The following is a 51,965-nucleotide window of genomic DNA, read 5'->3' as shown; positions in this document are numbered from 1 at the left end:
TCGAGGGCCTGGTGCCAGGTGGCGCAGGCGGCGTCGAGGTGGCCGATGCGGAGCTGTCGCTCGGCGATGGTGCACCGGTGGACGACCCGGATGACCCTGTCGGTGCAGACCCGGCTCCTCTCGGAGAGCTGCAAGGCACGGATGGCGCCGGGGGTGTCACCGAGCTCGTGACGGACCTGGCTGACGTGGTAGTTGAGGGCGGCGGGGTTGTATGAGCCGATGACGCCGACGTGTGACTCCGCGCGGTCCATGGCGGTCTCCGCCTCGCCGATGTGCCGTAGGGCGCCGGTGCGGTCGCCGGTCCGGGCGGCGGCGTGGGCCTGCTGGCCCGCGAAGAACGCGCGCATGCGGGGGTTGGCGGTGGGGGAGGCCGCGGCGGCCGCGTTCGCCAGTTCCAAGGCCTTGTCGCCGTGGCCGAGTCCGGTGGCCTGGACACTCATGCCGCGCAGGACGGTGCAGTAGGTGAGGCGGTCGTCGGCGGCTCCGGCGAGTTCGGCGGCCTTGAGGTAGTACCGCTGGGCGAGCCCGTGAAGGCCGTCGTCGACGGCCATGTGGGCCGTGAGATACAGCAGGTTCGAGGTGGCTGTCAGCATCGCCTGCCGGACCTTCACCGGGGCATCGGCCCGCAGGCACGGGGCGACGGTGTTGACGAGGATCGACGTCGGGCGGGTGTCGCAGTCCTCCGGGGTGATCCCGAACTCGTGAGTGGAGTACATGCCGCATTGGTTGATGTGCTCGATCAGGCACGGCGAGATCTCGGCCAGGTCCAGCGGGTCGATCTCCCAGCCCTCGGCCTGGAGCTGGCGCACCAAGTTGGCGATGTCCCGGGTGTTGTGGAAGATCGCAGCAGGCGGATTTCCGCCGAGACGTTACGGAGAGTCAGAAAGTGACGGACACGGTGGTTGAGGACCCTGTGCACGCGAACACCATGTCCCTTGCCGTCAGACTTTCACGACGGTGATCTCTCGGGGACAGAGCATTTGGAGGTCCTCAGGATCGGAGGTGAGCACGGTCGTGGGACGGGGAGAGGCGAGAGCTGTCGCGGCGACGATGGCGTCCAGTGCGTACTTGTGGCCGTGCAGGCCGGTGTCGGCGAGGAGTTTGCTCGCCTGCCGGGCGATGGCTTCGGTGGGCGGGATGATGTTGACGCGCGAGACGGCGTAGTCGAACTGGGCCTGGTGGACGCGAGGGTCCCGGGCTTCGACCAGGGTCACCGAACTGGTCACGACTCGGACGTCCTCGGCGTCGGCTGCCGCGAGCCATTCGGTCAGTTCGGGGTGGCGGTGTACGAGCTTGGAGAGGCCCTCGCAGTCCAGGACGAGCGTGCCGCTCACGCCGCGTCCGCCGAGCTCGCCGCGTCACCACGCAGAAGCGCACGCTTGGTGTCGACCGCCCGGGGGTCCACCGGACCGTGCTCGGCTTCCGCAGCGGCGATCAGCTCACGCAGACGTTCCCGTTCCAGTTCGCGCTGGATGAGCGCCTCGACGTATGCCGACATGCCGCGACGGCCCGTGCGCTGCTTCAAGGCGGCGATGGTGCCCTCGTGCAGGGACACGGAAACGGGGCGGACGGGTCCTTCTCCGGGAGTGGGTGTGCTGTCAGCCATACCAGTAATTTAACAAAAGATTTGTTATCAAGCTTGGGGCCTGCCGGCTCCGTTGCTGGTTGACTGCTGGTTGACTCACGCCTCTGGTGTGTTTTCGCAGGTGACTGCCCCGTGTCCGAAGTTCCGCTCCAACGTCTGGCGTTTTCGTCCCCGTCGCCGTTCCCGGTGCGGTCGGACCGGACGGGCGGGTGGTCGTCGACGGCCTGGTTCATCGGAGCTGCGGGGCGGTACGGACCCCGGCGATTCGAGCCGCGGGCCGCCGCACGGAGCCGGATTGCGCCCGACCGGCTGAGCCGTGCCGGCGGTAGCCTGCTCGACGTGCCGCAGAAGTACGTCGAGTTCCGCCTTGCTTCGCAGGACATCTCCACCGTCCGGTTCGGCGTGTCGCCGGGACACGAGATCGTCCACGCGGTGCGGACGCTCGTGCGGCCGCAGGAGCAGCCGCTGCAGTGGGGATGGCTGCGCGCCGTTCGCGCCGATGTCCCGCGGGACTCCCTCGAGTTCCTGCGCCTCGTCGTGGGCGAGACCGGGTACGCGCCCGATCTGTTCACGTCGGCCCCGTCGTGGGATCTCACGCCCGCGGACGAGATCGAGCGGCTGCGGCACGCGCCGCTCGAGCCGATCTCGGTCGACCTGCGCAAGCGCGCGGTCCGCAGCGCCGGCGTCGCGCGGGCCGCGCTCGAGAGGATGGCGGCCGACCCCGCGAGGATCCGCGCCATGGTCGTGCGCCACGTCGAGGCGTTCTGGGAGGCCGCACTCGCGCCGTACTGGGCGCAGGTCGAACGCATCCTTCACGCGGACATCGGCTCCCGGGTGCGGCGGATGACCGCGGACGGTCTGGCCGGGATGGCGGCCGATCTCGGCGAAGCCGTCGAATGGAGCGCCGACACCGGCTTCGACACCGTGCGTGTGCGGATGGAACGGCACGAGGAGATCGTCGACTGCCAGGGGCGGGGCCTCGTGCTCGTGCCGTCGTTCTTCGGGCGGCACTGCGCGGTGCTCACGGAGCCGCCCGCGCAGCCGACGCTCTTCTACCCCGCGCTCGGTGTGTCCGAGGTGTGGCACCGTGCCGGTTCGACGGACGCGCTGGCGGGCCTGCTGGGGGAGAGCCGCGCCGCGGTGCTCGTCGCGCTCGGCGTGCCGCTGTCGACGACGGACACCGCGGAGGAGGTCGGGATAGCGGCCTCCACCGCGTCCCATCACCTCGACGCCCTGCGCGCCGCGGGGCTCGTCGCGTCCCGGCGCGCCGGGCGGCGCGTGCTGCACGCGCGCACGCCGCTCGGCGACGCGCTCGTCCACCGCGCCTGACGCGGCGGACGAGCACGTCCGGGCTGCCGTGCCGCGGCGGTCACCGCCCGGGCACGGGGTCCGGTCCCGCGCCGTGCTCGGCGACGTACGCCTCCGGACCCTGCTCGGCGGCCTGGGGCTCCATGTGGAGGAACTCGAGGAGGTTGCCGTCCGGGTCCTCGAGGGAACGGCCGTACATGAACCCGTGGTCCTGCGCGGGGCGCGGTTCGCGGCCGCCCGCGGCGACGCCGGCGTCGACGGTCTTGTCGACGTGCTCCCGCGAGTCGCGCGAGAACGACAGCAGCACCTGGGCGACCGCGTGCGGGTCGGCGATCTGCTTGTCGGTGAACTGCGAGAAGTGCCCGTGGGTGAGCACCATGAAGTTCGTGTTCTCGTCCCAGACGACGCACGCGGCGTTCTCGTCGGTGAACATCGGGTTGATGGCGCAGCCGAGCGCCGTGTAGAAGGCCTTGCTGCGCTCGAGGTCGGTCGTGGTGACGTTGACGAAGATCACGGGGTCTCCTGATGCCGGGCGGGTGTGTCCTGCGGTTGCCGAGATCAGGCTGGCACCGGGCTCGTGAGCGTCCAATCGATTCGACGGGCGTCGAAAGGTCATGGTGCCGGGTGCGTTGATCACGAGCGTCAGGAGCGAGAGGCGAAGGTGACCGAGGGGCGGCAGGGCAACCAGGCGTACATCGACGGCCACCGGCCTGTGGAACGCCGCAAGGAGCCCGGGCTGTCGCAGACCGAGGCCGGGAACCGGACGGGAGTGACCAAGAGCCGGGTCTCCCGGATCGAGCGGGGTGAGGTCGCCGTCGTGGAGGCCATCGCCCGGTATGTGGCGGCACTGGGCGGCCACATCCAGATCTCGGCCGTCTTCGGCGACGACCTCTACGTCCTGAGGGGCGCCGACACCTGAGCGACCTGGGCCCCGAGCGGCGACCGCCCCTGTCCCTGCGGCGGGGTGGACAGCGGTGTGGTGGGTGCCGTGTGCTGGTTGGACGCTGTCCACCACCCGTAGGGGGAGATCTCGCAGACGGCAGGCCTGCGCTCGACGTTCCGCCTCGACGTTCGGCGGGTGCCATGGCTCGGTCCCCGTCGAGTCGGCGAACCTGCGGGTCGGCGGGGCCGGCCCGGAACCGGGCCGGCCCCGCCGGTGCGGTGCGGCGGGCCAGGCGCGTCAGACCGGGATCAGGGAGAAGGACTCCCAGGGGCCGATCGAGGTGCGGTCGGCGATCAGCGCGGAGGCGCCGCCGTCCTCGGCCGTGACGTACCGGTCGTTCGCCCGTGCGCGCAGGCTGACGGTGCCGTCGGCGTTGTTCACCCGGCGGAACGTCTCCCAGTTGCCGGCGCTGGTGCGGTTGGCGATCAGCGGGGAGTTGCCGGCGTCGTCGGCGCAGACGAAGCGGTCGTTGGCGTGGGACCGCAGTGCGACGTCACCGTTGCCGAGGTCGACGAGGTCGAAGGTCTCCCAGTCGCCGGCGCTGGTGCGGTTGGCGATCAGCGGGGAGTTCCCGGCGTCGTCGGCGCAGACGAAGCGGTCGTTCGCCCGGGCCCGGAGGCGGACGACGGAAGCCGGGGCGGAGACGGGTGCGGCCGTCAGCTCGAAGCGCTCCACGCGGACCGCGCCGCCGAGGGCGACGGTGGCGTAGTTGAAGATCGCGAAGCGGTAGCCCATGAAGAACTGCCACTCGTTCTTGAGGGTGAGGCCCGGCCCGAGCGGGGAGAAGCTGACGCCGTCGGTGCTGTAGGAGAAGTGCCCCTGGCGGCCGCTGCCGGGGCGGATGTCGGCGGTGGCGCGGAGCCAGACACGGCTGCCCGGGAGGGATGCGCCGGCCGCCTCGGCGCCCGTGCTGCTGGTGTTCCAGTTGCTGTCCATGGTGATGCCGTTCACCATCACCACCCGTGTCGTGCCGTTGTCGCGCTTGAGGCCGATCCAGGCGGAGGAGTCGCGCAGGAGCGCGAGTCCGCTGCGGTCGCCGTCCCGCATCCCGGAGTGGTCGAGGACGACGGTCGCGGTCGAGGTGGGGCCCTGGATGCGGTGGGTGAGCGTGTTGCGCGCCGAGTACAGGTCGAAGGTGGTGGTGGCGGTCCGCAGCGTGAGCCCGCCGCCGACGGTGAACCGGCTGGTGTCCGGGTTGTGGTTCCACTCCCACTGCGGGCCGAGCGCCGGTCCCGGGAAGGTGTCGACGCCGGTGAGCGGCCGGGTCGCGCGAGGCGGGGCCGGCAGATCGGGGACGGGGTAGGAGGAGCCCCAGGCTCCGCCGACGAGCTGCAGGACGGGCCAGCCGTCGGAGGTCCAGGTGACGGGCGCGAGGGCCGGCACGCGGCCGCCCGGATAGGCGTCGACGAACGCCATGTAGTACCACTGGCCCCGCTGGGTGCTCACCAGCCCTCCCTGGTGCGGGACGCCGCCGCCGGGTATCGGACCCGGCAGGTCCAGCAGCAGCTGCCGCATGGTGTACGGGCCGAACGGGCCGGAGTCCGACTTCAGGACGTACTGGCCGTTGGCCGGCCGGGTGAGGAAGATGTAGTACTTGCCGTTGATCTTGTAGAAGCGGGAGCCCTCCAGCGTTCCGACGGCGGAGGGGGTGACGAACACCTCCTGGGCGCGGACCTGGCTCCGGGCGTCGCCGGAGAGCTGGGCGACGCTGATGCGGGTGTTGCCGTAGGCCACGTACATCGTGTCGTCGTCGTCGACGAGGAGTCCCGCGTCGTAGTAGACCTGCGGCAGCTCCGCGTGCCGCGTCCACGGCCCCTCGACGGACCTGGCGGTGTACACGAACGTCCGGGCGAAGTCGATCTGGCCGATCCAGTAGAACGTGTCGTTGCTGCGGCGGTGGTTGAGCGAGGACGCCCAGATGCCGCGCACGTATCCGCGCCCGCCCGACAGGTCGTACTTGGCGCCGAAGTCCAGCACCGGCACGGAATGGCCCGCGAACTCCCAGTCGACCAGGTTCCACGAGCGCAGGACGGGGGCCCCGGGGGAGTAGTGCATGGTGGACGCCGACATGTAGTAGGTGTCGCCGACCCGGATGATGTCGACGTCCGCGAAGTCCTGCCAGACGACGGGATTGGTGTAGCCCGCCGCGGCCGCCGCGCCGGCCGCGGAAGCGGCCGCGCCGGAGGCCGGGACCGACGCGTGGGCGCGCGGGGCCGCCGCGGCGAGGGCCGCGCCGGTCGCCGCCGTGAACACGGTTCTGCGGCTGAGGGGGTGCTGGAGCCAGGACATCGGGGTGCTCCCTTCGAGGGGCGTCTGGAGGCCGTGGAGGGGCCGGCCGTCGCTCCCGCACGGCCGGGAGGGCCGTGCGCGGGCGACGGTGATCACGGGTGCGGGACGTGGAGCGGTCGTGCGGCGGGGAGGGGGCGTTCGAGGACGACGGCGGGCGGTCGGCCGTCGGGTACGGGCCGGCGCCGCCGGTTCCCGGCCCGGCCGGCGGCGTCGCGCGGCCGGGCGGGGAGGGGCGCCGGGTGCGGGCGGCCGGGCGCGCGGGCGGTGACCGGGCAGGGGGCGTCAGCCGGTGAACTGCCACCAGTTCACGTTGAAGAGGTAACCGCTGCCGCCGGTGTACCGGAAGTACACGTCACGCGTGCCCCCGGTGCCGGTCACCGGGCAGGAGACGGTCGTCCAGTTCTGCCAGCCCCCGGTGCCCGGGACCTGGCACGTGCCGGCCAGGGGGCCGGTGGCGCTGTCCAGGCGCACCTCGATCCTGCCGCCGGCGGCCGCCGATGCCACCCTGGCCTGGAAGGACCGGGCGCCGGAACCGAACGCCGCGCCCTTGACCTTGATCCAGTCACCGTTCTCGATGTAGCCGACGTTCATGCCGCCCTCGCCCGAGGCCTCGGTCTCGACACCGGTGGCCCAGGCGATCGTCTCGGCCTCCTGCCGGACGTAGGGGTTCAGCGTGCCCACCTGCGGAGCCCCGGCCGAGGTCATGTTGATCGTGGGGATCGTGCCGTCGGCGTTGTAGGAGAACTTCTCCACGGCCACCGAGCGGGTGAATCCGCCGCCGCCCGGAAGCGCGCCGTTGTGGTAGAAGAAGTAGGAATTGCCCGCGAAGTCGATGACGCCCGCATGGTTGGTGAAGCTGGAACCCTGCGTGGGCATGATCGTGCCCCGGTAGGTCCAGGGGCCGGTGGGGCCCGGGGCCGTCGAGTAGGCGATGAACTCGGAGCAGCACGCCGCCGCGAACACCAGGTGGTAGAGGCCGTTGCGCTTGTAGACCCACGGCCCTTCCTCGTACAGGGTGGGACGCTCGGCGTTCCCGGTACGGGTGCCGAAGCCCTGGGTGGTGAGGGGGATGCGGGTCGGCCCTCCCGCGTAGGAGGTCATGTCGGCGTTCAGCCGCACGTACCAGAGGTTCGGGTTCCCCCAGTACAGGTACGCCTGTCCGTCGTCGTCGACGAACACGGTGGGGTCGATCTCGCCGTTCTCCACCAGGGGCCGTCCCAGGGCGTCGCGGAACGGCCCGGTGGGTGAGTCGGCGACCGCCACCCCGATGGCCATGCGCCCGGTCGCCCGGTTCTTCACCGGCACGTACCAGTAGAACTTCCCGTTGCGCGCGACGACCTGGCCCGCCCAGGCGTCGGCGCTCGCCCAGCTGAACGTGGCGAGGCTCAGGGGGGAGCCGTGATCGGTCCAGTTGGTCATGTCGGAGGACGAGTACAGCCGCCACTCCTTCATGGTGAACCAGGTCGAGCCGTCCTCGTCGTGTCCCGTGTACAGGTAGACCCGGCCGTTGTGGACCAGAGGAGCCGGATCGGCCGTGTAGACGGTCTGCACGAGGGGATTGTCCGCCCGGGCGGCGGACGGCTGGAGGACCGTCAGGGCGCAGAAGAGGCTGATCACCCACGCGAGGCCGCGCCGGGCCGTGAGGCCGCGTCGGGGCGTGGGTCCGGTGCGCAGCGGTGGCGGATGCGGCACGGTTCGTCCTCGCACCGCGGTCATGGCCGCGGGGAGGCGTAACGGTCGTCTGCGTAATCGGTCGGTCATCGTCGTCCCTTCGACGTCGATCGGCTCCGTCGGCGCGGGGCGCCGGCGAGGCCCTCCGGGGAGCGGTGGGCGGTGGGTGCGCGCTCCGGGGAATCGAACGGCCGCCTGGCGCACCGGCCCCCTGCGGAGGGCGACGGCTGCCGGCGAGCCGGGCGGGCGGGTCGGACTGTCCGGCTCCATTGTTACCGCTCACACCGGCTGTCAGCCAGGCCCGTGCGTCAAGGTCGTTGCCCGGCCGCCGGGGTTTTCCGTCCTCGTGCGGCTGAGCTGCGGTTGTCCGCGCGCCTTCGGGCCGGGGTGAAGTGCCAGGAGGGGCGCCGGGCGGATCGTTCTCTCGGAATTGTTATCGCTAACAACATCTTTGCGGGCCCGGGGTGCGGGCCCGGGGTGCGGGCCCGGGGGTGCGAGCGCGTGGGCGCGGTCGCCGGGGGCCTGTGCGGCGGCGCCCTTCAAACGGGGCCCGATGAGGCCGACCGTGGCCCTGAGCCGTTCACCAGCTCGGCGAAGGACCGCCGCCCACCGGCTCCGGCGGGAGCGTGAGGCCGTCCCGTGCGCTGCGAGACGGCGGGAGACGCCGGGGCGGCCGCGCCGGCGCGCACCGCGCGGCGCCGGCGCGGCGGCCGGAACCCCCGTGGACCGCGGCCCGGTTCGCCGAAGCCGGGAACGGCTGTTCCCGGCCGTCGCCGGGCGGGTGCTCCCCGCCCGCCGCCGGCCGGGGAATCCCCTCGTCGCGGAGGGGGCGATGTCTCCAAGGAGGCATGCCGCTACACCCTAGGTGGCCTGGGGAACCACCGGCCGTCGGCCTAGATTCGATGGTGTCCCTCGAAGGGGCGCGAACGCCGCTGAGTCGCCGCTCGAATTCCGCCGGCGCAACGACCGTGGAACCCGTCGGTCGGGCCCTGTGGATTCGGAATTCCCCGAATCACCCTCCTCATTCCCGACGACATTCCCCGACGCCATTTCCCGACGAAAGGAAAGCAGTGTCCCGCACCCTGTCGATACGAACCGCCGTCGCCTCAGCGGCCGTACTCGCGGCCGTCGCACCCCTCGCCCTGCCGTCCTCCGCCGCCCAGGCGCAGCCCTCCCACGTCGCCGCCGGCCCCCACCAGGGTCCGGACGTCATCGAGACCCACGCGGCCGACGTGTACCCGGAGGGCTTCGCCTGGGACCCCACCCGCCAGGCCTTCATCGCCACGTCCGCCCTCTCGGGCGACCTGTCGGTGATCGAACTGGACGGCACCGTCACCGAACTCGCGCCCAGCGTCGGCATGGTGTCGACGCTCGGGGTGAGGGTGGACACCGCGCGCAACCGCATCATCGTCGCCTACAGCGACTTCTGGATCCGGCAGCGCCTGGACGTCGGCGACCAGCCGCCCACCTCCGGGGTGGCCGTCTTCGCCCTGGACACGGGGAAGCTGCAGCGCCGCATCGACCTCTCCGGAGGGCGGGAGCGGACCTTCGCCAACGACCTGACCTTCGACGACAAGGGCAACATCTACGTCACCGACTCCGTGTCGGACACGCTGCAGCGGATCGACCGCCGCGGCCGGGTCACCACGGTGGTGAAGGACCCCCGGTTCGCCGCCGACATCGTCGGCCTGAACGGCATCGTCTGGCACCCCGACGGCTACCTGCTCGCCCTGCGCTACGACACCGGCACCATGTACCGCATCGCCCCCCACGCCCCGCCGCACCGCAGGGTGACCGAGGTCAGGCTGCCGCGGCCGATGGTGGGCACGGACGGCCTCCAGCTGCGTCCGGACGGCTCCGTGGTCGTCGTCACCAACTCCATCGGCGAGGCCGTCGGCGTGCCGGGCGGGGTGGACGGCGTCTCGGTCCTGTCGTCCCGGGACGGCTGGCGCAGCGCCACCCTCCGCAGCCAGGTCCAGCCGTGGCCGGTCGGCGGCCCCACGACCGTGGCGCTCACCCCGTACGGCGACTACGTGCTCAGCGGTCAGGTCGGTGAGGTCCTGGCCGGACGCACCTCCGACCTGATCACCCTCCGCCGCCTTCCCGGCCCCTCCACCAGCAAGGAGAACAACCGATGACCACCGCGACCACCGCGAAGGGCTCCACCTCCGTGTGGGCGTTAATCGCGACGTCCCTGCCCATGTTCATGGTCTCGCTGGACAACCTCGTCGTCACCAACGCGCTGCCGGCGATCAGCGAGCAGTTCGAGGTCAAGCAGTCCGCACTGCAGTGGGTGATGAACGGCTACGTGCTGGCCTTCGCCGGCCTGCTGCTGGCCGGCGCCGCACTGGGTGACCGCTTCGGCCGGCGCCGGGTGTTCCTCGGCGGCGTCGTCCTCTTCACGGCGTCCTCCGTGGCCTGTGCGCTGGCCGACTCCGTCGGCACGCTGGTCGCCGCGCGGGTGCTGCAGGGCGCGGGCGCCGCGGCGATCCTGCCGGTCTCGCTCACTCTGGCCGTCGCCGCCGTCTCCCGGGCCCAGCGCAACATGGCCGTCGGGGTGTGGGGCGGGGTCAACGGCCTCGGCATCGCCTTCGGCCCGCTCGCGGGCGGCCTGGTGACCGAGCAGATCGACTGGAGCTGGATCTTCTGGATCAACGTGCCGGTCGGCGTGATCGCCCTGCCGCTCGCCCTGTGGGCGGTCAAGGAGAGCCGGGGCAACGAGCGCGAGCTGAACGTCGTCAGCATGCTGCTGGTCACCGGCTCGGTCGTCGCCGCGGTCTGGGGCATCGTCTCGGCCGCCGACCACGGCTGGACCCGCACCGGCACCCTGGTGGGTCTCGCGGCGGCGCTGGTGCTGGCGGTGGCGTTCGTCATCTCCGAGCGCGCCAGCCAGGCCCCGCTGATCCCGACGCACATGTACCGCGTGCCGGCGTTCGTGCTGAGCAACGTGGTGTCGATCACGATGTACTTCGGCGTCTTCGGGTCGATCTTCTTCCTGACGCAGTTCCTGCAGGGCCCGATGGGCTACTCGCCCTTCGAGGCCGGGCTGCGCACCCTCCCGTGGACCATCGCCCCGATGATCGTGGTGCCCCTCGCCACCCAGTTCGTGGACCGCATCGGCGGCGGGGTGCTGCAGGCCGCGGGCTGCGCCCTGCAGGGCATCGGCCTGGGCTGGATCGCCTTCATCCTGACGCCCGACGTCGGCTACGGCGCCATGGTCCCGGCGCTCGCCCTGGCGGGCATCGGCATGGGCCTGGTCTTCGCCGGCAACCCCGCCACGGTGATCGCCTCGGTGCGGGAGAACGAGCACAACAAGGCCTCCGGCGCGAACAACACCAGCCGCGAGTTCGGCGGAGCGCTCGGCGTCGCCGCCCTCACCACGGTCTTCAGCCACCGCTTCGCCGGCAACGACGGCGGCCCGGAGGCGGCGTTCACCGACGGCCTCGAAGGCGCCCTGTGGATCGGCGTGGCCGTGGTGATGCTCGGCGCGGTGAGCGGACTGTTCATCCGGCACCGCCCGGCCCAGGGCGGCGAGGGCGACGAGAGCGTCGTCGAGCCGAAGCCGGTGGCCGTCCCGGTCGCCTGACCGGCTGACGACCCAGCACCTCGAAGAACTGGTCTGGAGGGGAACTGATGTCCACCCAGGTACTGGAGGACGCCGAGGCGTCCGTGGTCCCTGCCGTCGAGTACGGGCGCACCATCGAACGGTCCCTCGCGCACCGGTCCGCGATCTCCGAGGTCTTCGTGACCGACGTGCGGACCGTGCGGCCGATGGCGGTGACCGCCGGGATCCACCTGCCGCTGACCCACCTCTACTACAGCGACCACCAGGAGCAGCCCCGGCTGCACGACTCGCTGCTGCTGCTGGAGGCGGGCCGGCAGGCCGCGATCGCCGGATCCCACACCAACGCCGGCGTCCCGGTCGGGACCATGGCGATCGTGCACGGCTTCCGGTTCTCGCTGCGGAACCTGGACGCGCTGCGGATCGGCGGCGAGGCGGGCGAGCCCCGCATCGACACCGATTTCTACGGCAAGACCGCCCGGCACAACGGGCGGTACCGCAAGGGCCGTCTGGAGCAGCGGATCCACATGGGTGACGTGCACGTCGGCGACCACTCCATGGACGTGCTGTTCCTGAAGGGCGACGAGAACGAGATCCTCCGCCACTCCCAGCGGGGCACCCCCGCACCGCTGAGCTCGGACCTCACCGAGGTGCCCGGCGCCCTCACCCGGGTCGATCCGGCCCGGGTGGGGCGCGCCAACCCCCTCAACGTCGTCGTCGCCGGACCGGAGTTCACCGAGGGGGCCGTCACGGCCGTGGTCGCCCCGCGCCTCGACAACCCGGCGCTGTTCGACCACGCCTACGACCACCTGCCGGCCATGACCCTGGTCGAGGGGGCGCGCCAGCTGGCGCTGCTCTCCGTGGGGGCCGCGACCGGATCGTCCGCCCCGGGCTACGCCTGCGGGTACGAGGGCAGCTTCCACCGCTTCGCCGAGCTGGACGCGCCGCTGACCGCGACGGCGCGCCACACGCCGGAGGGCGACGGCCGGCACGGCGTGCGGGTCGCCTTCCGGCAGGACGAGCAGGAGATCGCGGAACTCACCGTCACCGTCGTCGACGCCGCCCACCTCAACGGATCGTGAGGACCTGACATGCCTGAGACCACAGCGCCCCGGATGGCCGTCTGGTCCGACTTCGGAGGCGTCCTCACCCCTCCGCTGAGCCACACCATGGCGACGTTCTGCGCGTCGACCGGCGTCGACCGCGGGGCCCTCCTCCAGGCCGTGGCCACCGTCACGGCCCGGTACGGCACCGACGACATCATGGAGCCGATCGACACCCCGCTGGTGAGCGAGGGGGAGTGGCTCCGCGAGATCGGTGACGTGCTGGAGGCCGAGCACGGCGTCCGGCTCCGCCTCACCACGATGGCGGACGCCTGGTTCGACGGGCGGGAGACCAACCACGCCTGGGCGGCGCAGCTGCGCAAGGCCCGGAGCCGCGGGGCGTTCGTCGGGCTGCTGTCCAACATGGTGCCCGCCTGGGACCGGCACTGGCGGCGCATGGTCGATCCCGCCGAGCTCTTCGACGACGTCCTGCTCTCCTTCGAGGTGGGCCACCGCAAGCCGTCCCCCGGCATGTTCGAGCTCGCCGCCCGGCGGGCCGGCGTCCCCGCGGAACGCTGCGTGCTGGTGGACGACCTCGAGCACAACTGCGCCGGCGCCGAGGCGGCCGGCTGGCGGGCGGTGCTGTTCACCGACGCCGGGAGCGCGGGCGCACAGCTCGACTCCCTCCTGGACGGCGCCGTGCTGGCCGCCCGTCCGTGACATCGCCGCAAGGCCCCCACCGACACCGCAGAAGGAGGCGCACATGACTCGCTCCGTCCTCGTCACCGGCGGAAACCGGGGCATCGGGCTCGCCACCGCACGGGCCCTGGCGGCCGAGGGCAACAAGGTCGCCATCACCTACCGCAACGGGGAACCGCCGCCCGGCTTCTTCGCCGTCCGGTGCGACGTGACCGACCCGGCGCAGGTCAAGGCCGCCGTCGAGGAGGTCGCCATCCAGCAGGGACCGGTGGAGATCCTGGTGTCCAACGCGGGCATCACCCGCGACCAGGTGCTGATCGGCATGCCGGAGGAGGACTTCCGGGACGTGATGGAGACCAACTTCCAGGCCGCCGTCACCGTCACCCGCGAGGTCGTCCCCGCGATGATCAAGGCCCGCTGGGGCCGGCTGATCTACATGTCGTCCATCAACAGCATGTCGGGCGCCCCCGGCCAGACCAACTACGCCTCGGCCAAGGCCGCGATGATCGGGTTCGCCCGGTCGCTCGCCATCGAGGTGGGCCGGCGCAACATCACCGTCAACGTGGTGGCCCCCGGAATGATCGAGACCGACATGGTCCAGAACGTCACCGACGCCCGCCGGCAGGCCGCACTGGCCCGGACCGCACTGGCCCGCACCGGCACCCCCGAGGAGGTCGCCGCGGCCGTGCGCTTCCTGGCCGGGGACGACGCCTCCTACGTGACCGCCGGAGTCATCCCGGTCACCGGCGGCCTGGGCGCCGGCCACTGAGCCCGGGACGGCCGGGCGGCCCGCACCGGCGGGCCGCGCGACCGGCCGTCCCCGCACCACCCGACGGACCGTCACCGCACCGCGCGACGGACCGTCCGCTCCACCAGAGGGACCGAACCCGTCAACCCGCTCTCCAGGAGGAACCCGATGAGCACCGAAGCACTCGACCTCTCCATGAACATGGGCCTGATCTTCAACGACCTGAACGAGGAGGCCGCCCTCGCGTACGTCGCCCCCGAGTTCGTCGACCACGAGGCGCAGCCCGGCGTCCCGAACGGCCCGCTCGGCTACCTCGGCACCGCCCGCTGGGTGCACAGCGCCTTCGAGGGCGCCACGTGGGAGCACCTGGACAGCTTCTCCGAGGGCGACCGCGCCGTCCTGCGCCTGCGCTTCACCGGCAAGCACACCGGCGACTTCCTGGGCATCGCCCCCACCCAGCGCGACGTGGACGTGGAGCAGACCCACATCTACCGCATCGAGAACGGCAAGGTCGTCGAGCACTGGGGCTTCCGCCAGGACCTGCTGATGCTGTCCCAGCTCGGCGCCATCTCCCTCAAGCCGCCGACGCCGGCCGCCGCCTGACCCCCGCACCAGCACCACTCCGGAACCGCACCATCCACCGAGAAGGACGCATCATGACCGTGCAGAGCCTGGAAATCGACTCCGACCTGCGCCTCCGGGTCGTCGACATCGTCAACGAGGAGCTGGAACTGGAGGACGGTGAACTGACCGAGGACGGTCACTTCATCGAGGACTACGACAGCGACTCCCTCACCCTGATCACCGTCGTCTCCCGAATAGAGAAGGAGCTCGGCCACGTCCTGCCCAAGGAGGAGCTGGAGTCCCTGACCACGCTGCGGGTGCTGCTGGCGGCCGTCGCGGGATGCGCAGCGCGGAATGCCTGAGACGCCCGTGCGCCGAGTCGTCATCACGGGGCTCGGAGCGGTCAGCCCGGTCGGTATCGGTGTGAGCTCCTTCGCCGATGCCGTCCGGGCGGGCCGGGTCGGCATCGGTCCGGTTCACAGCTTCGACGCCACCCCGTTCCCCAGCCGGAAGGCCGCCGAGGTCGCCGACTTCGAGCCGGCCGCCGTGCTGCGCAACCTCGACCCCGACCGGTGGGGACGCAGCGCCCTGCTGGCCGCCGCGGCCTCCCGGCTGGCGGTCGAGGACTCCGGGATCGACTCCGGGACGCTCAGTGCCGGCCGGGCCGGCTCCATCATGGGCACCACCAGCGGCGAGTCCGCGGTGGCCCAGAGCCTGGGCGGCCAGTGGGTCACCCAAGGGCTCAAGGGCCTGGAGCCGGGCCTGGTCGGGCAGCTGCCCGCCGGACAGATCGCGGGCGCCGTCAACGCCGAACTCGGTCTGGACGGCGACGCCCAGACCATCCCCACCGCCTGCTCGGCCAGCAACTACGCGCTGGGGTACGCCTTCGACATGGTCCGCTCCGGCGAGGCCGACCTCATGCTGGCCGGCGGCGCCGACTCGGTGAACCGCCTCACCCACGCCGGGTTCTACGCCCTGGGCGCGATGGCGAAGGACCTGCCGCAGCCGTTCGACGCGGGCCGCTCGGGCATCGTCACCGGCGAGGGCGGAGCGGCGCTGCTGCTGGAGCCCCTCGACCACGCGCTGGCGCGCGGGGCCCGGATCTACGCCGAGGTGCTCGGGTACGCCGCGAACTGCGACGCCGAGCACATGGTGCACCCGGACGCGACCAGCATCGCGGCCTGCATCAGGGCGGCCCACCGCGACGCCGGGGTCACCCCGGAGCAGATCGACTACATCTGCGCCCACGGCACCGGCACGCCGACCAACGACTCCACCGAGATCCGGGCCGTCCGCCAGGTGTTCGGCGACCGGCTGCCGCCCATCAGCTCGATCAAGTCGATGCTGGGCCACACGATGGGCGCGGCCAGCGGCTTCGGCGCCATCGCCTGCTGCACCGCCCTCGAGCAGGACTTCCTGCCGCCCACCGCGAACCTCGTCGAGACCGACCCCGAGCTGGGTCCCGGCGTGGACTGCGTCCCGGGCCGGGGCCGCGACGCCCGGGTGGACATCGTCCAGAACCACGGCTTCGCCTTCGGCGGCAACAACGTCATCACCATCCTCGGGAGGTATTCGTGACCACGGCCGCGCCCGTGCAGTCCCCGCCGGCGCGGTCCGCGCCCGTGCAGCCCCTGGCGGTGACCGGCGTCGGGGTGGTCTCCAGCGCGGGCCACGGGCTGGCGCCCCTGGCCGGACTGCTGAACGGGGACACCCCGCCGGACCCCGTCGTCGAGGGGGACCCGACGTACCCGCCCCGGCCCGTCCGGCCGGTGCCCGGGTTCCGGGTCGCCGACCACCTGGGGCGCAAGGGCACCAAGAACCTCGACCGGCTCGTCGGGCTCGGCCTGGTCGCCTGCATGGAGGCGCTCGAGGCGGCGGGCCCGGCCGCGGCCGGCCTCGAGCCGGACCGGACCGGTGTGGTGCTGGCCACCAACACCGGCAGCATCGCGGGCTACTCCGACCTGCTGTACGAGACGCTCACCCTGGAGAAGCCCTACCTGATCAACCCGGGCAAGTTCTCCAACAGCGTGATGAACTGCACCGCCGGCCAGATGGCCATCCGGTACGGCTTCAAGGGCCTGAACGCCACGGTGGCCGGCGGCCGCAGCGCCGGCCTCTACGCCTTCCGGCACGCCCGGCTGGCCATGGCCACCGGGCGCGCCGACCGGCTGCTGGTCGGCGGGGCCGAGGAACTCAGCGCCCCGGCGGCCTGGGCGTGGCACCACGCCGGAACCCTGCGCCAGGACGCCCCGGTCGGCGAGGGCAGTGCCGTCTTCGTCGTCTCCCGCGCCCCCGAGGAGACGGCCCTCGCGGACCTGCTGGCCTGCGAGGTCGGCTACCACCCCTGGACCGGGACCACCGCGCGGGCCGACGGCCGCCGCGCGCCGTCGCGGACGCTGGCCGCCGCGATCACCCGGGCCCTGGAACGCAGCGGGGTGGGCGCCGAGGAGGTGGAGACCGTGTCGCTGAGCGCCGGCCACCACATCGGTCTGGACCGGATCGAGGAGCGCGCCGTCCGGCTCGCCCTCGGCCGGGTGCCGGAGCGGGTGCGGGTGGCCGACGTGCTCGGCGAGACCTACAGCGCCGGCGGCGCCCTGCAGCTGGCGGCGCTCCTCGCCCGCTGGCAGGGCCGGCCGTCCGGGGCGCCCCGGATCGGCCTGGTCACCTCGATCGGGCACGACGGCAACGCCGGCGCGCTGGTCGTGCGCGGCCGGGCCCGATAACGCCGCCGCGGACGGCGCGCGCCCGACGTACTACGAGAACAGGACGGACCCGCATGGTGAAGCAGGAAGAGTGGGACGCCATTGTCGTCGGCAGCGGCATGGGCGGCCTGGTGTGCGCGGCCTACCTGGCCGTCAGCGGCCGCCGCGTCCTGGTACTGGAACAGCACGACGTGGCGGGCGGCAACAGCCACGTCTTCCGCCGCCGGCGGGCCTACGAGTTCGACGTGGGCGTCCACTACCTGGGCGACTGCGGCCCGGACGGGGTGCTGCCGGCGATCTTCTCCGGCCTGGGCCTCGACGGCCGGGTGACCTACCGGGAGATGGACCGCGGCGGCTTCGACCGGATAGCCCTGCCGGGCCTCACGGTCGACGTGCCGGTCGGATGGGAGGCGTACACCGGCCGGCTGACCCGGGCGCTGCCGGGGGAGGCCGAGGGGCTGGCCCGGTTCACCGGGATCTGCGCCGCCGTCGCCGGGGAGACCCGCTCGATGCTGCTGTCCGGGAGCGAGCTGTCGGTGGCCGACCTGATGGCCCGCACGCCGGTCAGCGCGCAGTGGGGGCGGCGCACCCTCGGCGAGCTCTTCGACCACTGCGGCCTGTCGCCGCGGGCGCGGACCGTGCTGGCCGCCCAGTCGCCCAACTACGGAATGGGGCCGCGCCAGGCCACCGTCGCCACCCACGCGGCCGTCACCGACCACTATCTGAGGGGCGCCTACTACCCCGAGGGCGGCGGCCAGGTCCTCGCCGCGGCGCTGGTCGAGGCGCTGGAGGCGCACGGCGGGCAGCTGCGGACGAAGAGCAGGGTGGAACGCATCCTCGTCGAGGACGGCAGGGCCACCGGGGTCGGGATGAAGGACGGCGACGTCCACCGCGCCCCCCTGGTGGTGTCGAACGCGGACTACTCCCGGACCGTGCTCGACCTGGTGGGCGAGGAGCACTTCGGCCGCCGGGTGGTGTCCCGGACCCGGCGGGCGGAGATGGCGCTGCCCCTGGCCACGCTCTACATCGCGCTCGACACCGAGCTGCCCGAACGCCCCAACGCCAACCTGTGGTGGTACCGGGACGCCGACATCGAGGGCTACTACGAACAGCTGGCGCAGGAGCGCATCAACCCGGTGCCGTTCCTCTTCGTCTCGTTCGCCTCGCTGAAGGACCCGGATGCCCGCGCGGTCTGCCCGCCGGGGCACAGCAACTTCCAGGTGATGACGCTGTGCCCGCCCTCCTACGACTACTGGGGGGTGCGCGAGGGTCCCGCGGCGGGGGAGCGGTACCGGCGCAACCAGGGCTACCAGGAGCGCAAGGCCGAGCTGACCGAGGCGATGCTCGGCGCGGCGGAGGAGGCCCTCGGCCCGTTCCGCCGGCACATCGTCCACCTGGAGACCGCCACCCCGATCACCCACGAGCGCTACACGCTCGCGACCGGCGGCACGCCCTACGGGCTGGCCCGGTGGGGCGGGCCGGGCAGCCGCCCCGACACCCGCACCACCATCGAGGGACTGCACGTGGTGGGCACCAACACCCGCTACGGCACCGGCATCACCGGGTCCGCGGTCGGCGGCATGGCCTGTGCCGCCCAGATCCTGGACCGCGGCCTGCTGGCCGAGGTCCACCGGGGCGCGCGGTTCGGCGACCCGGACCTGCTGCCGGTCCGCGACGCGGACTGGGACCCGCTGGCGGTCTCCCGCGGGGCCGGCCGCCGCGGCGCCCGCGGCCTGGCCCGCATCGGCTGACCGGACGCGGCGGACCACAGGGAAGGGCCCCGTACCCGCAGGTACGGGGCCCTTCCCGCGTGAGGCCCTGCCACCGGTGGGGAGGGCCGCGGTGGCAGGGCCCGTCCCGCGGCGGCTACTTGGGCCGGCCGGTGCCGAGCTGGCCCGCCCAGCCGCCGTCCACCCGCAGCAGTTCACCGGTGATGTACGAGGAGTCGGGTCCGGCCAGGAAGGACACCGCCCCGGCCACCTGCTCGGGCGTCGCGAACTCCCGCAGCGGCAGCTGGCGCTTGATGCTCCGGCCGCCGTCCTTCTCCAGCAGCCCGCCGATCAGTTCGGTGGCCGTGAAGCCGGCGAGGACCGCGTTGACCCGGACCTCGAAGCGGGCCAGCTCGACGGCGGCCGCCCGGGTGAAGGAGTTGACGGCCCCCTTGGAGGCCGAGTAGTTGGACTGGCCGACCCAGCCGCCCTCGCCCATGACCGAGGAGACGTTGACGACCGTGCCCTCGCGCTGGGACATGAAGTGCGGGGCCGCGGCCCGGGTGCAGTGGTAGACACCGCCGACGTTGACCTTGAGCACCTCCCACCAGTCCTCGGGGGACTGGTCCCAGAGGAACCCGTCGCGGGCCACGCCGGCGTTGTTCACCAGGACGTGCAGCCCGCCGAGGCCGTCTATGGTCCCGTCCACCAGCTGCCGGGCCTCGTCGGGGTCGGACACGTCGGCCCGCAGGGCGAGGGCCCGTCCGCCCCGGGCGGTGATCTCCTCGACGGTGCGCTCGGCCTCGTCCTTGCGGGAGCGGTAGTTGACGGCGACCGCGGCCCCGTCGGCGGCGAGGCGGAGCGCGACGGCCCGTCCGATGCCGCGGGAGCCGCCGGTGACCAGGGCGGTCCGGCCTTCGAGGGTCATCAATCGTCTCCTTCTGAGGAAAAGAGGGGGAGGAACGAAGGGGAATTCCGTTTTCCGAATTTCCCCCGGTGCTCCTGGAATACGCCGCACCACCGTAGCCGGATTTCCCGCGCGAGTGGCGCCGCGGCCGGTGTCACTTCGGCGGATCCCCGTGTTTCCTTGGAGGCATTTCCCGTTCCTCCGGTGCATTCCAGGTGGTCTGCCGAATGGCGTCGGAAATGGTCTGGCTGGTTTTCGCGGACCGCTGCGAAAGTCGTTCCAGGACGACATCGAAGGGAGGCACAGCGACGATGAGCGGGAAAAGAAAAACACCGTCCGTCATCATCGGGTACGGCCACGCGGGTCGCGATCTGCACCATCGCGCGCTGCGTGACATCGCCGGCGGGAACCCGCCGGTGATCGCCGTCGACCCGCGTCCGGCCGAGGTGCCGGGCGGGCAGTGGGTGCCGGACGTCCGCGGCGCCGTGCGGGCCCTGCGGACGTCCGGGCACCGGGTGCCCGACGCCGTCTTCCACGTGACGGTGCCGCCGGACGCCCACCGCGACTGCCTGGAGCGGCTGCTGTCCGTCGGGGCACGGCACTTCATCCTGGAGAAGCCGGTCGCCCCCACCGTGCAGGAGACCGCCCACCTCGTGGACCTGGCCGAGGTCACCCGGGCCGTGGTGCTGCCGATGAGCGTCTGGCCGAACAGCAGGGTCACCGAGGCGGCCGGGGAACTGGTGGCCTCGGGACGGATCGGGGAACCGGTCGCCTACCACATGGAGCAGAGCAAGCCGCGGTTCCGCCGCTCGCTCCAGGACCGGGGCCACGCCAGCGCGTTCGAGGTGGAACTGCCGCACCAGATGCTGCTCGCCCTCCACCTGGCCGGGCCCGTCGCGGAGGTGACCGCCTCCCGGGGCTGGGACCTGCCGCTGCCGTCCGGCCGGCTCGCCGGGCTGGGCGGGGCCGAGGTCGGGCTGCGCCACCGCACCGGCGTCACCACCACCCTCCACACCGACCTCTCCTCCCCGGTCCGCCGCCGCCGGCTGCACGTCCACGGCACCGAGGGCACCGTCGTGGCGGACTACCCGGTCTCCGGCGACGACGACTTCGGCCAGGTCCGCATCGCCGGCAGCTCCGTCCACCGGGTCGTCCAGGACGCCCCGCTGACCCGGTTCGTCGCACGGGCCTACGCCCACTTCCGCGGCGAGGGCCCCGCCCCGCACGGCGACCTCGCCCTGCACCTGCGGTCCATGGAACTCATCGACACCGCCCGCGCCACCGCGTTCCGGGAAGCCGGCGCCCCAGTCCCGCAGGAAGCAGCATGAGCACCGTTCTGATCATCGAGCCCCAGTCCTCCGGCCTGGAACTGGTGGCCAGGGCCCGGGAGCTCGGCCACACCGTCCTCGTGCTGGCCTCCGCCGCGCCCGCCGCCGCCCCCGCCGGAGCCCACCGGGTGGTCACCGCCGACACCGCCGACCAGGCCGCCGCGCTCGACCGGATCCGCGCCCTGCACGCCGAGTCCCCGCTGGACGCGGTCCTGCCCGGCTTCGAGCACTTCGTGCCGCTCGCGGCCCGCGCCGCGGCCGCGCTCGGACTGCCCGGCATCGACCCGGAGGGCGTGGAACGGCTGCGCCACAAGCACCGGATGCGCCGGGCGCTCGACGCGGCCGGCCTCGACCAGCCCGCCCACCGGACGGTCTCCACCGCACGGGCCGCGGCCGCCGCCTACGCCGAGCTCGGCCCGGTGTGCGTGGTCAAGCCGGTCGACCAGTCGGGCAGCCTCGACGTGCGCAAGGTCGGCTCGGAGCAGGAGGCCCGCGCCGCGTTCCGCAGCGCGCTGCGCTCCGCCCCCCGCGCCGGGGCGCGCGGACCGGGCCTGGTGCTGGTCGAGGAGTACGCCGAGGGGCCGGAGTACAGCGTCGAGGGCTACGTCGAGGACGGCCGGGTGCACGTGCTCGGCATCACCGAGAAGATCCTCGGCGCCGAACCCCACTTCGTCGAGGTGGGGCACATCGTCCCCGCCCAGCTGGCCCCCTCCCCGGCGCGCGAGATCGAGACCTACGTCGCCGGCGTCCTGGACGCCGTCGCCCTGCGCATCGGCCCCTTCCACGCCGAGGTCCGGATGAACCCGCGCGGCCCGCTGCTGATGGAGGTGGCGGCCCGGCTGCCCGGCGACCGCATCCCCGACCTGCTGCGGCTGGCCCGCGGACACGACCTGTACGAGATCATGCTCCGCTGCCACCTGGGCCTGCCCAACCCCGAACCGGCCGCCCCCCGCACCGGCGCCCGGGCCGGCATCCGCTACTTCCTGCGGCCCGGACTCGACACGTACCAGGAGTTCCGGGTCGACCCCGCCCTCCGGTCGGACCCGCGGGTGCGGGAGATCGGTGTCCTGCAGCCGCCGGGCAGCGCGCTCCCCGACCCCGGCAGCTCGGCCGGCCGCCTCGGCTACGTGCTGGCCGCGGGCGCCTCGTACCGGGAGACGGCGGGGCTGCTGCAACGCGCCGAGAGCGCCGTGTCCTTCAGCTGACGCCCCGCCCCGGCCGCCGCCCCGGCCCCCGTCCCCGCCGCCCGCCACGACCCCCGGCCACGACCCATCCGGAGCCCCGATGAACCGTCACGTACTCGTCATCAACCGCTGGACCAACTCCTACGCCGAGTACCACCGCCACATCGACCACACCGCCGACCGCGTCGCCTACCTCACCACCGCGGAGGGCAGCGTGCCCCTCGACCCCGAGCTGGCCGAGGACATCCGCGTGCTGCCCGACCTCGGCGACACGGAGGCGGCCCTGCGGGAGACCGAGCGGCTGATCGCGCGGCACGGCCCCTTCACCCACGTCCTCGCCCTGTCCGAGTTCGACCTCGAACTGGCGGGCGAGATCCGGGAGCGGTTCAAGATCCCCGGGCGCACCCCCGGCCAGGTCGCCGCCGTGCGCGACAAGGTCGTGATGAAGGGCCTGGTCGCCGCGGCCGGACTGCGGGTGCCCGCCTTCGCGGAGACGCCGACCGCCGCCGCCGTGCGGGAGTTCGCCGCCCGGCACGGCCACCCGTTCGTCCTCAAGCCGCGCGCGGGCGCCGACAGCCAGGGCGTGCACGTGGTGCGCACCCCCGAACAGCTCGACACCCTCCTGGAGGAGGCCGACCTGGACGACGCCCAGTGCGAGGAGTTCGTCGACGGCGTCCTCCACCAGGTCGACGGCGTGGTGTCCGGCGGCGTGCTGCTCACCTCGCGCTCCTGGCGCTGCGGCGGCAGCTGCCTGGACTTCGCCACCGGCACCGCCTTCAGCTCCGTCGCCAACGACGACCGGGACTTCGAGCGGCGGGTGACCGCCGTCGCCGAGCGGGTGTGCGCCGCCCTCGGCATCACCGACGACGTCTTCCACCTGGAGGTGTTCCGCACCCCCGAGGACGCCGGCGACGACATCGTCTTCCTGGAGATCGGGGCGCGGGCCGGCGGCGGCCAGGTCCGGTTCGTCTGGGACGAGGTGTACGGGGTCGACCTGGTCGCCGCCTCCGCCCTGGTGCAGCTCGGCGAGACGCCGGCCGTCGCGCCGATGGACCTGGACGGGCCGGTCGCCGGCTACCTGATGATGCCCGAACCGCCGGTGCGGCCCGCCGTCGTGCGGTCGGTGACCTCGCTCGTGGACCGCGTTCCCGGGATGTACGCCGAGACGCTGCCGCCGCCCGGGGCCGTGCTCAGCGGCAACGGCGGCGCGGTGCACACCGCCGGCGTCTTCCGCTACCGGGGGGACAGCGCCGAAGAGGTCCGGTCCGCGATCCGGCGGACGCTGGCCGCGTACCGGCTCGACTGGCACCCGCTCGACGCCCCGCCCGTCCCGGCAGCCGGGGAGACGGCCGATGTCCGCCTCTGAACTGCTCGACGCGCCGCAGGGCGCCCCGGAGCCGCGGCGCCCCCGCGGGCTCTGGCACCACCGGGACTTCCGCAGGCTCTGGGCCGGCCAGACGGCCGCGCTGCTCGGCTCCCGGGTCACCGAACTGGCCCTGCCGGTCACCGCGATCGTGCTGCTCGACGCCGGCCCCGCCCAGCTGGGACTGCTCAACAGCGCCCAGTACCTCCCGGTGCTGTGCGTGACCCTGTTCGCCGGGGTCCTCGCCGACCGGGTCCGCCGCCGGCCGCTGCTGATCACCGCCAACCTCGGGCGGGCCCTGATCCTCATGGCGGTGCCGCTGCTCGCCTGGTTCGGCGGCCTCGGCGTCTGGGCGCTGTGCGCCGTCGCGTTCGCCACCGGCGTGCTCACCGCCGTCTTCGACGTGGCCTACCAGGCGTACCTGCCGTCCCTGGTCTCCAGGGAACGGCTCGTGGAGGGGAACAGCAAGCTGCAGGCCAGCCGCTCGGTCGCGGAGACCGCCGGACAGGGGCTCGGCGGGACGCTGATCCAGGTGCTCACCGCGCCGGTGGCCATCATCGTCGACTGCCTCGGCTACCTCTTCGCGACCGGCATGCTGCTGCGCATCCGCACCCCCGAAGCCCGGCCCGAGCGCCCGGCCGGCGGCCGGCCCTCGGTCCGCAAGGACATCGTGGCCGGGCTGCGCATGACCATGAACAGCCGGCTCCTGCGCGTGATCATGTTCCACGCGTCCTGGTACAACCTGCTCTGGGACGTCGTCCTGGTCGTCTTCCCGCTCTACGGCCTCCGGGAGCTGGGCCTCGGCCCGGCCGGACTCGGCCTGGTCGTCGCGGCCGGCAGCATCGGCGCCCTCGGCGGAGCCCTGTCCGCCGGACCGCTCGGGACCCGGCTCGGCGTGGGCCGCGCCATGGTCGTCGGCATGACGGTGGCCTCGGCCGCGACGCTGCTGCTGCCGCTCGCGCCCGGCGACGGCAGCGGCCTCGGACACGCGCTGCTGGCCGGCGGCTACGTCCTCAACGGCTTCGGCATCGCCGTCTTCAGCATCCACTCGATCACGCTGCGCCAGGCCACCGTGCCCATCGAGCTCATCGGCCGGGTCAGCGCCACCTTCCGGTTCGTCACCTGGGCGGTGATCCCGCTGGGCGGGCTGCTCGGCGGGCTGCTCGCCGCCGCCGTCGGACCGCGCGCGGCCCTGACGGTCACGGCGGCCGGACTGACCGCGGGGGCGCTGGTCTTCCTCTGCTCCCGCACCGCCACCCGGTCGTGACGGGCCGCCCCCGCGCCGCCCGTGCGACCATCGGACCCGCTTTCCCGTTCCTTCCCGTTCCGGGGCTTCCCGTTCCGGGACCTCCCGTTCCAGGAGATGAGGCATCGTGTACGTCAAGGTCTGCGGCCTGAGCCGGCCGGAGGACGTGGAGGCGGCCGTCGCCGCCGGGGCCGACGCGGTCGGCTTCGTCCTCACCCCGAGCCCCCGGCAGGTCCCCCCGGCGGCCGTCCGCGCGCTGGCCGCCCTGGTCCCCGGCCGGGTCGCCACCGTCGCCGTGTTCCGCGGGGAACCGCTGGAGGAGGTGCGCCGGGCCGCCGCCGAGGCCGGCGTCGACACCGTCCAGCTGCACGGCGAGGAGCCGCCCGAGGCGTTCGCCGCGCTGCGCGGCGACGGCTTCCGGCTCGTCCGCGCCACCTCCCCGGTCACCGCGGCCCCGCTGGAGACCGGCGCCTACGGGGAGGACCTGCTGATCGTCGACTCGCCCAGCCCGGGCTCCGGCGAACGCTGGGACCCGGCCGCGCTCGGCCGCGCGCCCTCCGGTTCCTGGCTGCTGGCCGGCGGACTGGACCCGGACAACGTCGCCGGGGCGGTGGCCGGACTGCGGCCCTGGGGCGTCGACGTCTCCAGCGGCGTGGAGCGCGCCCGCGGGGTCAAGGACCCGGCGCTCATCGAGAAGTTCGTGGCCGCGGCCAAGGCGGCCGGCGCGGCCACGGCGGGCGGGGCGGCGGGGGCCGCCGGGTGAGCACCGGGTGACATCCGGCTGCCTCCAAGAGGCAACCGGCTGTCACCTAAGGCGGATTGAGGGCACGGCGGCGCGGCCCGCAGTATCGGAGGGCCGTTCCCGGACGCGTACGGGCGCACCAGGCGCACACCTGGTGCACGGCACTTCCGCATCCGCCGACCCACTGGGGGAACCATGTGGCTGCCCACGTCCGGGCGACACCGGGACTTCATCGAGCGCTACCTGACCCTGCACCACCGCTACACCGCCGGAGAGCTCCGTGAGGAGGAGTGGCGGCAGTGGGCCGAGGAACAGCTGCGCACGGTCGTCGCGCTCGCCCAGCAGGGCTCGCCCTTCTACGCCCGCCACCTCGCCGGCGTCCGCGCCGACGGGCTCACGCTCGAGGGCCTGCGGCAGCTGCCGTTCACCACCAAGGACGACCTGCGCACCGCCATGCACGACGTCCTCAGCCGGGACCTCGACGAGGCGTGCTTCTACTACGAGACCACCGGCACCACCGGCCCGGCCACCCCCTGCCCCCGCGACCCGCGCGAGGTGATCGCCTCCAACGCGCACGTGACGGAGAGCTGGCGGAACATCTTCACCGACGTCTTCGGCGACCGCGCCCCGCGCGTCGGCGTGATGGGCCCCACCGAGGTGCACTCGCTCGGCGACACCCTCGGCGACGTCGCCCGCAACGTGGGCTCCGCGGTCGCCAAGATCTGGCCGTACTCGCCCGTCATCGGCTTCCCCAAGGCGCTGCAGCTGCTCCGCGACCTCGCCCTGGACGTGGTGTTCTGCACCCCGAACGTGGCCCTGTCGCTGGCCAGGGCCGCCCTCGAGGAGGGCCTCGACCCGCGCCGTGACTTCGCCGTCAAGGTCTTCCTGGTCACCGGGGAGATGTGCACCCCCGACCTGGCCCGGCAGATCGACCAGGCCTGGGGCGCCCGCACCTACAACGCCCTCTACGGCGCCCAGGAGACCCTCGTCGTCGCCTCCGCCTGCGCGCACGGCCGGCTCCACCTGGCCCGGCCCAACTACGTCGCCGAGCTGGTCGACCCGGACACCGGCGCCCCCCTCGGCGACAGCGGCACCGGGGAGCTCGTCGTCACCATGCTGATCGACGGCATCAAGCCGCTGATCCGCTACCGCACCGGCGACCTGGTCGAGCTCGGCGCCGGCGACTGCGGCTGCGGCATCCGGGGGCCCGTCGTCCGGGTCGTCGGCCGCACCCGCGACCGGATCGTCCTCGGCGGGCACAGCTTCCAGGCCTGGCAGATCGAGCAGGCCGTCCTGGGCGGCGTCGACCACGCCTACGGCTACCAGGTCGTCATCGACCGGGACGACGACGGCGAGGACCTGGTCACCGTCCGCCTCGACCTGCCCGGCGGGCCCGCCCCCGGGCAGGCCGCCGCGCAGGCGGGGCGGATCGCCGCCGCGCTCGGGGTCCGCTGCGCGGTCGAGTTCCCCGACGAACTCGACCCGGTCACCACCACCGGCGCCTTCGTCAGCTGGAAGGCCGCCCGCATCCACGACCGGCGGTTCGCGTCGGACCACGAGACGGCCGCCGCCCGCCGGCTCGCCGGAACCAGGGGGCACCGCGCATGACCGAGCCGCTGCTGCACTCGCCGGGCTTCGACCCGGCCGACGCGGATCCCACGCCGTTCCCGATCCTGTGGGAGCCGGCCCGCATACCGAACTCGCCGCTGCTGAGGCCCGGCAGCCTGCCCATCGGCACCCTCGGCCCGGACGGCACCACCTCGATGGTCGCCCTGGACCGTCTCGCGCACCGGCTCGCCCACCTCGGCGGCCCCGCCGTGCACCCCGTGCCGTACGACTCCTTCGAGGAGCTCCTCGCCGCCGTCGGCACCCGCGGCGGACCCCGTTACGCGCTGGTGCCGGGGGCCGCCGAGTGCGCCACCCGCTTCTTCTGGTCGCCGTCGCTGCGCCTGGACGCCACCTTCTCCAGCCCGACCCCCGAGTACGGCGTCGCCACCCGCGGCCCGCGGCTGCGCGAGGGCGTGCTGCGGCTCGCCACCCTGCACGAGACACGGAGCCTGGTGGAGCTGCTGGACGGACTGGAGGGCGGGCGCGGCGGCTTCGAGGTCGTCTGGGTCCCCGCCGAGTCCACCCTGCACGCCGCCCAGCTGGTGGCCGAGGGCCGCGCGGACGCCGCCGTGACCAACGACCCCGGCCGTCGCCGGCACCGCCTGGTGTTCCAGGTGTCCCGGCCCGGCGTCCCCATGGTGTGGATGGTCTTCGGGCCCGCGGTGCTCGACCGGCCCACCACGCCCTTCACCCTGTCAGGAGCCGCGTACCGTGACCGCTGACCGCCGACTGCTGCTGCACGACGTCACCGTCCAGGAGGGCCTGGGCCGCGCCTCGCTGCCGCACCGCTCCGTCCTCCTCGCCGGCGAGCGGATCGAGGCCGTGCTGCCGACCGCCCAGGCGCCCGCCGACGGCGACTTCGTCCGCTGGGACCTGGCCGGGGCCACCGTCATGCCCGGCATGACGCTGGGGCACACCCACATCGCCTACGTCAACGTCACCACCGGCCGCGAGACCCTGTTCAAGTACCGCGTGCCGGAGGTCGCCCTGCACGCCGCGCGGCACGCGGCGGACCTGCTGACCTGCGGGTACACCGCCTTCGTCGGCGCCGGTTCGGTCGCCGGGATCGACATGGCGCTGAAGAACGCCATCGAGGACGGCGTCATCCCCGGCCCGCGCGTCACCCCGTGCAGCCGCGACCTGATGGTCTCGGGCCCGCCCGGACGGCGCAGCCCCGACCTCAAGGAGCGGATGCCGCGCGAGCTGATGCCGGTGGTCGACGTCCTCGGCGACCTGGTGAAGTACACCGAGGAGGAGATCGACCAGGGCGCGGAGATCATCAAGGTCTTCTCCTCCGGCGACGACACCTTCCCCAACGCCCGCTCCGACGAACTGCTCTTCAGCCGGGAGGAACTGGCCCTGGTCGTGAAGACCGCGCACGCCCGCGGCGCGAGGGTGCGGGCCCACTCCCGGGGCCTGGACGGCATCCGCAACGCGCTGGCGGCGGGCGTCGACGTCATCGACCACGCCACGTACGCCGACGACGAGGCGCTGGAGCAGATCGCCGGGCGCGGCGTCTTCGTGGTGCCGAGCCTGTTCCAGCCCGACCGGCTGCTCGCCCTGGGCGAGCGGTTCGGCAAGGCGCCGGACTACCTGGAGGCCCTCGACTTCGAGAAGGAGATCGAGAACACCCTGCGCTTCCTGCCGATGGCCGAGGACCTCGGGCTGAAGATCGTGCCCGGCGACGACTTCGGCTTCGCCTGGACGCCGCACGGCACCTACGCCGACGAGCTGGTGATGTACGCCGAGCGCGCCGGGATCGCCCCCAGGACGGTCCTCAAGTGGGCCTGCGCCAACGGCGCGGAGCTGGCCGGGCGCGGCGCCGACGCCGGTGTGGTGGCGCCGGGCCGCCTCGCCGACCTGGTGGTCCGGGAGGGCGACCCGGCGGCGGACCTGCGGGTGCTCCAGGACCGCGGCACGCTGCGGTCGGTGCTGATCGGCGGGCGGCACGTGGCCGGCCCGCTGGCGCCCCCCGCGCCCTGACCCGTGCCCTGACCCGCGTTCGGCCGCCGGGCTGTTCACCCCGCCAGGGGGAGCAGCCCGGCGCGTTCGTTGCGGGGCAGCGACAGCATCCGGGCGGTGTCCTCCCGGCCGCCGTGCGGCAGCAGCAGGACCCGCAGCATGTCGATCATGCGGTCGATCAGGCCGCGCGCGGCCGCCATGCCCTCGTGGTCCTCGTCCGGGGCGAACTGGTCGTGCACGAAGGCGGGGAAGCCGCTGCCCGCCAGGATCATCCGGTTGAGCAGGACGTTGTCGACGAGCTGGCCGTAGACGCGGTCGTGGCTGTAGCGGCGGCCGGTGACGACCACGCCGGCCACCTTGTTGGCGAGCGGGCGCTCGAAGCGCAGGTGCCCGACCCCGGCCCGCTCGACGAAGTTCTGCATCGTGCCCGCCAGGCCGAAGCCGTGGACCGGGGCCGCGTAGAGCACCCCGTCGGCGCGCACCAGCCGGTCCACCAGGGCGGGGACGTCGTCGTCCACGGCGCAGGGCAGGGGCCGCACGTTGCAGTCGCCGCACCGTCCGCACGGCGTGACGTCGTACTCCGCGAGCGGGACCACGTCCATGTGGACCCCGTGCTCGGCGGCGGCCGCGGCCAGCACGCGCAGCACCCGCGCGGTGAGTCCGTCGGGCCGTTCGGAACCGTTGAGGGCGGCTATCGTCGCCCAGGGGCCGTGGGAAGCCATGTCCGTATCCCTCCGAGGAAGTTGTCGACGAACGCGTGCCCGTCGCGGGTGGTGATGCTTTCCGGGTGGAACTGGAGGCCCTCGACGGGCAGCCGGCGGTGGCGCAGTCCCATCACGCAGCCGTCCTCGCGGGCCCGCGCGCTCACCACCAGCTCGGCGGGGAGCGGGTCCGCGACGGCCAGCGAGTGGTAGCGGGTGACCTCGGTGCCGTCCTCGAACCCGGTGAAGAGTCCGGAGCCGTCGTGGGCGAGGCGGCTGGTCTTGCCGTGCACGGTGCGTGCCGCCCGCTCGATCCGTCCGCCGTAGGCGAGGCCGATCGCCTGGTGCCCGAGGCAGATGCCGAGCAGCGGGACCCGGCCGGCGAAGTGGCGCACCAGCTCCACGTGGCCGGAGTCGGCCGGATGACCGGGGCCGGGGCCGAGGACCACCGCGTCCGGGCGGCGCGCGGCCAGCTCGACGGGGGTGTGCGCGTGGGCGGTGACGACCTCGGTGCGGGCGCCGCACTCGCGCAGGTAGTGGTCGATGACGTGCACGAAGCTGTCGCGCGCGTCGACGAGCAGGACCCTCATGCCGCCAGCTCCTCACCGGTCACGGCGGTGTAGACGGCGCCCATCTTGGCCATCGTCTCGCGCCACTCCCCGTCGGCCGAGGAGTCCGCGACCACGCCGGCCGACGCCTGCAGCGCGTACGTCCCCGTCCGCGGGTCGTGCACGGCGGTGCGGATGCACAGGGCGAGCGTCGCGGCCCGTCCGCGGAGGTCGATCAGCCCGACCGCGCCCGCGTAGGCGCCGCGCGGCCGGTCCTCGATCTCGGCGATCAGCTCCATGGCGCGGACCTTGGGCGCTCCCGTCATGGTGCCCGCGGGGAAGGTGGCGCGCAGCACCGACCAGACGTCGGCGTCGCCGTCCAGCTCGCCGCGGACCGTGGAGACCAGGTGGTGGACCTTCGAGAAGCCCTCGACGGCCATCATCCGCTCCACCGCGAGCGTGCCGGGCTCGCAGACCCGGGCCACGTCGTTGCGGCACAGGTCGACCAGCATGATGTGCTCGGCGCGTTCCTTGGCGTCGGCCCGCAGCGCGGCCACCCGGCGGGCGTCCTCGGCGGGGTCGGCGGCGCGCGCGGTGGTGCCGGCGATGGGCCGCATGGCCAGGCCGCGGCCCTCGATCCTGAACAGCAGTTCGGGGCTGGCCCCGATGAGGGCGCGGCCCGCCCACGGCACCAGGTACATGTACGGCGACGGGTTGCCCCGCCGCAGCCTGCGGTAGGCGTCCAGGGGCGGCAGCGGCGTCGTGACGTCGATGCGGTGGCCCATCTGGATCTGGTAGACGTCGCCGGCCCGGATGTGCTCCAGGCAGCGGCGCACGCGGTCGGCGTACTCCTCCCGCCGGACGGTGTCGCGCACCGCGGACGGGCGGGGCGCCGGGGGCACGGCGGCCTCCTCGGCGGGCAGGGACCGCACCAGCTCCGCCAGGCCGGCGCCGAGGGCGTCCGGCCCGCCGAACCCGGCGCCGTCCGCGGACAGCTGGTGGCTCTCGCCGGTGTCCAGGTCGTACCGGACGACGTGCCGGAAGAGGGTGAGCACGATCTCCGGGTCCTGCCCGGAGGCGTGCGGGGGCAGCTGCTCCAGGTACTGGGCGGCCTCGTAGCCGAACACCCCGAGGAACCCGAACGCGTAGGAGTCCAGGGGCACGTCGGTGCGCACGTCGAACGCCGCGTGCAGCTCCCGCAGCAGCCGGGGCACGTCGCCGTCGGCGCGGTCCGCGCAGGCGCGCAGCCGGTCCGCCAGCTCCGGCCGGCCGTCCACGCCGACCCGCCCGTCCCGGACGGTGACGCGGGCCAGCACGCCGGCGCCGACGGCGGCGAAGCGGCAGTCCTCCTCCGGGCCGGCCAGGCTCTCGAAGAGGAACACCTGGTCGTCGCCGAGCAGCCGGCGCAGTGCGGCGCACAGCGCCAGCGGGGCGTGCGGGGCGAGCGGGGTCCGTGCCACGCCCACCCGCAGGGGCGCGGCGTCCGCGCGGGGCGGCGCGGGCGCGACGGCAGTCATGGTCATCGTGGGTGGGTCCCCTTCGGTACGTGGATCGGCCGGCGAAGCAACGCCAGCAAACCAATCGCGCGCACCCGTGGAGCAGTCCACCGGACCGGGGCGGCGGCGTACCACTCGGCCGCGGCGCGGGCGCCGGGCCCCGGCCGTGGCCTCAGCCGCGGCCCCCGCCGAGCAGCTCGGCGGCCCGCAGGAGGGCCGTCCGGCAGGTGTCCTCGTCGACCCCGGGCACCGAGCAGGCCAGCAGCAGCACCCGGCGGGTGTCCCCGGTCACCGCCTGGTGCACCCCGTCCCGGTGCGCGAACAGCGACAGCACCCGCTCGTCGTCGGCGAGCACCGGCCGTCCCGGCTCCAGCACCGCCGGCCCGTCCGCGCCGAGCGCGGTGAACTCCTCCGTGCCGTCGCTCAGCCGCAGCCGCACCTCGCCCGTCAGCCGGTCCCGGTCGAAGAGCCCGAGCGCGACCAGGTCGCGCGCCGCCACCGCGTTGACGGCGTCGACGGCCGGGTTGATCCGCGGCCAGGCGCCGAGCGGCTTGCCCCGCAGCCCGCGGTCGATCAGCGCCTGCACGGACGGCGGCTGCTTGTCCGGGTGGCTGCCCAGCCGCCGGCTCAGCTCCCGGTAGGCGGCCACCCGCGGGGCCGAGCGCACCTCGGACCGGCTCGCCCCGGTCCAGCGGGCGTGCGCCTCGGCCCAGACGCCGTCCGCCGGGGCGGCTCCGCCGGCGGCGACCTCCGCCTCCAGGGTGAGCACCCGGACCCCGGGCATCAGCTCCCGGGCCTCGGGCTGGACGGGGATCGCGCGGAAGGTGGCCGTGCGGTACGCGGCGCCGGTCATGAGGTTCCTCCGGAGAAGGTCAGGGTGTCCGTGGTGCGCAGGTCCAGGTCCTCGGCGGTGAAGACCTGATCGGTGTCGATGAGGATGTTGTAGTGGTTCGGCGCGTGGCACTCGTCGAATCCGGCCACCCGCCCGATGGGTCCGCCGGGGCCCGTCACGACGTCGCCCCGCTCGATCACCGTCGCCGCGGCGAACTCGGCGAAGCCCAGGAATCCCACGTGGTCGACCCGGTCCCCGGTGCCGGTGGGCCGGTCGGTGGTGGTGACCAGCTCGTGCACGTCGCCGGCCCGCACGCACCGCGACCGCCAGGGCGACAGCCGCATGCCGCGGTCGGCGCGCCGGTGGAACAGCAGCTTGACCAGGTGCGCGGCGACCGGGTCCTTGGCGGGCATCCGCAGCCGTTCCTCCTTGGTCCGGCCGATTCCGTACGCCTCCTCGACCAGGTCGACGATGTGCGGGCCCCGGTCCGGCCCGGTCCGGCCCTCGCGCACCACCCGGTGGAAGTCCGCCATGATGCCGGCGTACTCGTGGTCGAGGGACGACTTGAACTCCGTGAAGCCGTCCAGCATGTCGGCGCGCAGTTCCCGGCCGTCCTTGAGGTGGACGGTGATGTCCTTGCGCTCGCCGGTCTCCAGCGCCCAGTCCAGGTCCACCCGGACCGGGATGCCGTCGGCGGTGGCCAGCCGCAGCTCGGCGCAGAACTCCACCCCGGCCCGGACGTCCCCGAGGGTGGCGTCCCGCAGGGTGAGCGGGCCGAGCACGGTCTCCAGGGCGTCCAGGGCGTTGGGGCCGTTGTCTATGACGCAGCCGCCGCCGCACCGCTCGATGTCCTGGTACCAGCGGTCGGAGCCGGTGTGCTCCTCGATCCTCTCGTCGTAGTGGCTGGTCACGTGGGAGATCAGTTCCCGCGCGGGCAGCCGGGCCGCCAGGTCGAGCACGTGGACGTTGTAGCGGCGGTGGAACGCGGTGAACAGGGTGGTGCCGGAGGCGTCGGCCAGCGCCGTCAGCTCGTGCGCGTCCCGGGCGGCGACGGTCAGCGGCTTCTCGCAGCACACGTGGACGCCGGCCCGCAGCGCGTCGCCGACGACCGGGGCGTGCGCGTGGTTGGGCAGGGTGACGACCACCCCGTCCACCAGGCCCGAGGCCAGCAGTTCCCGGTGGTCGGTGAAGACGGCGGTGCCGGGGCCGAACCCGGTCAGCTTGCTCTCGTCGAGGTCGCAGACGGCGGTGAGCCGCAGCCCGGGGTCGTCCTCGACGGCCCGCAGGAAGAAGGGGGCGATGACGCCCAGTCCGATCACTCCGATGCGCATGGTCGTGCGGTCCTTTCCGCTCGTGCGGTCGTCGGTTCCGGTCGGCGGTGTCCCGTTCACGCCGCCACCCTCAGGTCCTGGCCGCTCAGCGCGCCGGGCGCGGTGACGGAGAGCCGGCCGGCCAGCGCGGCCAGCCCCTCGGCGACCGGTCCCGGCAGCTCGACGCCCTCGCGCAGCGACCGCTCGTACCGCTCGGCCTCCGGAGCACCCGGGTAGGTGACGCCCCGGGTCGCGTAGGCGGCGGCCGGGGAGCCGGCGACCGTGTCGAGCAGGGTGCGGTTCTCGGCGGCGATGGCCCGCGCCGAGCCGAAGGCCGACGGGTCGATCACGATCGCGGTGTGGCCGACGTTGTCGTCGGCAGCCGGCTCGCCCTTCAGCACGCCCGGCCGCGGGCCGTAGGCGGCGCCGGCCAGCGGGCCGCACAGCAGGTCGACCAGGAGGGCGAGGCCGAAGCCCTTGGCGCCGCCGGTCTCGGCGGGGCCGCCCAGCCAGGCGACGTCCGCCTCCTCGGCCATGAACGCGGCCGGGTCCGTCGTCGGCGTGCCGTCGTGCCGCACCAGCCATTCCCGCGGGACCTCCTGGCCCTCCCGGTGAGCGGCCTTGATCTTCCCGGTGGCGACCACGGTGGTGCTCATGTCGAGGACGAAGGGCGCGCCCCGGGTGACCGGCACGGCCGCGCTGAGCGGGTTGGTGCCGAGCATCCGCACGGTGCCGCCCAGCGGCGGGGCGACGCCCTGCGCGCCGCAGTTGGTCATCGCCAGGCCGATCAGCCCGGCGGCGGCCGCCTTCTGCGTGTAGTAGCCGGCGCTGCCGAAGTGGGTGCTGTTGCGCACGGCGACCATGCCGATGCCGGTGGTGCGGGCCTTGTCCATGGCGATGTCCATGGCGAGGTCCATGGTGACCAGGCCGAGGCCGCGGTCACCGTCGAGCAGGGCGGCCCCGAGGGTCTCCTGGACGACGTGCGGGGCGGCGCCGGCGGCGATGCGGCCGTCGAGCAGCCGGGGCGCGTAGATGTTCACCAGTCCGTTGGTGCCGTGGGTGGTGAAGCCGTGCGCGTCGGCGTACGTGATCACGTCGGCGGCGGTGCGCGCGGACGTGGCGTCGAGGCCGCACTCGGTGAGGACGTCGCGGACGAAGGCGGTGAGCTCGGCGAGGGGGACGCGAACGGTCATGGCGGTTCTCTCTTTCCGGTGGACGGTCGGGCGGGGGCGGTCGGGCGGGGGACGTGCGGGTCTGTCGGGCGGTGCGGGCCGGTCGGGCGGCGCGGGCCGGTCAGGCGGCGCGGGCCGCGAAGGCGTGCACCAGCTCCTTGACGCGCTGCGCGTAGGAGTCCAGGTCGTCCAGGTTCACGAACTCGGCGGGGGTGTGGGCGCCGTTGGCGTCCAGGCGGCCCGGACCGCACGCCGCGACGTAACGGCCGGGCCCGGGGGCCCAGATCGCGTCGCAGGTGAACGCGGAGCCGTCGGCGAGGCCGTCGTGCCGGGTGAACCCGGCGCGCTCCAGCATCAGTTCGCCCTCCGGGTCGCGGTTGCGCAGCGTGGGCAGGCCCTGCTTGAGCCAGTCCAGGCGGACGATGCGCCGCCAGTCGCGCACCGTGCGGCGGGTGAACGGGTCGTGGGCGTGCAGCTGGGCGAACTCGGTCCGGGCCTCCTCGATCAGCACCTCCAGCGAGGCGGCGAGCAGTTCCGCCTGCTCGGTCGCCGGATAGGCGATGTTGAGCAGCAGCCGGCCGCCGCCGTACACCCTGTTGTGCGCGGTGCCGGTGTGCAGGCCGGCGACGCAGAGCTTGGCCCCCATGCCGTGGGCGAGCGGGCCGAGCCGGCGGGACAGGAAGTCGGCGAGGAAGCCGAGCAGCACGGTGGCGTTGTGGCCGTCGGCGGGGTGGTCGTCGGTGGAGTCCTCGCCGAGCACCGTGATCCGCGGGGTCATGGCGGCGGTGCAGCCGTCCATGAAGGTGTTGCCGGTGGGCTCGGCGAAGACCATCAGCCGTCCGGTGTGCCCGGCGTCGACCAGGGCGCGGGTGCCGTAGGTCCCCATCGCGCCGCCCTCCTCGCCGGGGACGGAGGCGATCCTCACCTCGATCCGGCCGTCCAGGCCGGGATCCTCGGCGAAGGCGGCGGCCACCCCGACCGCGGCGGCGATCCCGGGACCCTTGTCGTCCACGGCTCCCCGGCCGTGCAGGATCCGCCCCTCCAGGCGCGGCGGGACGTGCGGGCCGACGGTGTCCACGTGGAAGTTGACGACCAGCCGCCGTCGCTCCGGCTGCGGGGAGCCGTACCCGACGACCACCGAGGGCTGCCCGGCCAGGAACCCCGGCAGGTCGCGCCGGGCCGCCTCCCGCACCGGGGCCGGCACCTCGGGGCGTTCCAGCAGCTCCGGGGAGGGGGACTGGTGCAGCACGGTGGTGAAGCCGCGCTCGGCCGCACCGGTGAGGAAGACCCGCTGCGCGCGGGCCGCGCCGTCCAGGGGGCCGCCCTCCAGGGGCGAGACGGAGTCGACGGCCATCAGCTCGGTCAGCCACTCCACGTCGGCGGCGCTCAGGGCGGTACCGGCGGGCGCCGTCCGGGTCGACTCAGCCATGGTGGCTCTCCTTCCAGTACAGGGCGCCGTGCGCGGTGTCCATACCGAGCAGGGCGGCGAAACGGCGGGTGTAGGCGCGGTATCCGTCGGCGAGCGCGACCGGGTCGCCGGCCACCCCCAGGTGCGGGATGTGCGCGAGATGGGGTTCGAGGCTGTAGTGGCCGCGGTAGCCGTACTCCTCCAGCAGCCGCACGCACTCGGCGACGTCCGCGGTGCCCTCGCCCGGGAGGGTGAACTCGGCGGTGCCGTCGGGCCGGACCACGCCGTCCTTGATGTGCACGTGCTCCACCCAGGGCAGCACCTGCCGCAGGAACGGGACCGAGTCGTAGCCGTAGGCGAGGCCGTTGCCGGTGTCGAACAGCAGCCGCAGCCGCGAACTGCCGACCTCCTCCAGCATCCGCAGCGTGTGCGCGGCGCTCCGGCCGCCCCAGCCCTGGCAGTTCTCGTGCAGCAGGGTGACGCCCAGGCGTTCGGCCTCGCGGGCCAGCAGCCGCATCCGGCGCAGCGCCTCACGTCGCCACTCGCGCTCCGGGCGCCCGTCGTTGGGGTACGACATGACGCGCAGCCGGTCGCAGCCCAGCAGCGCCGCCGCCCGGGCGGAGCGCTCCAGGACCGCCAGCTCGCCGTCGATGCCGGTGGCGACCGTGGTGGACCAGGAACCGATCGGGGTGTCCACGACGGGCACCCGCAGCCCGGTGACGATGGTGCGCCGGGCGACGTCCGCGACGTCGCCGGGGGCCAGCTCGTGCAGGCCGGACCCGTCCACGGTGCGCAGCTCGATCACGTTCATGCCGAGCTCGTGGTGGATGGCCAGCTGGCCGGTCAGGTCGGGGGCGGCCTCGTCGCCGATGCCGCACAGCCGGTCGGGGCCGATGACCGGGCCGCCCGGCGTGCCCACCGCGCTCACCGCCCCGCCTCGTGGAAGCGGCGCACGGCGTCCACCACCCGCTCGGCCGCGCCCGGCGCCATGTCCGGGTGCAGCGGCAGGGCGAGGGCCTCCCGGGACAGCCGCTCGGCGACCGGGAAGTCGCCCTCCCGGTGCCCGAGGTGGGCGAACGCGGGCTGCAGGTGGAGGGGGCGCGGGTAGTAGACGGCCGTTTCGACGCCCTGCTCCGCCAGGTGGGCGCGCAGCGCGTCGCGCTCCTGGACGCGCACCACGTAGGTGTAGACGGCGCGTCCCTCGAAGCCGGCCCGCGGGGGCAGCAGCGCGGGGGCCAGCGGGCGCAGTCCCTCCTCGTAGATCTCGGCGATCGCGCGCCGCCGCCGCAGGAGCTCGTCCAGGTGCGGCAGCTTGCGCAGCAGGAAGCCGGCGGTCAGCTCGTCCATCCGGCAGTTGAAGCCGAGCAGTTCGTGGTGGAACCGCTTGCCCGCGGGCTGGCCGTGGTTGCGCAGCATGCGGGCGGTGCGGGCCAGGTCGTCGTCGTCGGTGACGATCATGCCGCCGTCCCCGATGCCGCCGGCGGGCTTGGCGGGGAAGAAGGAGTACACCCCGGCGACGCCGTGCCGGCCGGCGGGCCGCCCGTCGACCTCGGCGCCCAGGGCGACCGCGCTGTCCTCGACCACGTGCAGTCCGTGCCGGGCGGCCAGCGCGGTGAAGTCGGCCATCCGCGGCGAGTCGGCGAACAGGTAGGCGGGCAGCACGGCCCTGGTCCGCCCGGTGACGGCGGCCCCGGCGGCGGCCGGGTCGAGCAGGGCCGTCCCGTACTCGACGTCGGCGAAGACCGGGCGGGCGCCGCGCAGGGCGACGGTGGAGGCGGTGGAGACGAAGGAGAAGGCCGGGGTGACGACCTCGTCGCCCTCGCCGATGCCGAGGGCGGCCAGGATCACGCTCAGCGCGCCGGTGCCGCCGGCCACGGCCACGGCGTGCGCCGCGCCGGTGCGCCCGGCGATCTCCGCCTCCAGGCGCTCCACCCGGGACTTGAGGATGAACTCGTCGCTCTCGGCGACCTCCCGGAAGACGTCCACGATGTCGTCGACCCAGCCGGCGGAGCGGGCGGGCCAGTCGGCGTAGGGGATGGCGGTGGTCACGATGCGGCTCCGTAGAAGGCGTGGATCAGTCCGGCGACGTGGTCGGCCTGCGCGTCGGTCAGGTCGGGGTACAGCGGCAGCGCCAGGGCGCGCCGGGACGCGGCCGCGGCGACCGGCACCGGGTGGCGGGAGCCCGGCAGGGGGGCGAGCAGCGGCTGCTCGGTGAGCGGGCGCGGGTAGTAGATCTCGGTGCCGACGCCGTGCGCCTCGAGGTGGGCGGCCAGTTCGTCCCGGCGGTCGCACTCGACGAGGTAGACGTAGTAGACCTGGTTGCCCGGCGTCTTGGCGGGCGCGATCCAGGGCGTCGTCACCTTCCCGGCCAGCGGCGCGAGCAGCCGGTCGTACCGGGCGGCCAGTTCGGCGCGCCGCTCCGTCTCCTCGGTCAGCCATTCCAGGCGGTGCAGCAGGAACGCCGACTGCAGTTCGTCGCAGCGGCTGTTCCAGCCGATCTCCTCGTGGACGTACTCGCCCTCCGTGTCCTGGCCGTGCTGGCGCAGCCGCCGGGCGCGGGCGGCGATCCTGTCGTCGTCGGTGAGCAGCATGCCCGCGTCGCCGAGCGAGCCGAGGGTCTTGGTGGGGAAGAAGGAGAGCACGCCGCCGCTGCCCCACAGGCCCGCGTGCACGCCGCCGGCCCGCATGTCGATGCCCTCGGCGCTGTCCTCCAGCAGCATCAGCCCGTGCCGGTCGGCCAGGTCCCGCAGCACCTCCATGTCGGCCATCTGGGAGAACAGGTGCACCGGCATGATCGCCTTGGTGCGCGGGGTGATCGCGGCCTCGGCGCGCTGGGGGTCCATGGCGTAGCTGCCGGGCAGGACGTCCACCAGGACCGGCTGTGCGCCCACGTGCAGCACGCACGACGCGGTCGCGAAGAAGGTGTACGCGGGCACGATCACCTCGTCGCCGGGGCCGATGCCGGCCGCCCGCAGCAGGATCACCAGGGCGTCGGTGCCGTTGGCCACGGCCACCGCGTGCCGGGCGCCGGTGCGCTCGGCGATCGCGGTCTCCAGCTCCGCGGTGACCGGGCCGGAGGTGAAGCGGCCGGAGGCGGCGACCTCGCGGATCCTGGCCTCCAGCCGGGGCCAGTCGCGGCGGACGGAGGCGGCCCCGCTGAAGAAGGGGACGGTGGTGGTCTCGCTCATCGGGTGGCCGCCTTCAGGGAGGAGACCAGCTCGGTGACGGCCCGGCGGCGGCCGGCCGCGTCGCGTGCCTCGCCGACCGCCCGCAGCAGCGCGCTGCCGACGATCACGCCGTCCGTCCTGCCGTGCAGCGCCTTCACGTGCTCGGGGCGGGAGATGCCGAACCCGACGGCCATCGGGGTGTCGCCGGCGGAGCGGACCCGCTCCAGGTAGGCGTCGATGCCCGGGTCGAGTTCGTCGCGCACCCCGGTCACACCGTTCGCGGCGAGGACGTAGAGGAAGCCGCGGGAGGCGGCGGAGGCGGCCGCGATCCGCTCCGGCGAGCTGCCGGGCGCGGCGAAGAAGGACTGCCCCAGGTCGGCGGCCCGGGCGCGCTCCAGCCACGGGCCGCCCTCGCCGACCGGCAGGTCGGGGACGACGAAGCCGTCGGCGCCGGCCGTGCGGGCGTCGTCGTACAGCTGGGTCAGTCCGTAGCGCAGGAACGGGTTGCAGTAGCCCATGAGCACGATCGGCGCCTCGACGCCGGCGGCCCGCGCCTCGGCGACCACGTCGATGGTGGCGGCGGTGGTGGTGCCGGTGTCCAGCGCGGCCTGGCCGGTGGCCTGGATGACCGGGCCGTCGCCCAGCGGGTCGGAGAACGGGACGCCCAGTTCGATCACGTCGGCGCCCGCGTCCACGGCGGCGCGGATCAGGCCGACGGTCTCGCCGAGCGAGGGGTAGCCGGAGGTGATGTAGGCGACCAGGGTCGTCTCCTCCTTGACCCGGTTGTCGGTGAAGGTCTGCTCGAGGCGCTTCATCGGGAGTTCTCCTCACGCTGCTGCAGGGCGGCCATGGCGGAGGTGAGGTCCTTGTCGCCGCGGCCGGAGAGGTTGACGAGGACGGTGCTGCCGGGCTCGCAGCCGCGGGCCACCTTCAGGGCGCCGGCCACCGCGTGCGCGGATTCCAGGGCGGGGACGATGCCCTCGTGGGCGCTCAGCGCGACGAAGGCGTCCAGGGCCTCGTCGTCGGAGGCGGAGATGTACTCGACCTTGCCGGTGTCCTTGTAGTGCGAGTGCTCCGGGCCGACGCCCGCGTAGTCGAGGCCGGGCGCGATGGAGTGGGTCAGCTGGATCTGGCCGTCGTCGTCCTGGAGCAGGTAGGTGCGGGTGCCCTGCAGGACGCCCGGCTCCCCGTACAGCAGGGGCGCCGCGTGGCCGCCGTCGCCGCCCCTGCCCTCGCCGGCCGCCTGCACGCCGACCAGCCGGACCGGGTCGTCGAGGAAGGCGCTGAACATGCCGGCCGCGTTGGAGCCGCCGCCGACGCAGGCCACGACCACGTCGGGCAGACGGCCGTTCTCCTCCAGGAACTGGGCGCGGGCCTCGCGGCCGATGACCGACTGGAAGTTGCGCACGATGGTGGGGAAGGGGTGCGGTCCGACGACGGAGCCGAGCAGGTAGTGGGTGGTGTCGGGGTGCGCGATCCATTCGCGGATCGCCGCGTTGATGGCGTCCTTCAGGGTCGCGGTGCCCAGGTCCACCAGCTCCACCCGCGCGCCGAGCAGCTTCATCCGCTGCACGTTCGGGGCCTGCCGCTCGGCGTCGACGCGGCCCATGTAGACCGTGGCGTCCAGGCCCAGGTAGGCGCAGGCGGCGGCCACGGCCACGCCGTGCTGGCCGGCGCCGGTCTCGGCGATGATGCGCTTCTTGCCCAGGCGGTGGGCGAGCAGCGCCTGCCCGATCGAGTTGTTGATCTTGTGGGCGCCGGTGTGGGTGAGGTCCTCCCGCTTCAGCCAGAGCTTGACGCCGTTCTCCGTGACGCCGAGCCGGTGCAGCTCGGTGATCGGGGTCGGCCGCCCGACGAACATCTTCAGCAGCCGGTCGAGCTCGTCGGTGAACCCGGGGTCCAGCAGCGCCTTGTGGTACTCCGCCTCCAGTTCCTCCAGCGGGCCCACCAGGGTCTCCGCGACGAACTGTCCGCCGTACTCGCCGAATCGGCCGTTCACGAGGCCACCTCCAGGATCGGGACCCCGGTGCAGGACCGGACCTGCGCGGCGGGGTCGGGGCTGTTGAGCAGGGACTCGCCGATCAGCGCGGCGTCGAAGCCGTGCGCGGCGATGCGTTCGATGTCGGCGCGGCCGGACAGGCCGCTCTCGCTGACGGTCAGCACGTCGCGCGGGATGCCGCGGCGCAGCCGGGCCGAGTTCTCCAGGTCCACCGAGAAGGTCTGCAGGTCCCGGTTGTTGATGCCGACGACGCGGGCTCCGGCGTCCAGCGCCCGGTCCACCTCGTCCTGGGTGAAGGTCTCCACCAGCGCGTCCAGGCCGAGGCCGTGCGCGCTCTGCACGAGGTCCTTCAGCAGCGCGTCGTCGACGGCGCGGACGATGACCAGGACCGCGTCGGCGCCGCTGTCGTGGGCGAGCGTCACCTGGCGGGTGTCGACGAAGAAGTCCTTGAACAGGACCGGCACGTCCACCCAGGGGTCCTCCGCGACGGAGCGGACCAGTTCGGGCGAGCCGCCGAAGTACGGGGTGTCGCCGAGCACGGAGACCGCGGAGGCGCCGGCGGCGCTGTAACCGCGGGCGGTGGGCACCGCCCGGGCCAGGTCCAGCAGCGGCCCCTTGGACGGGGACTTCGGCTTGATCTCGGCGATGACCGAGACCTCCGGGCCGCCGATCGCGGCGGCGAACCGGCCGGGCCGGGCGGGGAGCAGCCGGCCCCGGGCGGCGGCGTCGGCCGCCGCCGGCCCGCTCCAGGCGGCCTTCTTGGCCGCGACGATGTCATCGAGGTGCATGGCCATGACGGCCCTCCTGGGTGGTGTGGGAAAGGGCGAGGCGCTCGACCAGCGCGGCGGGGGCCCGGCGGCGGACGGCGTCCCGGGCGAGGGCGAGGCCGCCCGCCAGGTCGTCCGCCGCGCCGGCCAGGTGGAGCACGGCCGCCGCGTTCAGCAGCACCGTGTCCAGCAGCGGCCGCGGCGCGTCGCCGGCCAGGACCTGGCGGGCGATGACCGTGTTGCGCGTGGCGTCGCCGCCCGCCAGGTCGGCCAGGCCGGCCGGGCTCAGCGGCAGCCCGGCCGGGTCGAGGGTGAACTCGACGGGCTCGCCGCCGTCCACCCGCAGCACCCGGGAGGGGCCCTGGGTGGTCAGCTCGTCCATGCCGTCGGCGCCCTGGACGATCCAGGTCCGCCGGTGGCGGAGCATGGCGGCGGCCTCGGCCAGCACCTCCTGGTCCCGGCGGGTCGCGGCGCCGACGAGCCGGCCGGTCAGCGGCACCGGGTTGGAGAGCGGACCGGAGAGGTTGAACAGGGTGCGGAAGCCCAGCCGGCGGCGGATCGGGGCGAGCCTGCGCAGTGCCGGGTGGAGCGCGGGGGTGAACAGGAACGCGAACCGGTGCTCGGCCAGCTGCCCGGGGATGCGCTCGCCGGCGTCGAGGCCGACGCCGAGGGACTCCAGCAGGTCGGCGCTGCCGCACCGCGAGGTCGCCGCCCGGTTGCCGGCCTTGGCGACGGTCGCGCCGGCCGAGGCCGCGACGAGGGCCGCCAGGGTGGAGATGTTGACCGAGCCGCTGCCGTCGCCGCCGGTGCCGACCACGTCGACCGCGGGGCCGGTCCAGGCGACCGGCCTGGCCACCGCGAGGACGGCCCGCACCGCGGCGGCCACCAGCACCGGGGTCGCCCCGCCGACCGCCACGGCGGTCAGGAAGGCGGCGACGTCGACCGCGTCCGTGGACTCGTCCAGCAGCTCGGTCACCGCCTCCCGGGCCGCCGGCGGCGACACCGTGCGGCCCGCGACCGCGTCCCGCGTGACGGCGGGCAGCGCCCGGCCGGCGAGCAGGGCCGCCGCCATCACAGCACCGCCACGGCGCTGGCCGGGGAGAGCGTGTTGTGGGTGTCGAGGACCAGCGGCGGGATGCGCCACAGCAGGTCCTGCTCCAGACCGGGCACCGGGGTGACCAGGACCGCGGCGTCCTGCTGGGCGAGCTCCACCGCCGACCAGCCGACCGGGGTGACCGGCTCCCCGTCCACGGCGAGGTCCGGCACCAGCGGGTCGTGGTAGGACACCCGGGCGCCGGCCGCCCGCAGCCCGCGGATGACCTCCAGGGCGGGCGCGTTGCGCAGGTCGGCGACACCGCTCTTGTAACTGACGCCCACGATCAGCACGCCGGCGCCGCGCAGCGAGGCGCCGCGCTCCGCGAACAGCTCCGCCAGCCGCTCGACGACCTGCCGGGGCCGGCGCTCCACCCGCTCGTACGCGGCGTCGACCAGCTTCGTCTCGGTGCCGGCCGCCGCGGCGGCCTCGCGCAGGAACAGCGGGTCGACGGGGATGCACTCGCCGCCCACGCCCGGCCCCGGGTAGTGCGCGAGGAACCCGTAGGGCTTGGTGGAGGCGGCGTCGATGACCTCGCGGACCGGGATGTCCAGCTGCCGGCACAGGTCCGACAGCTCCAGCGTGAGACTGATGTTGACCAGCCGGAACGTGTTCTCGAAGACCTTCGAGAGCTCGGCGACCTCCAGCCGCGAGACCGGCACCACCGTCTCGCAGACCTGCCCGAACAGGGCCGTCGCGCGGCGGGTGCACTCCTTCGTGAGGCCTCCCACCACCTTCGGCGTGTTCGCCAGGTTCCAGCCGCTCGTGTTGGCCGGGTCGACCCGCTCGGGCGCCATCGCGACGTGGAAGTCGGTGCCCGGCTCCAGACCGGTGGCGCGGGCCAGTCCGGCCGCGGCGGCCGCCGTGGTGCCCGCGGGCACCGTGGACTGCAGGACGACCAGCATCCCGCGGCGCAGCAGCGGCGCCACCGAGTCCATCGCGGACTCCACGTAGTCCAGGTTGGCCTGCTGGTCGCCGGTGACCGGGGTCGGCACGCAGACGATCAGGGCGTCGGAGCCGGCCAGCTCGCCGGGCTCGGTGGTGGCGCTCAGCCGGTCGGCGGCGGCGGCCAGTTCCTCGTCGCTCACGTCCGGCAGGTAGGACTCGCCGCGTACGACCTGGCCGACCCGGTGGGCGTCCGTGTCCAGGCCGCGGACCGGGAAGCCGGCCGCGGCGAACCCGAGACCGAGCGGCAGTCCGGTGTAACCGAGTCCGACGATTCCCACCCGCAGCGTCCGCCGCTCGATCGCCTCGTCGAAGCGGGCGGCACCCTCCCGCTGGTGGAACTCGGGAGTGAGTACGCCAGTTGTCTCAGCCATGGGGCTTTCTCCTCGGAGTGCTATAACTAGGGGCCGTTGGCGCTTCTATGACGCCAGTGGACGCGGGCGGACACCCAGACCACTGCGGGGGGAACGGAGCAGACCAGATGGCCTGGCATCTGTCGGTCCAGGTGGACCGGGACTCGGCCGTACCGCTGACGACCCAGTTGCAGAACGCCATAAAGGTGCGGATCGAGGACCGGGTCCTGCAGCCCGGCGTACGGCTCCCGTCGAGCCGCCAACTCGCCCAGGACCTGCGGCTTTCACGCAGCGTGGTGGTCGAGGCGTACGAGCAGCTGATCGCCGAGGGGTACCTCGACGCGGTCCGCGGGTCGGGCACCCGGGTCACCCGGAAGCTGACCGAGGGCGGCGGCTACGCGCCCCTGCTGGACTCCCGCCCCGCCGCGCAGTCGCGCTGGGACCTCCGGGTCGGCATCGCGAACCTGTCGAACTTCCCCCGCCAGGAGTGGCTCAACTCCTACACGAAGGTGCTGCAGAACGTCGGCCGGGAGGGCATGGACTACCCGCCGGTCGCCGGCATCGCCGAGCTGCGCAACGAACTCGCCGGCTATCTGGGCCGGGTGCGGTCGGTGCACACCGAGCCCGGGCAGGTGATGGTCACCGCGGGGTTCGCGCAGGGACTGGCGCTGCTGTCCGACTCCCTGAAGCGCCTGGGCATCCACGAACTCGCCATCGAGGAGCCCGGGCACAACGGGCAGCGCAGGTTCATCCTGGACACCGGGATGACGCCGGTGCCGGTGCCGGTCGACGACGAGGGCCTGGTCGTCGAGGCGCTGGAGCGCACGGGCGCCCGCGCCGTCCTGGTCACCCCCGCGCACCAGTTCCCGACCGGGGTGATGCTCTCCCCGGCGCGGCGCGCGCGGCTCCTCGCGTGGGCGCGGGAGCGGGACGGCTGGATCATCGAGGACGACTACGACGGCGAGTTCTGGTTCGAGCCCGGCGGCAGGCCCGCCGCGCTGCAGGAGGGCGATCCCGAGCGGGTGGTGTACGCGGGCACCACCAGCAAGGTCCTGGTGCCCGGTCTGCGCCTGGGCTGGCTGGCGATACCGCCGAGGCTCTACCCGCTGCTCGAGAGGGTCCGCTCCCGGCAGGACCAGGGCTCCGACACCCTCACCCAGCTCGCCTTCGCCGAGCTGATGCGCAGCGGCCTGCTCGACCGGCACCTGCGCCGGGTCCGCTCCCGCTACCGCTCGCGCCGGGAGGCGCTGGCCGCGGCCGTCCGGGAGTCCCTGCCCGAGGCCCGGCTCAGCGGCTGCGCGGCGGGCCTGCACAGCTACGCCGTGCTGCCGCCGGGAACCGACGAGGCGGCGGTGGTCCACGGCGCCCTGCGCCGCTCGGTGCTGGTCCGCGGCGGCCAGCAGTTCCGCTTCGGCGGCCCGCCCGGCCCCCCCGCCCTGATCCTGGGCTACGGCTCGCTGCCGCTGACGGGCATCGCGGAGGCCGTGGCGGCGATCGGGGAGGCGTACGAGGAGGCCCGCCGCACCTGACCCGGCGGCGGACGGATCGCCCGCCGGGAGGACCCGTGGCGGGGCCCGGGGCCGTACGCCGGTCCCGGGGGGCCGCGGCTCCCGCCCTACTGCATCAGGCGGCCCCGGGGCCCCGCGATGAGCTTGTGCGCGCGGGCCTTGTTCACCGCGTCGATGCGCGAGACCGCGTCCAGCTTGTCGAAGATGTTGCGCAGGTGCCGCTTCACGGTGCCCTCGGTGATGCCGAGCCGGACCGCGATCTGCCGGTTGCTCATGGCCTCCGCGACGCACGTCAGCACCTCGCGCTCGCGCGGGGACATCGGCCCGGCGTTCTGCTCGGCGGAGTGGTCCCCGCCCACGGTGAAGCCCGACCGCGGCACCAGGATGGTGACCTGGTCGTCCTCGCGGGCCGCGTTGCGGACGGTGCTCAGCAGGGCCTCGCGCGAGACGCTCTTGTGCAGGTAGCCCTGGGCGCCGAGCTGCAGCAGCTCGTGGACGAGCGGCTGGTCGTCGTGCATGGTGAGGATGATGATCCGCAGGTCGGGGAAGCGCTCCAGCAGCCTGCGCACCGCCGCGCGGGGATGGTGGTCGGGCATCTCCACGTCGAGCAGCAGCACCTGCGGCCGGTGCCGCTCCACCAGCTCGACGAGTCCGCGTCCGCTGCTCGCCTCCGCCACCACCTGGAGGTCCGGTTCGGCGTTGAGCAGCTCGGCCAGGGCCGTGCGCAGCAGGGTGTGGTCGTCGGCGGCGACGATGCGGATCAGGTCACTTCCCGGAATCAACGGAATCCCCCGGGAGGTTCCGCAGCGGGATGGTGATCGTGACCCGGGTGCCCCGGACCTCCGGGTCGCTGGTGAACAGGATGGTCCCGCCGAGCAGTTCGACCCGCTCCGTGGCCGAGGCGATCCCGTTGGCGCGGCCGGCCGTGGCGACCTTCGAGACGTCGAAGCCGCAGCCGTCGTCCTCGATCAGCGCGTGCACGCCGTACGGCGCGATGTCGACCACGGCCAGGACGTGCTCCGCCCCGGCGTGCGCGAGGGAGTTGCGCAGGCACTCCCGCACGACCAGGAAGACCTCGTCCAGCACGGGCTGGGTGGCCCACTCCTCGCTGCCGTTGACCTGGATGCGCACCTTGGAGGCGGTGATCTCCATGGACTCCAGGAACGCGGCGAACGACGACTCCAGCGTGCCCTCGCGCTCGGCGCGGCGCAGCTGGGTGACCAGGTCGCGGATGATGCCGAGGGACTCGGTGAGGGTCTCCTTGACGGCGCCGATCCGCGCCCCGATCTCCTGCGGGCCGGCCCCCCTGGTCAGTTCGAGCTCGTGCAGCTCCAGCTGACGCAGGGCCAGGCTCACGTGGTTGCCGAGGTGGTCGTGTATCTCGCGGGCGAGCTGTCGCTGCGCCGCCGCGTTGACCTCCCGCACCGTGTTGAGGAGGTAGGTGTCGTGGCCGAGCGCGCCGGCCTCGAGCCGCATCCCGATGCCCCGCTGCAGCGCGCGCACCCCCGCCCGGAAGCGGTCGAACTCCTCGGGCTTCGTCGCCACGGTCTCGGCGAGCGTGTCGAAGACGAGGTCGAAGAGGAGGATGCCGGCGCGCAGGGAGTGCACTCCGCCGATGCCCTGGGTGGCGCGCTCCGTGCCCAGGCCCTCCACCTGCTGCACCAGGCCGCTGCGCACCTCGGGCCGGCCGCTGCGCAGGCTCTGCGCGCAGTCCTGGATGATCCGCTCGGCCTGCAGGGCACAGGTGCTCCAGGTCGCCTCGTCGGCGACCAGGGGACTTTTGATCTCTTCCAGCCGATGCCGGTAACGTGCAAGTAATTCTGGGGACCGGGTCAGGAATTGTTCAGCAATCAAACTCTTCTGCTGTGCCACCGATAGGCCTGCATGAGTCACCGGAGTCCCCACCCCCCCATGGAATCAACCCTGTGATACTCGCCGTCCGCTAACGGTATGTCAATGTGCACATTAGCCCATCTCGTATCCTGGGCCGCATCCGGAAGGCGGCCACAGAAACGATCTGACGAGGCTGTCCGCGGTCCGGGTGGCCACCGAGCCGACGTATCCCTCGGGGCAGTCCACCTCGTGCACGTACCAGTCGGAGGGATCCCCCGACCGTCGCGCGCGGCGCGGCCCGCCGGTCGGCGGACCGACCGAGACGGGGTCGCGCAGCCCGGTGCCGGCCGCCTTGCCCACGGCCTCGATGGCGGTCCACGTCCGGAAGCCGGCCACCCGCTCCTGCGCGCCCACCAGGGGCAGCCGGCTCCAGTCGAAGGTGTCGCGGACGCGTTCGAGGTCGACGCCGACCGTGCCGGGCGCCCGGACCACGCCCACCAGGGCGGCGGAGCCGGAGTGCGACAGGCTGAACTCCAGGTGCGGCCAGGGACCGGCCGCCAGCACGGGCCGCCCGCCGCCGCAGTCGCCGCACACCTCCGGTTCGGGGCAGCGGCGCGAGAAGCGGAGCAGGCCGGGCGGGACGCCGAGGTAGTCGGCGAGCAGGGTGCGCAGCGCCACGTGCGCCGCGCGGTAGCGCCGCCGTCCGGCGGGGCGGCGGATGCGCGCCGCACGCGCGCGTTCGGCGGGGGAGAGGACCGCGTCCACGGCGTCGAGCGGGACACGGCCCAGGTGGACGGGCCAGACGTGGATCTCCCCGGGTGCGAGGACGGGGGCACGCGGGGTCGGGGGCAGCTGTATACGCATGAGGGCTTCCCGGGGTCGGAATGGACCAGGGCGTGCCAACGGCCCGTCACGGGAAGCGGGGTGCCGCCGAAACGACGGCGCCCGCCTGCGCACCAGCCAAGCGCGGGCGGGAAAAGGGGGAGGGGTCCACTTCCGGGGTGGTCCGGCGGACCAGAACGGCCGCGCGGGAAACGAGCGGAAAACGGAGGAACTTCGTCCGTTGATCAGTTCCTGTCACTTTAGGAGTACGAGTGACACATTTGCGGAGCAGTCAGGTCGGCATGGGGCTGCCTAGGCTCCTCGTCATGCCGACAGCGACGATGCGGACACTGTCCGTCGATGCGATCAGTGGTCCGAGATCCGCAATTCCGAGAACCGTCCTGCTCTGCCTCAAGGAAACGCGCCCCGCCGTACTGGTGGCCTTCCAGCTCCGTTATCTCGCCGGTGTCGCACTCGCACTGGGACCGGCGACGGTCAGCGGTGCGCTGCCGGTGATCCAGGCCGCGCTCGGATCCCTCGCGTGGTCCTGCGCGATTGTCTACACGTATCTCTACAACGGATGCATGGATTGTCCCGAGGACAGGATCAACGGATCCGCCCGGCCCATAGCGAGCGGCCGGCTGTCGCCCCGGACGGCCCTGGCCGTCGCCCGCGCGGCGGCGGTCGCCGCGCTGCTCCTCTCGGCCGGCGCCGGAGCGGGCACCCTGCTGCTCTGCGCGGCGATGCTGCTGCTCGGGCACGGCTACTCGGCGCCGCGGACCGCGTGGAAGAACAACACCCCGGCCGCGATGGCCGTGGTGTTCTGCTCCGGGCTGCTCACCTACGCCGCCGGCCCCGTCGCCCTGGGCGTCCCGCCGCACACGCCGGCCCTGCTCCTGACGGCCCTGGTCATGTCGCTGTGGATGGCCCTGGTCGGCGCGGTCGTGAAGGACTTCTCCGACATCGAGGGCGACACCGCCGCCGGCCGCCGGACCTGGGCGGTCACGCTGGGCGAGCGGCGCACCGGGGTCCTGGTCGCGGCGGGCGCCTGCCTGGTCGGCGGCGGTTTCGCCGCCGGGGCGGCGCGCTGGACGCCGCAACTGCTGCCCACCGCGGGCGTGGTCCTGACGGGCGCGCTGGTGCTGGCCGCCACCGTGCTCACGGTCCGCGCCGCCGACCCGCGCGAACGCCGGCGGCGGCCCTACCGCGTCTTCATGGGGACGCAGCTGTGCGCGCACCTGTCACTGATCGGCCAGGCCGCCGTCTGACGAAGGCCGGTGCCGCCGCACGGGGGGGATGGACGTGCGGCGGCGGCTCGGGCGGGGTGTCAGCGCCCCGGTGCGGCCCTCGTCGTTCCTTGCGTTCCGGCGGTCGCCGCGCGGGAACGCCGCGGCAGCCTCCCTTCCGGGCCGTGACCGCGGCACCCGGTACGGAAGGTGCCGGTCCGCCGCCGGCCGGCGTGCCGTCGAACCGTTTCCGCGAATTCTCCGCCGCTCGATCCGTCCGGTGCCATGGCGACAAAGCTAGACGCATGAAAAGCCGGTGAACAAGGGGGAATGGGCGAAGGAGACACCGCCCCTTTCTTAAGGTGTATTCGCCCACCACTCAAGTGGAACGAACGGTCTCACATCGCCGCCGCAGTGGTTTCATTTCCCGGAGGAACCACGGAAAAGGCGGACCGGACGGCTGCATCCGGAAAGGGGACGGCGCTCGTGCCGGCGGGCCCGCACGCGGTTCGAGGCACGGAGCGGCGCGTCGCGCCCGTCCGAAGGAAGGAGACGGTAGACGATGACGATCCCCCGACTGGCGTTGGTGTTCCCCGGCCAGGGAGCCCAGCGCTCCGGCATGGGAATGCCCTGGACCCGCAGCCCGGGGTGGTCCGTGGTGGCGGAGGTCTCCGAGGTGGCCGGCCGGGACGTCGCGGCCCTCCTCCTGGACGCGGACGCCGCCACGCTGCGGCGCACCGACAACGCCCAGCTCGCCGTCCTCGCCCTGACCCTGGTGGCGCTGACGGAACTGCGCCACCAGCACCCGCTGACCACCTTCCCGGGCGGCTGCGCCGGGCACGGCCTCGGCGAGTACTCCGCGCTCGTGGCCGCGGGAATCCTCGACCCGCAGGACGCGGTGCGCCTGATCACGGTGCGCGGCGCGGCGATGCGGGCGGCCGGCGAGCGGGCCGAGGGCGCGATGGCGACGGTGACCGGCCTGGACGGCACGCGGGTGCAGCAGGTGGTCGACGACGAGCACGCGCGCGGCGGGCGCGTCTGGGTGGCGCACTTCGACGCGCCGCGGCAGACGACGGTCGCCGGGCAGGCGGCCGACCTGGAACGCTGCGCCCGGTCGCTCGAGCGGGCCGGGGCGGTGAAGGTGACCCCGCTGGCGGTCGGCGGCGCCTTCCACACACCGCTGATGGCGGAGGCCGCCGAGCCCGTCGCGGCGGCGCTCGCCGCGGCGCGCTTCATGCCGGGCCACACCGCGGTCGTCTCCGGGTCCGACTCCCGCACCTACCGCGGCGGGCCGCACTGGGCGGAACTGCTGGGCCGCCAGCTCACCGCGCCCGTCCGCTGGTCGGACACCCTGCGCACGCTCACCAACGAGCTGGCCTGCGACCGCCTCCTGGAGATCGGCCCGGGCCGGGCGCTCACCGGCCTCGCCGAGTCGGTCGTCCCCCGGATCCCCCGGACCGCCTTCTCGGACCCCGGCAGACCCCTGGTCCCGGCGGGCTCCTGACGCCGGCGGGCCGCCGGCCCGCGACGCGCCCGCCGGCGTGCCTCCGGCTCCGGCGGGCGCGTGCCGCACCGGGGCGGGCCCCGCCCCGGCGGTCCGGCCGGCCGGTGGCCGGGGAGGG

At 73.8% G+C, this 51,965-nt stretch carries 46 protein-coding genes and 2 pseudogenes; 23 read left to right on the top strand and 25 right to left on the bottom strand.

What is annotated here, in order from left to right; genetic code table 11:
- From A2U95_RS27005 to A2U95_RS26995, 3 genes and pseudogenes are all read right to left on the bottom strand, one after another.
- A pseudogene (locus A2U95_RS27005) lies at positions 1-659 on the bottom strand (transcriptional regulator); the annotation flags it as partial.
- A gap of 282 nt (positions 660-941) precedes the next feature.
- A complete protein-coding gene (locus A2U95_RS27000) occupies positions 942-1,334 on the bottom strand; it encodes a type II toxin-antitoxin system VapC family toxin (RefSeq protein WP_166027770.1) in 393 nt (130 codons plus the stop codon).
- The gene (locus tag A2U95_RS26995) at positions 1,331-1,525 is read right to left on the bottom strand and encodes a hypothetical protein (RefSeq protein ID WP_420857060.1); all 195 of its coding nucleotides are present in this window, start codon (positions 1,523-1,525) and stop codon (positions 1,331-1,333) included. The genes A2U95_RS27000 and A2U95_RS26995 overlap by 4 nt, the downstream gene beginning before the upstream one ends.
- A 399-nt stretch (positions 1,526-1,924) precedes the next feature.
- Here A2U95_RS26995 and A2U95_RS26990 point away from each other — a divergent pair, with 399 nt between their 5' ends.
- Positions 1,925-2,914, top strand: a complete 990-nt coding sequence (locus A2U95_RS26990; RefSeq protein ID WP_166027766.1) for an ArsR/SmtB family transcription factor — start codon at positions 1,925-1,927, stop codon at positions 2,912-2,914.
- A gap of 40 nt (positions 2,915-2,954) precedes the next feature.
- On the opposite strand, the gene A2U95_RS26985 is transcribed toward A2U95_RS26990, so the two are convergent.
- The gene (locus A2U95_RS26985) at positions 2,955-3,407 is read right to left on the bottom strand and encodes a VOC family protein (RefSeq protein ID WP_166027764.1); all 453 of its coding nucleotides are present in this window, start codon (positions 3,405-3,407) and stop codon (positions 2,955-2,957) included.
- A 147-nt stretch (positions 3,408-3,554) separates the two neighbouring features.
- On the opposite strand from A2U95_RS26985, the gene A2U95_RS26980 reads away from it, so the two are divergent.
- Positions 3,555-3,812, top strand: coding sequence for a helix-turn-helix domain-containing protein (locus tag A2U95_RS26980; protein WP_206283076.1), 258 nt, complete (start codon positions 3,555-3,557; stop codon positions 3,810-3,812).
- Positions 3,813-4,490: 678 nt separating this feature from the next.
- Here the strand turns inward: A2U95_RS26980 and A2U95_RS26975 are convergent.
- Together A2U95_RS26975 and A2U95_RS26970 are read right to left on the bottom strand one after the other, a co-directional pair.
- Positions 4,491-6,125 (bottom strand): annotated as a pseudogene (locus A2U95_RS26975) (glycoside hydrolase family 43 protein); the annotation flags it as partial.
- 282 nt (positions 6,126-6,407) lie between these two features.
- Positions 6,408-7,817, bottom strand: coding sequence for a glycoside hydrolase family 43 protein (locus tag A2U95_RS26970; protein ID WP_420857059.1), 1,410 nt, complete (start codon positions 7,815-7,817; stop codon positions 6,408-6,410).
- Positions 7,818-8,866: 1,049 nt separating this feature from the next.
- Here A2U95_RS26970 and A2U95_RS26965 point away from each other — a divergent pair.
- The 10 genes from A2U95_RS26965 to A2U95_RS33455 all read left to right on the top strand — a co-directional run bounded on the left by A2U95_RS26965 (position 8,867) and on the right by A2U95_RS33455 (position 18,865).
- Positions 8,867-9,934: an SMP-30/gluconolactonase/LRE family protein gene (locus A2U95_RS26965; protein ID WP_240958194.1), complete on the top strand. Its 1,068-nt coding sequence runs from the start codon at positions 8,867-8,869 to the stop codon at positions 9,932-9,934.
- Positions 9,931-11,382, top strand: a complete 1,452-nt coding sequence (locus A2U95_RS26960; protein ID WP_166027758.1) for an MFS transporter — start codon at positions 9,931-9,933, stop codon at positions 11,380-11,382. The genes A2U95_RS26965 and A2U95_RS26960 overlap by 4 nt, the downstream gene beginning before the upstream one ends.
- A 47-nt stretch (positions 11,383-11,429) precedes the next feature.
- Positions 11,430-12,440 carry an AfsA-related hotdog domain-containing protein gene (locus A2U95_RS26955; protein ID WP_166027756.1) on the top strand — a complete coding sequence of 337 codons (1,011 nt, stop codon included), beginning with the start codon at positions 11,430-11,432 and terminating at the stop codon, positions 12,438-12,440.
- Positions 12,441-12,449: 9 nt separating this feature from the next.
- Positions 12,450-13,121 carry an HAD-IA family hydrolase gene (locus tag A2U95_RS26950; RefSeq protein ID WP_166027754.1) on the top strand — a complete coding sequence of 224 codons (672 nt, stop codon included), beginning with the start codon at positions 12,450-12,452 and terminating at the stop codon, positions 13,119-13,121.
- Positions 13,122-13,164: 43 nt separating this feature from the next.
- Positions 13,165-13,869 (top strand): 3-oxoacyl-ACP reductase FabG, encoded by a 705-nt coding sequence (fabG, locus tag A2U95_RS26945; RefSeq protein ID WP_166027752.1) that lies wholly within the window; start codon positions 13,165-13,167, stop codon positions 13,867-13,869.
- A gap of 147 nt (positions 13,870-14,016) precedes the next feature.
- On the top strand, positions 14,017-14,451 hold the full coding sequence (locus tag A2U95_RS26940; protein WP_166027750.1) for an ester cyclase: 435 nt from the start codon (positions 14,017-14,019) through the stop codon (positions 14,449-14,451).
- 53 nt (positions 14,452-14,504) lie between these two features.
- A complete protein-coding gene (locus A2U95_RS26935; RefSeq protein WP_166027748.1) occupies positions 14,505-14,774 on the top strand; it encodes an acyl carrier protein in 270 nt (89 codons plus the stop codon).
- Entirely contained in the window at positions 14,767-15,990 is a 1,224-nt protein-coding gene (locus tag A2U95_RS26930) for a beta-ketoacyl-[acyl-carrier-protein] synthase family protein (protein WP_206283075.1), read from the top strand. The genes A2U95_RS26935 and A2U95_RS26930 overlap by 8 nt, the downstream gene beginning before the upstream one ends.
- Positions 15,987-17,135: a beta-ketoacyl synthase N-terminal-like domain-containing protein gene (locus A2U95_RS26925; RefSeq protein WP_166027746.1), complete on the top strand. Its 1,149-nt coding sequence runs from the start codon at positions 15,987-15,989 to the stop codon at positions 17,133-17,135. Before A2U95_RS26930 ends, A2U95_RS26925 begins: the two co-directional genes overlap by 4 nt.
- Before the next feature lie 53 nt (positions 17,136-17,188).
- Positions 17,189-18,865, top strand: coding sequence for a phytoene desaturase family protein (locus A2U95_RS33455; RefSeq protein ID WP_166027744.1), 1,677 nt, complete (start codon positions 17,189-17,191; stop codon positions 18,863-18,865).
- Positions 18,866-18,980: 115 nt separating this feature from the next.
- On the opposite strand, the gene A2U95_RS26915 is transcribed toward A2U95_RS33455, so the two are convergent.
- On the bottom strand, positions 18,981-19,751 hold the full coding sequence (locus A2U95_RS26915; protein WP_166027742.1) for an SDR family NAD(P)-dependent oxidoreductase: 771 nt from the start codon (positions 19,749-19,751) through the stop codon (positions 18,981-18,983).
- Positions 19,752-20,041: 290 nt separating this feature from the next.
- On the opposite strand from A2U95_RS26915, the gene A2U95_RS26910 reads away from it, so the two are divergent.
- The 8 genes from A2U95_RS26910 (at position 20,042) to A2U95_RS26875 (ending at position 29,184) form a co-directional block, all read left to right on the top strand.
- Positions 20,042-21,058 carry a Gfo/Idh/MocA family protein gene (locus tag A2U95_RS26910; RefSeq protein WP_166027740.1) on the top strand — a complete coding sequence of 339 codons (1,017 nt, stop codon included), beginning with the start codon at positions 20,042-20,044 and terminating at the stop codon, positions 21,056-21,058.
- Entirely contained in the window at positions 21,055-22,263 is a 1,209-nt protein-coding gene (locus tag A2U95_RS26905) for an ATP-grasp domain-containing protein (RefSeq protein WP_166027738.1), read from the top strand. The genes A2U95_RS26910 and A2U95_RS26905 overlap by 4 nt, the downstream gene beginning before the upstream one ends.
- A 79-nt stretch (positions 22,264-22,342) precedes the next feature.
- Positions 22,343-23,608 (top strand): ATP-grasp domain-containing protein, encoded by a 1,266-nt coding sequence (locus A2U95_RS26900; RefSeq protein ID WP_166027735.1) that lies wholly within the window; start codon positions 22,343-22,345, stop codon positions 23,606-23,608.
- Complete coding sequence (locus A2U95_RS26895) at positions 23,595-24,872, top strand: MFS transporter (protein WP_166027733.1); 1,278 nt, start codon at positions 23,595-23,597, stop codon at positions 24,870-24,872. Before A2U95_RS26900 ends, A2U95_RS26895 begins: the two co-directional genes overlap by 14 nt.
- A gap of 106 nt (positions 24,873-24,978) precedes the next feature.
- On the top strand, positions 24,979-25,614 hold the full coding sequence (locus tag A2U95_RS26890; RefSeq protein ID WP_166027731.1) for a phosphoribosylanthranilate isomerase: 636 nt from the start codon (positions 24,979-24,981) through the stop codon (positions 25,612-25,614).
- A gap of 174 nt (positions 25,615-25,788) precedes the next feature.
- Entirely contained in the window at positions 25,789-27,201 is a 1,413-nt protein-coding gene (locus A2U95_RS26885; RefSeq protein WP_166027729.1) for a phenylacetate--CoA ligase family protein, read from the top strand.
- A complete protein-coding gene (locus tag A2U95_RS26880) occupies positions 27,198-27,923 on the top strand; it encodes a type 2 periplasmic-binding domain-containing protein (RefSeq protein ID WP_166027728.1) in 726 nt (241 codons plus the stop codon). Before A2U95_RS26885 ends, A2U95_RS26880 begins: the two co-directional genes overlap by 4 nt.
- Entirely contained in the window at positions 27,913-29,184 is a 1,272-nt protein-coding gene (locus tag A2U95_RS26875) for an amidohydrolase family protein (protein ID WP_166027726.1), read from the top strand. The genes A2U95_RS26880 and A2U95_RS26875 overlap by 11 nt, the downstream gene beginning before the upstream one ends.
- Before the next feature lie 35 nt (positions 29,185-29,219).
- Here the strand turns inward: A2U95_RS26875 and A2U95_RS26870 are convergent, their stop codons facing one another.
- The 15 genes from A2U95_RS26870 to A2U95_RS26800 form a co-directional block, all read right to left on the bottom strand.
- Positions 29,220-29,885 carry a flavodoxin family protein gene (locus tag A2U95_RS26870; RefSeq protein ID WP_166027724.1) on the bottom strand — a complete coding sequence of 222 codons (666 nt, stop codon included), beginning with the start codon at positions 29,883-29,885 and terminating at the stop codon, positions 29,220-29,222.
- A complete protein-coding gene (locus A2U95_RS26865; RefSeq protein WP_166027722.1) occupies positions 29,855-30,454 on the bottom strand; it encodes an anthranilate synthase component II in 600 nt (199 codons plus the stop codon). The genes A2U95_RS26870 and A2U95_RS26865 overlap by 31 nt, the downstream gene beginning before the upstream one ends.
- On the bottom strand, positions 30,451-31,935 hold the full coding sequence (locus A2U95_RS26860; protein WP_240958193.1) for an anthranilate synthase component I family protein: 1,485 nt from the start codon (positions 31,933-31,935) through the stop codon (positions 30,451-30,453). The genes A2U95_RS26865 and A2U95_RS26860 overlap by 4 nt, the downstream gene beginning before the upstream one ends.
- A gap of 145 nt (positions 31,936-32,080) precedes the next feature.
- Positions 32,081-32,761 carry a phenylalanine--tRNA ligase beta subunit-related protein gene (locus A2U95_RS26855; protein ID WP_166027720.1) on the bottom strand — a complete coding sequence of 227 codons (681 nt, stop codon included), beginning with the start codon at positions 32,759-32,761 and terminating at the stop codon, positions 32,081-32,083.
- Positions 32,758-34,071 carry a Gfo/Idh/MocA family protein gene (locus tag A2U95_RS26850; protein WP_166027718.1) on the bottom strand — a complete coding sequence of 438 codons (1,314 nt, stop codon included), beginning with the start codon at positions 34,069-34,071 and terminating at the stop codon, positions 32,758-32,760. Before A2U95_RS26850 ends, A2U95_RS26855 begins: the two co-directional genes overlap by 4 nt.
- A 56-nt stretch (positions 34,072-34,127) precedes the next feature.
- Complete coding sequence (locus tag A2U95_RS26845) at positions 34,128-35,243, bottom strand: Ldh family oxidoreductase (RefSeq protein WP_166027716.1); 1,116 nt, start codon at positions 35,241-35,243, stop codon at positions 34,128-34,130.
- A gap of 100 nt (positions 35,244-35,343) precedes the next feature.
- On the bottom strand, positions 35,344-36,651 hold the full coding sequence (locus tag A2U95_RS26840; RefSeq protein ID WP_166027714.1) for a M20/M25/M40 family metallo-hydrolase: 1,308 nt from the start codon (positions 36,649-36,651) through the stop codon (positions 35,344-35,346).
- Positions 36,644-37,558, bottom strand: a complete 915-nt coding sequence (locus A2U95_RS26835) for a sugar phosphate isomerase/epimerase family protein (RefSeq protein ID WP_166027712.1) — start codon at positions 37,556-37,558, stop codon at positions 36,644-36,646. The genes A2U95_RS26840 and A2U95_RS26835 overlap by 8 nt, the downstream gene beginning before the upstream one ends.
- Positions 37,555-38,679, bottom strand: coding sequence for a DegT/DnrJ/EryC1/StrS family aminotransferase (locus A2U95_RS26830; RefSeq protein ID WP_166027710.1), 1,125 nt, complete (start codon positions 38,677-38,679; stop codon positions 37,555-37,557). The genes A2U95_RS26835 and A2U95_RS26830 overlap by 4 nt, the downstream gene beginning before the upstream one ends.
- Positions 38,676-39,818, bottom strand: coding sequence for a DegT/DnrJ/EryC1/StrS family aminotransferase (locus A2U95_RS26825; protein WP_166027708.1), 1,143 nt, complete (start codon positions 39,816-39,818; stop codon positions 38,676-38,678). Before A2U95_RS26825 ends, A2U95_RS26830 begins: the two co-directional genes overlap by 4 nt.
- Positions 39,815-40,612 (bottom strand): tryptophan synthase subunit alpha, encoded by a 798-nt coding sequence (gene trpA, locus A2U95_RS26820; RefSeq protein ID WP_166027706.1) that lies wholly within the window; start codon positions 40,610-40,612, stop codon positions 39,815-39,817. Before trpA ends, A2U95_RS26825 begins: the two co-directional genes overlap by 4 nt.
- The gene (trpB, locus tag A2U95_RS26815; protein WP_166027704.1) at positions 40,609-41,796 is read right to left on the bottom strand and encodes a tryptophan synthase subunit beta; all 1,188 of its coding nucleotides are present in this window, start codon (positions 41,794-41,796) and stop codon (positions 40,609-40,611) included. Before trpB ends, trpA begins: the two co-directional genes overlap by 4 nt.
- Complete coding sequence (locus A2U95_RS26810; protein ID WP_166027702.1) at positions 41,793-42,590, bottom strand: indole-3-glycerol phosphate synthase TrpC; 798 nt, start codon at positions 42,588-42,590, stop codon at positions 41,793-41,795. Before A2U95_RS26810 ends, trpB begins: the two co-directional genes overlap by 4 nt.
- Positions 42,571-43,635 carry an anthranilate phosphoribosyltransferase gene (gene trpD / locus A2U95_RS26805; protein WP_166027700.1) on the bottom strand — a complete coding sequence of 355 codons (1,065 nt, stop codon included), beginning with the start codon at positions 43,633-43,635 and terminating at the stop codon, positions 42,571-42,573. The genes A2U95_RS26810 and trpD overlap by 20 nt, the downstream gene beginning before the upstream one ends.
- The gene (locus A2U95_RS26800) at positions 43,635-44,975 is read right to left on the bottom strand and encodes a nucleotide sugar dehydrogenase (RefSeq protein ID WP_166027698.1); all 1,341 of its coding nucleotides are present in this window, start codon (positions 44,973-44,975) and stop codon (positions 43,635-43,637) included. The genes trpD and A2U95_RS26800 overlap by 1 nt, the downstream gene beginning before the upstream one ends.
- 107 nt (positions 44,976-45,082) lie before the next feature.
- On the opposite strand from A2U95_RS26800, the gene pdxR reads away from it, so the two are divergent.
- Entirely contained in the window at positions 45,083-46,483 is a 1,401-nt protein-coding gene (gene pdxR / locus A2U95_RS26795; protein WP_166027696.1) for a MocR-like pyridoxine biosynthesis transcription factor PdxR, read from the top strand.
- Between the two features lie 86 nt (positions 46,484-46,569).
- Here the strand turns inward: pdxR and A2U95_RS26790 are convergent, their stop codons facing one another.
- The 3 genes from A2U95_RS26790 to A2U95_RS26780 form a co-directional block, all read right to left on the bottom strand.
- Positions 46,570-47,244: a response regulator gene (locus A2U95_RS26790; RefSeq protein ID WP_240958191.1), complete on the bottom strand. Its 675-nt coding sequence runs from the start codon at positions 47,242-47,244 to the stop codon at positions 46,570-46,572.
- Positions 47,228-48,316, bottom strand: coding sequence for a sensor histidine kinase (locus A2U95_RS26785; RefSeq protein WP_166027694.1), 1,089 nt, complete (start codon positions 48,314-48,316; stop codon positions 47,228-47,230). The genes A2U95_RS26790 and A2U95_RS26785 overlap by 17 nt, the downstream gene beginning before the upstream one ends.
- Positions 48,317-48,427: 111 nt before the next feature.
- Complete coding sequence (locus tag A2U95_RS26780) at positions 48,428-49,159, bottom strand: 4'-phosphopantetheinyl transferase family protein (protein ID WP_166027693.1); 732 nt, start codon at positions 49,157-49,159, stop codon at positions 48,428-48,430.
- Between the two features lie 284 nt (positions 49,160-49,443).
- Here A2U95_RS26780 and A2U95_RS26775 point away from each other — a divergent pair, with 284 nt between their 5' ends.
- Positions 49,444-50,385: a UbiA family prenyltransferase gene (locus A2U95_RS26775; protein ID WP_166027691.1), complete on the top strand. Its 942-nt coding sequence runs from the start codon at positions 49,444-49,446 to the stop codon at positions 50,383-50,385.
- A 520-nt stretch (positions 50,386-50,905) separates the two neighbouring features.
- Positions 50,906-51,847, top strand: a complete 942-nt coding sequence (locus A2U95_RS26770) for an ACP S-malonyltransferase (protein WP_166027689.1) — start codon at positions 50,906-50,908, stop codon at positions 51,845-51,847.
- Positions 51,848-51,965 lie beyond the last annotated feature (118 nt).

Origin of the sequence: Streptomyces chilikensis (assembly GCF_001642695.1) — a bacterium.
GTDB classification, from domain to species: domain Bacteria; phylum Actinomycetota; class Actinomycetes; order Streptomycetales; family Streptomycetaceae; genus Streptomyces; species Streptomyces chilikensis.
This window is presented reverse-complemented; position numbering and strand designations above follow the sequence as displayed.

Bases quoted from the DNA above. Each gene is read 5' to 3' on its own strand.
- A2U95_RS26960 (WP_166027758.1), top strand. From the start codon at position 9,931: ATGACCACCGCGACCACCGCGAAGGGCTCCACCTCCGTGTGGGCGTTA.
- A2U95_RS26955 (WP_166027756.1), top strand. From the start codon at position 11,430: ATGTCCACCCAGGTACTGGAGGACGCCGAGGCGTCCGTGGTCCCTGCC.
- A2U95_RS26950 (WP_166027754.1), top strand. From the start codon at position 12,450: ATGCCTGAGACCACAGCGCCCCGGATGGCCGTCTGGTCCGACTTCGGA.
- fabG (WP_166027752.1), top strand. From the start codon at position 13,165: ATGACTCGCTCCGTCCTCGTCACCGGCGGAAACCGGGGCATCGGGCTC.
- A2U95_RS26940 (WP_166027750.1), top strand. From the start codon at position 14,017: ATGAGCACCGAAGCACTCGACCTCTCCATGAACATGGGCCTGATCTTC.
- A2U95_RS26935 (WP_166027748.1), top strand. From the start codon at position 14,505: ATGACCGTGCAGAGCCTGGAAATCGACTCCGACCTGCGCCTCCGGGTC.
- A2U95_RS26930 (WP_206283075.1), top strand. From the start codon at position 14,767: ATGCCTGAGACGCCCGTGCGCCGAGTCGTCATCACGGGGCTCGGAGCG.
- A2U95_RS33455 (WP_166027744.1), top strand. From the start codon at position 17,189: ATGGTGAAGCAGGAAGAGTGGGACGCCATTGTCGTCGGCAGCGGCATG.
- A2U95_RS26915 (WP_166027742.1), bottom strand. From the start codon at position 19,751: ATGACCCTCGAAGGCCGGACCGCCCTGGTCACCGGCGGCTCCCGCGGC.
- A2U95_RS26910 (WP_166027740.1), top strand. From the start codon at position 20,042: ATGAGCGGGAAAAGAAAAACACCGTCCGTCATCATCGGGTACGGCCAC.
- A2U95_RS26905 (WP_166027738.1), top strand. From the start codon at position 21,055: ATGAGCACCGTTCTGATCATCGAGCCCCAGTCCTCCGGCCTGGAACTG.
- A2U95_RS26900 (WP_166027735.1), top strand. From the start codon at position 22,343: ATGAACCGTCACGTACTCGTCATCAACCGCTGGACCAACTCCTACGCC.
- A2U95_RS26895 (WP_166027733.1), top strand. From the start codon at position 23,595: ATGTCCGCCTCTGAACTGCTCGACGCGCCGCAGGGCGCCCCGGAGCCG.
- A2U95_RS26885 (WP_166027729.1), top strand. From the start codon at position 25,789: ATGTGGCTGCCCACGTCCGGGCGACACCGGGACTTCATCGAGCGCTAC.
- A2U95_RS26880 (WP_166027728.1), top strand. From the start codon at position 27,198: ATGACCGAGCCGCTGCTGCACTCGCCGGGCTTCGACCCGGCCGACGCG.
- A2U95_RS26870 (WP_166027724.1), bottom strand. From the start codon at position 29,885: ATGGCTTCCCACGGCCCCTGGGCGACGATAGCCGCCCTCAACGGTTCC.
- A2U95_RS26865 (WP_166027722.1), bottom strand. From the start codon at position 30,454: ATGAGGGTCCTGCTCGTCGACGCGCGCGACAGCTTCGTGCACGTCATC.
- A2U95_RS26860 (WP_240958193.1), bottom strand. From the start codon at position 31,935: ATGACCATGACTGCCGTCGCGCCCGCGCCGCCCCGCGCGGACGCCGCG.
- A2U95_RS26855 (WP_166027720.1), bottom strand. From the start codon at position 32,761: ATGACCGGCGCCGCGTACCGCACGGCCACCTTCCGCGCGATCCCCGTC.
- A2U95_RS26850 (WP_166027718.1), bottom strand. From the start codon at position 34,071: ATGCGCATCGGAGTGATCGGACTGGGCGTCATCGCCCCCTTCTTCCTG.
- A2U95_RS26845 (WP_166027716.1), bottom strand. From the start codon at position 35,243: ATGACCGTTCGCGTCCCCCTCGCCGAGCTCACCGCCTTCGTCCGCGAC.
- A2U95_RS26840 (WP_166027714.1), bottom strand. From the start codon at position 36,651: ATGGCTGAGTCGACCCGGACGGCGCCCGCCGGTACCGCCCTGAGCGCC.
- A2U95_RS26825 (WP_166027708.1), bottom strand. From the start codon at position 39,818: ATGAGCGAGACCACCACCGTCCCCTTCTTCAGCGGGGCCGCCTCCGTC.
- trpA (WP_166027706.1), bottom strand. From the start codon at position 40,612: ATGAAGCGCCTCGAGCAGACCTTCACCGACAACCGGGTCAAGGAGGAG.
- A2U95_RS26810 (WP_166027702.1), bottom strand. From the start codon at position 42,590: ATGGCCATGCACCTCGATGACATCGTCGCGGCCAAGAAGGCCGCCTGG.
- trpD (WP_166027700.1), bottom strand. From the start codon at position 43,635: ATGGCGGCGGCCCTGCTCGCCGGCCGGGCGCTGCCCGCCGTCACGCGG.
- A2U95_RS26800 (WP_166027698.1), bottom strand. From the start codon at position 44,975: ATGGCTGAGACAACTGGCGTACTCACTCCCGAGTTCCACCAGCGGGAG.
- pdxR (WP_166027696.1), top strand. From the start codon at position 45,083: ATGGCCTGGCATCTGTCGGTCCAGGTGGACCGGGACTCGGCCGTACCG.
- A2U95_RS26780 (WP_166027693.1), bottom strand. From the start codon at position 49,159: ATGCGTATACAGCTGCCCCCGACCCCGCGTGCCCCCGTCCTCGCACCC.
- A2U95_RS26775 (WP_166027691.1), top strand. From the start codon at position 49,444: ATGCCGACAGCGACGATGCGGACACTGTCCGTCGATGCGATCAGTGGT.
- A2U95_RS26770 (WP_166027689.1), top strand. From the start codon at position 50,906: ATGACGATCCCCCGACTGGCGTTGGTGTTCCCCGGCCAGGGAGCCCAG.